Below are 56,225 nucleotides of genomic sequence, written 5' to 3'. Positions count from 1 at the left end.
CTCATCCACACCCGGCGCATGCGGATACACCGGATGAATATGTAGATCGCCAAAACGTAACGCCAGGTCGCGCTGCTGCTGCGGGGTGATGTGCTGCCCACGCAGGAACACCACCTGATGACGCAGCACCGCATGATACAGCTGCTCAAACTGGTTATCGTTCAGCGGACGGGCCAGATCGGCACCGGTAATTTGCGCGCCAATATACGGCCCCAGCGGGGTAATGCTCAGACGTTCACTCATTGTATTTCTCCATGCCAGGGCGTCAGTCGGCGTTGCAACGCGCGCAGTCCCAGTTCTAACAGAAACGCGATAATCGCTATCACCGCAATGCCGGCCAGCACCACATCGGTCGCAAGGAATTCACCAGCAGATTGCACCATAAAACCTAACCCGCGGGTGGCGGCAATCAGCTCTGCGGCCACCAGCGTTGACCAGCCCACCCCAAGCCCGATACGCAGCCCGGTCAGAATTTCCGGTAACGCACCGGGCAGGATCACCAGCCACAGCACCTGCGCCCTGCTGGCGCCTAAGGATTGCGCCGCGCGAATGCGTACCGGCTGGGCGCTTTTCACGCCCGCCAGCGTCGCCATCACCACCGGGGCGAAAATCGCGAGATAGATCAGTAATATTTTTGGCGTCTCGCCGATCCCGAACCAGATAATCACCAGCGGCAGCCACGCCAGCGGCGGCACCGGGCGATACAGTTCAATGAGAGGATCGAGGATCCCGCGCACCGTCGAATTCAGCCCCATCGCGATCCCTACCGGAACGCCAACGATCGTCGCCGCCGCCAGGGCGATCACGATCCGCGTCAGGCTTGCGGCCAGATGCTGCCACAGCGTGGCATCCATAAAGCCCTGCGGCCCGGCAATCACCAGCAGCTTGTGAAATACCTGCTCCGGCGGCGGAAGAAACAGCGGGCTAATCAGCGGGATGGCGGTTACGGCCCACCAGGCCGCCAGCAGCACCGCTAGCGTCGAAAAACTCAACGTTAGCTGACGGGAGAGCGGCCAGCGCCACTTCAACGCCCGCGGGCGCGGTTTGTCATTGATCACTACGCTCATGAGAAGGCCTCCCGTTGTTCAAATACCCGGCTCAGGACGTATTCACGTTGTTCGATAAACAGCGGGTCGGATTTGATGCTGCGGCAGGACTCCCCGGCAACAAAACGGCGACCGAAGTTCAGCGGCAAACGCTCCAGCACCCGCCCCGGCCCCGGCGACAGCAGCACCAGCTCGGTGGCCATAAATACCGCCTCTTCGATATCGTGAGTAATCAGCAGTACCTGTTTTCCGGTCTCATGCCACAGGCTGAGCAGCAGGGTTTGCATCTGTTCGCGGGTGAAAGCATCCAGCGCACCAAACGGCTCATCGAGCAACAGCAGTTGCGGGTTTGCCGCCAGCGCTCTGGCAATGCCGACCCGCTGGCGCTGGCCGCCGGAGAGTTGCCAGATAAAGCGTTTCCCCGCCCCTTCCAGCCCGACTTTTTTCAGCATCCGCGCCGCCGTTTCCCGGCGCACGGCTTTGTCGACGCCCGCCAGCTGCAGCCCGAGGGCAACGTTATCCTGCACGTTACGCCACGGCAGCAGTCCTTCATGTTGAAACACCACGCCGCGTTCGGCGCCCGGTCCGTCTACCCGCTTTCCTTCGAGGGTGATGCTGCCGTGCTGATAAGGCACAAATCCGGCAATCAGGTTCAACAGCGTGGTTTTGCCACAGCCGGATGGCCCGAGGACCACCAGCAATTCGCCGCTGTCCAGCGTCAGGTTGATATCTGCCAGCGCCGGTTTACCCGCGTAGTCGGCAGAGAGATGCGAGATTTGCAGCATCAAAGCCCCCCTTACTTCACAAAACGGTCGGTGACGAACTGGCGGTAATCGCTGCCGGCCGTCGGCACTTTGCCCTGCTCTTTGAGGAACTTCGCAGTATCGACGATCGCCTCGTTCACCGGACCATTCAGCGCCTGCGCCTGCTGGGCGGCGGTCAGATAGGTATTGCCCTTCACCAGCCCCGGCACATCGGCATCCGGCACGCCGCTCAGGCGCGCCAGTTTGCTGATGTTATCCGGCTGCTTCAGCCACTGTTCCGGATTGGCGATGTAGGCTTGCTGGGCCTCGATCGCGCTCTTCGCAAAGGCTTTCACGATGTCAGGATGCTGCTCGGCAAAATCTTTGCGAACCACCCAGACATCCAGCGTCGGTGCGCCCCACTCGCCCACCTGCGACGAATCGGTCAGCACGGTACCCTCTTTTTCCAGCTCGTTCACCGCCGGCGCCCAGACATAGGCACCGTCGATGTCACCGCGCTGCCAGGCGGCAATAATCGCCGGTGGCTGCAGGTTGATGATCTGCACCTGGCCCGGCTTAATGCCCCAGTGTTTCAGCGCCGACAGCAGGCTGTAGTGGGTGGTGGAGATAAACGGCACCGCGATACGTTTGCCGATCAGATCTTCAGGTTTAGTGATGCTCTTTTTCACCACCAGCGCTTCGGAATTGCCAAGCTTCGATGCCAGCAGGAAGACTTCAATCGGCACCTGCTGGCTGGCGGCCACCGCCAGCGGGCTGGAACCGAGGTTGCCGATTTGCACGTCGCCGGAAGCCAGCGCGCGGACGATGCTCGACCCGCTATCGAATTTGCGCCAGTCCACGGTAGCGCCGCTGGTTTTCGCAAAGGTGTTATCCGCCTGCGCGACTTTCGCCGGTTCAGCAGAGGTCTGATAGGCCACGGTGACGTTGACCGCCTGGGCCTGGAATGCGGCGAGAGCCAGGGCGGTAATCAGTGTGATGCGCGATGTTAATGCCATAGTGTCTGCTTCCCTTATCTCCCGTCATATTTCGAGCCGTATGCGCGTTGGCTGCGACTCGAATTATTTAGGGACGTGTATGTTATGGGTGCAGTATTTCCGGCCTGATGCGTTTGATGAAGTAATTAAAAATTCTTGCTAAGAACAAAGCGTTTTTAGAAAAAAACCGGCAATGCTTATACGAAAATTCATTCAGGAAGCGGCAAAGAGGCCGCTGGAAGGATGACATGTATTACGATTTTGTTACATTGATTGCATAACTGCACCAGACTGATTGCCAGCGCAGCGGCGGCAGGCATCATAGGCGCCATGATCTGCTAAGAGAGAAGAAACATGATTCGAGTGGTGCTGGTTGACGATCATGTGGTGGTGCGCTCCGGCTTTGCGCAATTGCTCAGTCTCGAAGAGGGCCTTGATGTTGCGGGCCAGTACAGCTGCGCAGCGCAGGCATGGCCAGCCCTGCTGCGCGATGACATCAACGTGGCGGTGATCGATATCGCCATGCCGGACGAAAACGGCCTGAGCCTGCTGAAACGCCTGCGCGCGCAGAAACCTGACTTTCGCGCCATCATCCTGAGTATCTATGACACCCCGACCTTTGTGCAGAGCGCCCTGGATGCCGGCGCCAGCGGCTATTTAACCAAGCGCTGCGGGCCGGAAGAGCTGGTGCAGGCAGTGCGCTCCGTCGGGCTGGGTGGCCACTACCTGTGCGCCGATGCGCTGCGGGCGTTGCGCGGCGGGCAACAGCCGTCGCCGGTACTGGACATCCTCACGCCACGTGAACGTGAAGTGTTTGATCTGTTAGTGAAAGGCGATAGCGTCAAGGAGATAGCCTACCGCCTCGAGCTTAGCCATAAAACCGTGCACGTGCATCGCGCGAATGTGTTAGGCAAACTGCAGTGCCAGAGTACGATAGATCTGGTCCATTTTGCCCTCGATCACCAGCTGCTGACCGGCCATTAATGTCGCGTAATCTCCGCTATTGGGTGATCTCGCTGTTCATCGTGCTGGCCTGGGGGAGCGGCTGGCTAATGCTGTGGACGTTGGGATTCTACCTGACCCACAACGGCCAACAGGCGGCGCTGTTCCTGCCGCACGGGGTCTATCTGGCGCTGCTGATCCTCCTCTCCCGCCGCTACTGGCCGGCCCTGATGCTGCCGCCCATGGCAATGCTGTGGTGGCTACACGACGAACAGCTGCTCAGCGGCTATGCCCTGCTGGCCAGCCCGTTGATTAATCTGCTTCCCGCTCGCCTCGCCCAGACCTTCTGGCACCGTTTTCCCCTGTACTGGCAGCGGCTGACGCTGCTGCTGGCAACGGTAACCGCCGCGGCGTTACTGAACACCGCCCTGCTGTCACCGCTGGTGGAAAGCCCGGCAATGTTGCTCGGGCTGGCCGCCTTTACCGGCGGCGTGCTGCTGACGCCGTTCGTCTACCTGATCTTTGAATTTTTACGCCAGCAGCACCGCTACCACCTGCTGGGACTGGATACAAGTAATCCACCGCTTCGCACCTCGCTGATTATCTGGTGCAGCCTGTTCTTTATCATCGGCATCGGCACCCAGATGGTGTTGTCGCCGGAAATTGAGCGGCTGTTGCTGATCGTGGTGTTTCTCCCCAACGTGGTGATGGCCTGGAAGTTTGGCTGGCAGGGCGGCGTGCTCTCCGGCCTGCTGGGCAGCATGATGATCACCATCGCCCGCCAGGTTGGCGTCGGGTTCAGCAATCTGGTTGAACTGGAGATTTTTCTGGCGACCCAGGCGTTGCTCGGCATCGGGCTGGGCATCGCCATCAGCCGCCAGCAGCACCTGGCGCAGAACCTGCACCACTACCGCCAGCGGCTGGAGGCCGAACTGGCCGCGCGGCGGGCGCTGACCGAAAAGCTGATCCACACCGAAGAGGACACCCGCAAAAGCCTGGCGCGTGAGCTGCACGATGAGATCGGGCAAAATATTACCGCCATTCAGATTCAGTCCCAGCTGGTTAAGCGCTCGCAGGATCCGGCGCAGACCCAGGCCGCCGCCAGCCAGATTAACGATCTCGCCCGGCGGATCCATCACTCCACCCGCCAGCTGCTGCGCCAGCTACGCCCGCCGGCTCTTGACGAGCTGTCGTTCAGAGAGGCGCTACTGCACCTGCTCAACGACTGCGCGTTTGCCGAACGCGGCATTCGCTGTCGGTTTGACTACCGCCTGACCGCCACGCCGGAAAGCGAAACCGTGCGCTTTACCCTCTACCGGCTACTGCAGGAGCTGCTGAATAATATCTGCAAACATGCCGGTGCCAGCGAGGTGGCGATTACCCTGCTTCAACAGGGCGAGACGTTACGCCTGGAAGTGAAGGATAACGGCATCGGTATCAGCCCTGACAAAATAGCCGGATTTGGCATTCAGGGGATGCGCGAACGGGTTAGCGCCCTCGGCGGAGCATTGAGCCTCGAATCGCAGCACGGCACGCGGGTAATTGTTAACCTGCCCACAAATTTGCAACAAAGCAGCACCTGACCAGGAAAAAGTCTTAGCGACTCCGGACTTTATCTCATCCCCTTTCGTCGTCCCTTTCTTATAGTCAGCCCAACGGAGGCGGCCATGCACTCAGGCACAACATGCGAGATAAACCAACGCTACCGGGCACTTCGCCCACGGCTGCTGATGTGCATGGTCATCGGGTATGCGGCGTTTTATCTGACGCGCAAAAGCGTCAACTACGTGCTTCCGGCGTTACAAACGGATCTCGGTCTGGATAAAGGCGATATCGGTCTGCTGGGGTCGCTGTTTTATCTGACCTACGGGCTGTCGAAATTTACCGCCGGACTGTGGCACGACAGCCACGGGCAACGCTGGTTTATGGGGATTGGGCTGTTCGCCACCGGCCTGCTGAACGTGGTGTTCGCCTTCGGCGAATCGCTAACGCTGCTGCTGGCGGTCTGGACGCTGAACGGCTTTTTCCAGGGCTGGGGCTGGCCGCCCTGCGCCCGGCTGCTGACCCACTGGTATTCACGCAATGAACGCGGCTTCTGGTGGGGATGCTGGAATATGTCGATCAACATCGGCGGGGCGATTATCCCGCTGATTAGCGCTTTCGCCGCCCACTGGTGGGGCTGGCAGGCCGCGATGCTGGCCCCCGGAACCATCGGCATGGCCGCTGGTTTGTGGCTGATGCTCCAGCTCAAAGGCACGCCGCAGGAAGAGGGGTTGCCGTCGGTCGGCAACTGGCGTAACGACCCGTTAGAGCTGCGTCAGGAGCAGCAAAGTCCGCCAATGGGGCTGTGGGAAATGTGGCGTACCACGATGCTCAACAACCCGATGCTCTGGCTGCTGGGCGTCTCGTATGTGCTGGTCTATTTGATCCGCATTGCGCTTAACGACTGGGGCAACATCTGGCTGACGGAGAGCCACGGTGTCAATCTGCTCAGCGCCAATGCCACAGTGATGCTGTTCGAAGCCGGCGGTTTGCTCGGCGCGCTGTTTGCCGGATGGGGTTCGGATCTGTTGTTCAGCGGCCAGCGGGCGCCGATGATTTTGCTGTTTACGCTAGGGCTGATGGTGTCCGTCGCCGCCCTGTGGCTGGCTCCCGTGCATCACTACGCCCTGCTGGCGATCTGTTTCTTTACGGTGGGCTTCTTCGTGTTTGGCCCGCAGATGCTGATTGGCCTCGCGGCGGTGGAAGCCGGACACAAAGCGGCGGCGGGTTCGATCAGCGGTTTTCTCGGCCTGTTCGCCTATCTGGGCGCGGCGCTGGCAGGTTGGCCACTGTCACTGGTTATTGAACGCTACGGCTGGCCCGGGATGTTCAGTTCGCTCTCGGTCGCGGCAGTACTTATGGGGCTATTGCTGATGCCGCTGCTGATGGCGGGCATGACCCCCGCTTCTGGTCAAAGGATAAAACAATGAAAAAAACTCTGGTCACTACCCTGATAGCATCCGGCATTGCGCTGGCCACCCTGAGCGGCGCGGCACATGCCAAAGGTCGCCTGGTGGTCTACTGCAGCGCTACCAACGAAATGTGTGAAGCCGAAACCAAAGCCTTCGGTGAAAAATACGACGTGAAAACGTCATTCATCCGCAACGGATCCGGCAGTACCCTGGCGAAGGTCGATGCCGAGAAGAAAAACCCGCAGGCGGACGTCTGGTACGGCGGCACCCTTGACCCGCAGTCTCAGGCCGGTGAAATGGGTCTGCTGCAGCCCTATAAATCCCCCAACCTGGCGCAGGTGATGGAACAGTTTCGCGATCCGGCGAAGCTGAAAGGTAACTACTCCTCGGCGGTGTACGTCGGTATTCTCGGCTTCGGCGTCAACACCCAGCGGCTGAAAGAGAAAAACCTGCCGGTGCCGAAATGCTGGAAGGATCTGACCAAAGCGGAATACAAAGGCGAAATTCAGATTGCCGACCCGCAAAGTTCCGGCACCGCCTACACCGCGCTGGCAACCTTCGCCCAGCTGTGGGGGGAAGACCAGGCCTTTGATTACCTGAAGCAGCTCAACGCCAACGTCTCTCAGTACACCAAATCCGGTATTGCCCCGGCGCGCAACGCCGCCCGCGGTGAAACGGCCATCGGCATCGGCTTCCTGCACGACTACTCGCTGGAAAAAGAACAGGGCGCCCCGCTGGAGCTCATTTCCCCATGCGAAGGCACCGGCTATGAAATTGGCGGCATCAGCATTCTGAAGGGCGCGCGCAACCTCGACAACGCCAAGCTGTTTGTTGACTGGGTGCTGTCGAAAGAAGCCCAGGAGCTGGCATGGAAGAAAGGCAAGTCCTATCAGATCCTGACCAACACCAGCGCCGAAACCTCGCCGAACTCGCTGAAGCTCGATGACCTGAAGCTTATCAATTACGACATGGATAAATACGGTTCTACCGATGTTCGCAAAGCCTTGATCAATAAGTGGGTTAGCGAAGTGAAGATGGGTAAATAAACCCGCATTGCGTTCATTTGCCGGGTGATGGCGTCAACGCTTTACCCGGCCAACCTTACCGGAATCGCTATGTCACACACACTTGCACTCCATCCCGTGAAAAAACGGGATGCGATATTCCTTTGGGTTTTGCTCGGCTGGCTGGCGTTTGCCCTGCTGCCGAGCTGGAGCCTGGATTACGGTCTGCTGGAGTCCACCAGCGATGAAATTCTCGCTGCCTACGGCTGGTCACAGTTCACGGTCAGCTGGCTGTGGTATCTGCTGCCGAGCCTGCTGCTGATCCGTCCGTTCCATGAGGCCAGGCGCGAGCAGCGCAGCCGTCACTACCTTGATGCCGGTTGGGCGCTGTTGTGCATGGCGTTTATCGTCATCAGCGCCACCATTGCCGGGCGTGGCATGGGTTACGCCACCATCGTCCTGTTTGTCGCGCTGGGCGCCATTATGACCACCGCCCTGACGCGCCTCGAATGGCTGGGCGGCGATCGCTTCGTGATTGGCTCTCTGGTCACCATCGTGGCGTTAATTGGCGTGTTTATCGTCTGGCCAAGCATCGCTATTTTCATCCCGATGTTCACCAACGAGGCGGGCGAGTTTGCCCCGCTGGCGTTTATGGCCGTGCTGTCGCAGGCGCACATTGTCCAGGTGATCCTCAACTCCATCGTCCTGTCGATGGCGGTTGGCGTCGGCTGCACCTTCTTTGGCCTGGTGCTGGCTATTTACACCACCCGCATCGCCCAGCGAAGCGCCATTATTGGCCGCATCTTCTCGATTCTGCCGATCGTCACCCCACCGTTCGTCGTCGGCCTGGGCGTCACGCTGATGATGGGCCGCTCCGGCTACATCACCGAGTTTATGGTCGAGTGGTTCGGCCTGACCAACACCAACTGGCTGTACGGCTTTACCGGCATCTGGCTGGCGCAGGTGCTGGCCTTCACCCCCATGGCCTTTATGATCCTCGATGGGGCAATCAAAACCATTCATCCTTCGCTGGAGGAGGCGTCGTACACCCTGCGCGCCAGCCGCTGGCAAACCTTTAATGGCGTGTTTATCCCGCTGCTAAAACCGGCGCTGGCAAATGCCTTCCTGATTGTGATTGTCCAGTCGCTAGCCGACTTCAGTAACCCGCTGGTGCTCGGGGGTAACTTCGACGTACTGGCGACGCAAATCTACTTCTATATCACCGGCTCGCAGCTCGATTATCAGGCCGCCAGCACCCTCGGCGCCTTCCTGCTGCTGTTCTCGCTGCTGGTGTTCTGCATCCAGTATATGTGGATTGGTAAGCGCTCTTACGTCACGGTATCGGGTAAGTCCTATCGCGGCGACGTTCAGCCGCTGCCGGTCACTCTGGTGTGGAGCGTGATTGCCATTCTGGCGGTGTGGATCGCCTTTAACGCCCTGCTCTACGGCAGCATTTTCTACGGCAGCTTTACCGTCAACTGGGGAGTCGATTACACCCTGACGCTGGATAACTTTATCAAGCTGTTCGGCCAGGGCATGAGCGACGGAGCATGGCCTTCCCTGCTCGACACCCTGCTGTACGCCGGTATCGCCGCGCCGATCACCGCCGCCTTCGGCCTGCTGATCGCCTGGGTCGTCGTGCGCCAGCAGTTCAAAGGCAAAAAGACCATCGAATTCACTACCATGCTGTGCTTCGCGGTACCGGGCACCGTGGCGGGCGTCTCCTATATTCTCGCCTTTAACAGCGCCCCGGTGTATCTCACCGGCACCGCGGCTATCGTGATTATCTCGATGGTGATGCGTAACGTGCCGGTCGGGATCCGCGCCGGGATCGCCGGGTTAGGCCAGATAGATAAGTCGCTGGACGAAGCCTCCCTCAGCCTGCGCGCCGGGAGCTTACGCACCATCACCCACATACTGCTGCCTCTGCTGCGCCCGGCGATCCTCTCGGCGCTGATCTACAGCTTTGTGCGCGCCATTACCACCGTCAGCGCCATCGTGTTCCTCGTCACGCCGGATACCCGTGTGGCGACGGCCTACATCCTCAACCGGGTGGAGGATGGCGAATACGGGGTGGCGATCGCCTACGGTTCGATTCTGATCGTGGTCATGCTGACCATTATTTTCATCTTTGACTGGCTGATCGGGGAAGCACGAATCTCCCGCTCAAAAGCCAAAAACCAGGCGTAATGGAGCGCACTATGAGCCAGAAAAATTTCGTTGAACTGCGCAACGTCACCAAGCGATTCGGCAGTAACATGGTTATCGACAACATCAATCTGACGATCCCCCAGGGGCAAATGGTGACCCTGCTCGGCCCTTCCGGCTGCGGGAAAACCACCATATTGCGTCTGGTGGCCGGGCTGGAAAAACCCAGTGAAGGGCAGATTTTCATTGATGGCGAAGACGTGACTCATCGTTCGATTCAGCAGCGTGATATCTGTATGGTCTTTCAGTCCTACGCCCTGTTCCCGCATATGTCGCTGGGAGAAAACGTCGGCTATGGCCTGAAAATGCTGGGCGTATCGCGCAGCGAAGTGAAAACCCGCGTCAAAGAGGCGCTGGCGATGGTGGATCTGGAAGGATTCGAAGACCGCTATGTCGATCAGATCTCCGGCGGTCAGCAGCAGCGCGTGGCGCTGGCGCGGGCGCTGATCCTCAAGCCGAAAGTGCTGTTATTTGATGAGCCGCTGAGCAACCTTGACGCCAACCTGCGCCGCAGCATGCGCGACAAGATCCGCGAGCTGCAAAAGCAGTTTGATATCACCTCGCTGTACGTGACCCACGATCAGAGCGAAGCCTTTGCGGTCTCCGATACCGTGCTGGTAATGAACAAGGGGCATATCATGCAGATGGGCTCGCCGCAGGATCTCTACCGCCAGCCGGCATCGCGCTTTATGGCGAGCTTTATGGGGGACGCCAACCTGTTCCCGGCCACCTTCCAGCAGGACGCGGTCGATATCTACGGCTACCGTCTGCCGCGACCAGCGCATTTTGTCACCCAGGGTGCGGGAACCGTCGGCGTGCGTCCGGAAGCCATTACGTTGAGCGATCGCGGCGAGGAGAGCCAGCGCTGCGTGATCCGCCACGTGGCGTATATGGGGCCGCAGTATGAGGTGACGGTGGAGTGGCACGGGCAGGAGATCTTATTGCAGGTCAACGCCACCCGCCTGCAGCCGGACGTCGGTGAGCACTACTACCTTGAAATCCACCCCTACGGGATGTTTATCTTAGCCGATGCGGCGTAATGCATACCGGCTGACGCCTTACCCGGCCTGCAACGTGCAGCAGCAGGTCGGGTAAGTCGACGCGACCTCAGCGCCGTGCGTGGAGCTCAGCAATATCCTTCGGCGTGGTCCGGCAGCAACCGCCAATCAGCTTCGCCCCCGCCGCCAGCCATTGCGGCAGATAATCCTGCAGCGTGGCGCAGCTTTCGCCATGATGATGCCAGGTTTTACTCTGCGCGTCGTAATGCTCGCCGGAGTTCGGGTACACCACCAGCGGCAGCGGAGTCAGGCTCTGCAGATGGGTCAGCGCGGCGGTGGTGTTTTCCAGCGCGATGCAGTTAATGCCCACCGCCACCACCTGCTGGTAGCCCTGCAGCAGAGTGATCACCTCGCGCAGCGGCGTTCCGTCACTCAGATGTTCGCTATCACGCAGGGTGAACGAGAACCAGGCCCGCGCGCTTGGGTAGCCGCTCAGCAGCTCCGCCAGCGCGGCTGTCTCAGCAAACGATGGCAGGGTTTCGCAGGCCAGCAAATCGGCCCCGGCATCCAGCAGCGCCTCTACGCGTGGGCGATGAAAATCCTGAAACACTTCGCGGCTGCGCGCATAGTCACCACGATACTCCGATCCGTCCGCCAGGAACGCGCCGTACGGCCCAACGGAACCGGCGACCAGCAGCGTGCCGGCCTGTGGGTTCTCCGCCAGATAAGCCTCTCGCGCCTTGCGCGCCAGCTCAACGCTACGGCTAATCAGCGCTTTCGACTGGGCCTCATCCAGCCCGCGGGCGGCAAATCCGGCCGGCGTCGCCTGATAGCTGGCGGTGATCGCCACCTGCGCCCCGGCGCGGAAGTAATCGAGATGCACATCGCGGATCAGCTGCGGGTTTTCCAGCAGCACTTTTGCCGACCACAGGCTGTCGGCCAGATTACAGCCGCGTGCTTCCAGCTCTGTTGCCATCGCGCCATCAAGCAGGACAAAGGGCTGACTGGCGAGGATGGCGGTTAGCGGATTATTCTGCGACATGTTGAGGCTCCTGGGTCAATTTCCGTGAACGGGTCAGATAGTAGGCACCATAGCACAGCGCCACGAACGGGATCCCGCACCACAGCGCAATTCTCTGGCTGGGGTCAAACGCCAGGCCAACGCAGGCTACCAGGCATAAAATGAAGCCCAGTACCGGCACCAGCGGATACCACGGCGCACGATAATGCAGGTCGCTCAGCGCTTTTCCCTGCTGCAGATGGCGACGGCGGAACATAAAGTGCGAGGCGCAAATGCTTAGCCATACCGCCACCACCGCGAAGCCGGAAATCGCCGACAGCGCCACAAAGACCGTATCCGGCGCCACGACGCTGGAGAACAGCGCCAGCACGCCGCCCAGCATACTGACCGACAGCGCAGTCAGCGGGACGCCGTTTTTATTCACTTTGGCAAAGCACGCCGGCAGCGTTTTTTCATTCGACAGCGACCACAGCATCCGCCCGGAGGCATACAGTCCGGAGTTCGCCGCCGAGAGGATCGCCGTCAGGATCACGAAGTTAAAAATATCCGCGGCATACGGAATACCGACTTTTTCAAACACCAGCACGAACGGGCTTTTTTCCACCCCGGCCTGCTGCATCGGGATCAGCGCCGCCAGCACAAAGACGGTGCCGATAAAAAAGATAATCAACCGGGCGATGGTGGTGCGAATCGCCACCGGGATCACTTTATGTGGGTTTTCCGTCTCTCCCGCCGCGATGCCAATCAACTCGGTACCGGAGAACGCAAAGTTCACCGCCACCATGGTCATCAGGATCGGCAGCCCGCCGTGCGGGAACCAGCCTTCGGCGGTGATGTTATGCAGACCAGGGGCCGGCGAGCCATCCTGCATCGGAATAATGCCGAAAATCGCGGCGCCGCCGAGAATAATGAACGCGATAATCGTGATCACTTTCACCAGCGAGAACCAGAACTCCCCTTCGGCAAAAAAGCGGGTAGAAATCACGTTCAGGCCAAAGATAATCACGCAAAACAGCACGCACCAGATCCACACCGGGATCTGCGGAAACCAGTACTGCATGCAAAATCCGGCAGCGGTAAAGCTGGAACCGAGCGCCACCGTCCAGGTGAGCCAGTACAGCCACGCCACGGTATACCCGGTCGCCGGGCCAAGATAGCGTGAGGCATAGACGTGAAACGCGCCGGTCTCCGGCATCGCCACCGACAGTTCGCCCAGACACTGCATCACCAGCCACACCACCAGCGCACCGATCAGATAGGCCAGCAGCGTACCTGCCGCGCCGGTGGTGGAGATGATATAGCCGGTATTGAAGAATAACCCTGTGCCAATAACGCCCCCCAATGACAGCATGATCAGGTGGCGGGTCTTCATGGTGCGCTTTAATTGCCCACCTTGTTGTGGTGTTGTTTGCATATTACCTTCTAAACGTATGGACATCTAAACATCCAAAGAGGATTTGTTATACCCTGCCCCACGCCAAATTGCAAAAACCCCCGCACATTCTCGTCGCCAGAGCGATTTTTTGATGGGCATACGCCAGAAAAAAACGCGCGATATTCAGGCAAATTAACCACAAAGCGTAAATCGTGATCGCCGCACGGCTAACAATAAAATGTGAGTGCTAATTTTATAAAACACAAAACCAAAAAAAGGACGTATTCATGAAACGCCGTACTCTTCCTCTGTTGGCTGCCGTGACCGCGGCGGGCATCCTGCCGGTTGTGCCCGCGCAGGCGGCAAGTCAGGTGACCTTTCCCGATAAAGTCTGTGATATCACCCGCTATGGCGCGGAGGGCCATCGCCTGCAAATAGCGCTCAATACCGCAGCCATCCAAAAAGCAATTGATGACTGCGCCGCCGCAGGCGGTGGAACCGTGCTGGTCCCCAAGGGCAACTATCTGACTAACCCGCTGTTTCTGAAGAGTCATATTCAGCTCAAACTGGAAAAAGATGCCACCCTGGTGGCATCGACCGAGGTCGCGGCCTATCGCGGCGATGACAAAACCAAATATGCCGAAGCGGAAAATGGCTGGCTGCCGTTTATCAGCATCGCCGATGCGCAAAACGTCGCGATCGTCGGCGAAGGCACCATCGACGGCCAGGGCGCGGTGTGGTGGGAACGCTGGCGGGAAAATATCCGCGCCACCGGCAAGAAAGGCGGCACCGACCGACCGCGGCTGATTTACATCACCCGTGCGAACAATGTGCTGATCGACGGCGTCACGCTGACCCATTCGCCAAGCTTCCACGTGGTGACCCGCTACGCCCACGACGTCGACATCAACGGCACGCGCATTCTCTCGCCCTGGCATGCACCGAACACTGATGCCATCGACCCGATTGATAGCCAGAATATCCGCATTACCAATAACTACATCGACTGCAACGACGATCATATCGCCATCAAAGCAGAGAAAGCCGACCCGCGTTTCCCTGATGGGGTGGTAAGTAATATCTACATCGCCAACAATACTCTGAAGCAGGGACGCGGGATCTCCATCGGCAGCGAAAGCTCTGGCGGGGTCAATAACGTCGTGGTGGAAAATAATACCTTTGACGGCTCGATGTACGGCATCCGCATTAAGAGCCCGCGCGGCAAAGGCGGCGAGGTGAAGAACATCGTTTACCGCAATACCAAAATGCATGACGTTGAGGTCCCACTGGTCTTCTCCGCGTACTACAAAGCGGCGCCGATTGTGCAGGCGGAAGTCGACAAGCAGCTACAGGCAGGCGGTTTTACCCTTGGCGAACAGATCTATCCGCCGGACAGCGATCCAAAGCAGCCGTTCGACCAGTACAAAACGCCGCACTTTAGCAATATCACCGTCGAAAATTTAACCTCGACCGGCAACAGCAAAGCCGCGGCCTATATCATCGGGACGCCGGAAGCCCCGCTCAGCGGCTTCCATTTTACCAACGTCAATATTGAAGCGGAGAACGGCATCCGGGTGCGTAACGCCGAACTGGCGACCAAAGGCCTCACCCTCAAGGTGAAAAGCGGCCCGGCAATCCGCAAAGATGCCGGTGCCATCGTCAGCGAATAACCCCGAGTACCCACCGCCTTAAGCGCAGGAGGCGGTCTGCACCATAACGGCTGTCAATCGTCGTGCAGGCCGCCTCTTTTTTGCGCATCGCCTCACGCCAGCGCGCGAAAGTCCATGCCAGGAAGATGGCATTCTCTTTGCAACGCTATGAGTCTCTTCATCTGGCGAGGCAGCGAATATGACAGGGCAAACGACAACATTAAAAAGAACGCTCGGCAGTTTCCGTTTATGGGGGATAGCCGTCGGGCTGGTGATCTCAGGCGAGTATTTTGGCTGGAGCTACGGCTGGTCCCAGGCCGGGACGATGGGCTTTATGATTGTGGCGCTGGCGATTGCCGCCATGTACTGCGCCTTTATCTTTAGCTTTACCGAACTGACCACCGCTATTCCCCACGCCGGCGGGCCGTTTGCCTATGCCTACCGCGCCTTTGGCCCCACCGGCGGCTTTATCGCCGGGTTTGCCACCCTGATTGAATTCGTCTTTGCGCCCCCGGCTATCGCCATGGCGATCGGCGCCTATCTTAACGTCCAGTTTCCGGCGTTGGATCCCAAATGGGTGGCCTGCGGTGCCTACGTGGTCTTTATGACGCTGAATATCCTTGGCGTCGGGATTGCCGCCACCTTCGAGCTGATTGTCACCCTGCTGGCGATTTTCGAGCTGCTGGTGTTTATGGGAGTGGTCGCGCCAGGCTTCTCATGGAGCAACTTTACCGCCAACGGCTGGGCGGGAGCGGAAAGCTTCAGCGGCCTGGCGCTGCCGGGAATGTTTGCCGCCATTCCGTTTGCCATCTGGTTCTTTCTGGCTATCGAGGGCGCATCGATGGCGGCCGAAGAAGCCAAAGACCCGCAGCGGACCATTCCACGCGCGCTCGGTGGCGGCATCCTGACCCTGACCGTTCTGGCTATCGGGGTGATGGTGTTTGCTGGCGGCGTCGGCGACTGGCGCACTCTCGCCAATATCAACGACCCGCTGCCGCAGGCGATGAAAATGGTGGTCGGCAGCAGCAGCGGCTGGCTGCATATGCTGGTTTGGCTGGGGCTGTTTGGCCTGGTGGCGTCGTTCCACGGCATCATTATGGGCTATTCGCGCCAGATCTACTCCCTGGCGCGGGCCGGCTACCTGCCCGCCAGCCTTGCCACCCTCAACCGCCGTACCCGCACCCCGTATCTGGCGATCCTGGCCGGGGGGGTAGTCGGCATCGCGGCGATTTTCTCCGATTCGCTGATCACCATCAGCGGCATGCCGCTGACCGCCTGCATCGTCACGATGTCGGTATTTGGCGCTATTGTTATGTATATCACCTCGATGGCGGCGCTGTTTAAGCTGCGCCGCAGCGAGCCGAACCTGATTCGTCCATTCCGTGCGCCGCTCTACCCGTGGGCTCCGGCCTTCGCGCTGGCGATGGCGGTACTCTGCCTGGTCGCGATGGTCTGGTACAACCCGCTGCTGGCGCTGATTTTCGCGGCCATGATGCTGGGGGGCTATCTGTGGTTTCGCAAAACCGCCTCAGCCCGTGAACGCGCTCTGCTGGATCCGCAACTGCGCATCGTTTCGTAAGGAGTCGGCATGTATAAAACCACGCTATCGGGCCAGGTATGGCGCTTTGATAGTTTGAAAACGCTGATGGCAAAGGCGTCGCCAGCCCGTTCCGGCGACGCCCTGGCGGGGGTGATCGCCGATAGCGCCGAAGAACGGATGGCGGCGAAAATTGCGCTGGCTGACGTCCCGTTGACCGAGATTCTGGCCAATCCCCTCATCCCGTATGAGCAGGATGAGGTGACCCGGCTGATTATCGACACCCACGACAGCGCAGCGTTTGCCGCCATTCGTCACCTGACGGTGGGGGATTTTCGCGACTGGCTGCTGGATGACGCCACCGATACCGCCACCCTACAACAGGTGGCCCGGGCGATCACTCCGGAAATGGCGGCGGCGGTCAGCAAACTGATGCGCAATCAGGACCTGATCCTTGCGGCCAGCAAGTGTCGGGTCATCACCCGCTTTCGCAATACCATCGGCCTGCCGGGGCACCTTAGCGTCCGCCTGCAGCCCAATCATCCGACGGATGACATGAAAGGGATCGCCGCCAGCATGCTTGACGGCCTGCTGTACGGCGCGGGGGATGCGGTGATCGGCATCAACCCGGCCAGCGACAGCCTGCCGGTCCTGGCGCAGCTCAACCATATGCTCGATGATATTATCCAGCGCTTCGCCATCCCGACCCAGTCCTGCATTCTGACCCACGTCACCAACACCCTGCAGTTGATTGAGCGCGGGGCGCCGGTGGATCTGGTGTTTCAGTCGGTGGCGGGCACCGAGGCGGCCAACAGCGGTTTTGGTATCAACCTGTCACTGTTGCAGGAGGCACGCGAGGCCGCCCTGAGCCTCAATCGCGGCACCCTGGGCAACCACGTGATGTATTTCGAAACCGGCCAGGGCAGCGCGCTGTCCGCCAACGCCCATCACGGCGTCGATCAGCAGACCTGCGAAGCCCGCGCCTACGCCGTGGCCCGTCATTTCGAGCCGCTGCTGGTCAATACGGTGGTGGGGTTTATCGGCCCGGAGTATCTCTACGACGGTAAGCAGATTATCCGCGCCGGTCTGGAAGACCACTTCTGCGGGAAGCTGATGGGGCTGCCGATCGGCTGCGATGTCTGCTACACCAACCATGCGGAAGCGGACCAGGACGATATGGACACGCTGCTGACCCTGCTGTGCAACGCCGGGCTGACCTTTCTCATCGGCGTGCCGGGCGCCGACGATATCATGCTCAACTACCAAAGCACCTCGTTTCACGATGCGCTATACGCCCGCCGCCTGCTGGGGCTAAAGCACGCCCCTGAGTTTGCCGCCTGGCTGGCGAAAATGCAGATTATCGACCCGGACGGCACCCTGCGCCTGACCGATGCCCGGCATCCGCTGCTCTCCGTCCTGCCGCAAGGAGCCCCCGTATGAACCGACCCGATGCCTGGAACCCGCTACGCGAATTTACCGATGCGCGGATCGCCCTGGGACGCAGCGGCGCCAGCCTGCCCACCCGTGAAGTGCTCAACTTCGGCCTTGCCCATGCCAGGGCCCGCGATGCGATTCACCGGCCATTTGAAAGCGAGCAGCTGGAACCGCCGCTGGCGGAGATGGGGCTGTCATCATTAACGGTGCACAGCGCCGCCAGCGATCGCCATATTTACCTTAATCGCCCCGATCTCGGACGGCGGTTGAGTGACGCCAGCCGTGCCGATCTGGCCGCCAGCGGCACCCGTCCGGCGGATCTGTTGCTGGTGATTGGCGACGGGTTGTCATCGTATGCCGTACACCGTCAGGCGTTGCCGCTGATTCGCGCCCTGCTGCCCTACCTGCAGACGCTGGGCATCAGCCTGGCGCCGGTGGTGCTGGCCCATCAGTCGCGGGTGGCGCTGGGCGATGATATCGGCGAAACGCTGCGGGCCAGAGCAGTGGCGATATTGATTGGCGAGCGCCCAGGGCTCTCGTCTCCGGACAGCCTCGGGGTCTATCTGACCTGGCAACCGCATCGTCAGCGACTGGAGTCAGAGCGCAACTGTATTTCGAATATTCGCCCGGACGGGCTGGGGTATGAAGCCGCCGCCTTTAAGCTGGCGTGGCTGTTGGAGCAGGCGTTTTTACGTCGTCTCACCGGCGTGCATCTCAAAGATGAGAGCGACAATCCGGCGCTGCATGGCAAGGTCAAACCGTTAGGGATTGGCAACAATTAAAGCTGCTGGCGGCTGCGGCTTGGGTCCCGTTTACCGCAACCGCCAGTAGCCTCGCGCTACACAAAGCACACCTCATTCCAATAGGCTTCACGCGTCCTGCGTCGCTCAGTATGTTTTATCATGACGGAACCACCCGGTTTCAACATTCGCGATATCCACGCCGTACAGGCTGGCGACCGGCAATATTGCCTCCATCATGCGTTGGGTATCCTGCTGCCCGGCTTCACCGTTAGATAAAAACGCCAGCCAGCCCGTGATCCGTTGCCATAGTGCTACTTTCATTTTTCCTCCGTTGGGGCGCAAAGTGTCTGACGTTATTTCAACCACAGACGACGCCGGGCGGGAAATATCAATTCCGGATTACGATTCCCAAAAGACGCAAATTACCTACCTTCCCGTCGCCCGGAAGCTGGTACATAGCTGGCGCAAAGATACCCATGATTTCCTTATGTGTATTTCGATATAAATAAGCATTTTTTCTTCTTTGCCCGGTCCGGTGAATCTGTGGGAGCGTAATAGCCACAACATAAAAACAGGGATTCAGGGGAATAGATTATGCGCATGGCAAAAACAACACTCGCGTTAGCACTGGGGATTCTGGCACTGACCGCTCAGGCCCAGGCGGACCAGTTGGCCGATATCAAGGCCGCAGGCGTGGTCAAAGTCGCCACTTTTGATGCCAACCCGCCATTTGGCTCGGTTGATCCAAAAACCCACCAGCTGGTGGGCTATGACGTCGATTTTGCCAAAGCGTTGGCAACGTCGCTGGGGGTAAAACTGGAACTGGTCGCCACTAACCCGGCCAACCGTATTCCGCTGCTGCAGTCCGGCAAGGCTGACCTGATCGTCGCCGACATCACTATCACCCCGGAACGCGCTCAGGTGATTGATTTCTCAACACCGTATTTTGTTACCGGCCAGCAGTTCCTCGTGCCGGTCAAATCGCCAGACCAGCTCGACAGCTACAGCAAGGCGCGGATCGGCGCGGTCAAAGGCACCACCGGCGAACAGGCGCTGCACCAACGTTTCCCGCAGTCGCGAGTGCTCTCCTATGACGATATTCCACTGGCGCTGACCGCGCTGCGCAACGGCAACGTCCAGGCCATTACCCAGGACAGCACCATTCTGGCCGGTTTACTGGCAGAGGCCCCGGACAAAGCCAGCTTTAAAATCATCCCCGACCTGCTGAGCAAAGAGGAGATTGGCGTGGGGGTTAAAAAAGGCGAACCTGCGCTGCTGAAGGCGGTCAACGACGAGCTGGTGAAGCTGGAGCAATCCGGCCAGGCGGCAAAAATCTATGATGTCTGGTTTGGCCCTGCCACCAAAACCCCACAGCCGCGCGCGTTTACCATAGAAGCGAAATAATATGTTATCGGGTCTGTTTTCACGCTCCGCGGCTTCGGCCGCGGATTTTTCGCATTTGCAGCGCGCCAGTATCGAATTTCGCCAGGCGGCCAAACGCTACGGCGACCATCAGGTCCTCAACGGGATCGACCTGCAGATTGAGCCAGGTGAAGTGGTGGCGATCCTTGGTCCGTCAGGATCGGGGAAATCAACCCTGATCCGCCTGATCAACCAGCTCGAATCCCTCAGCGACGGTGAGATCCTGATCGACGGAAAACCCACCCGCCAGCTGACGAACAGCGCCCTGCGCCAGCTGCGCAGCCGCGTCGGCTTTGTGTTTCAGCAGTTCAATCTCTATGCCCATCTGACGGCACAGGAAAATATCACCCTCGCGCTGGAGCGCGTCCACGGCTGGCAGAAAAATGCCGCCCACGGGCGGGCGCTGGAGCTGCTGCACCAGGTCGGGCTGGAAGATAAGGCGCAACATATGCCCTCTCAGCTCTCCGGCGGCCAGCAGCAGCGCGTCGCTATCGCCCGGGCGCTCGCCTCATCGCCGCAAATTATCCTCTTCGATGAGCCAACCTCGGCGCTCGATCCGGAAATGATTGGCGAAGTGTTGCTGGTCATGAAGCAGCTGGCCCACAGCGGCATCACCATGGTGGTGGTGACCCACGAGATGCAGTTTGCCCGCGATATTGCCGACCGGGTGGTGTTTATCGACGGCGGCGATATTCTCGAAGTGGCGCCTCCGGCGGACTTTTTTGCCCGGCCCCAGCACGCCCGCACCCGGCGCTTTCTGCAAAAGGTGCTTGATCCGCTACACCAGGAGAGTCTCGAATGACCCCGCTACTCGACTGGCACGGCGTGCTGAGCGGGCAGCCGCTACAGTGGATTATTTCCGGTTTTCTCACCACCCTGTGGGTCAGCGTCGCCGGTATCCTGCTGGCCACATTGCTGGCCATTGTGCTGCTGGCCCTGCGTTTAGGCGGTGGGCGAACCGGGCGTGGCCTGGTGGCCTGCTGGGTTTCGCTGTTTCGCAACACCCCGCTGCTGGTGCAGCTACTGTTCTGGTATTTCGCCGCCTGGAACCTGCTGCCGCTGGCGGTGCGGGATTTCATTAATGCCGACCACGCCTGGTCCATTCTGCCGGGCAACGTCTGGTGGCTGACGCCGGAGTTTCTCTGCTCCATGTGGGGGCTGGGGGTGTTTACCTCGGCGTTTTTGGTAGAAGAGATTGCCTCCGGGCTACGTGCCGTCAGCCACGGCCAGCGGGAAGCGGCCCTCGCGCAGGGCTTTACGCCATGGAGCGAACTGCGCCATATCCTGCTGCCGCAGGGGCTGAGCAACGCCTGGCAGCCGATCGTCGGCCAGTATCTGAACCTGATGAAGCTCTCGTCGCTCGCCAGCGGCATCGGCTTTGCTGAACTGACCTACCAGGTACGGCAAATCGAGAGCTATAACGCTCACGCGCTGGAGGCTTTTGCCGTCGGCACGGCGCTGTATCTGGCGCTCGGGGTGATCATGGGGATGGTGCTGACGCGTCTCGGTCCGGGCAAAACGTCGCTCAGGAGCCTGTCGCATGAACGCTAATCTGGCGGTGATCGCCGATAACCTCGATTACCTGTTGTGGGGACGACTGGCGGAAGGCATTCCCGGCGGCGTCGCCCTGACGCTGATGATGGCGATTGGCGCGGCGGCGCTGGCGCTCCCCCTCGGCATTGTGCTGGCCGGAGCCGCCTGGCGTTACGGCGGCGTGGTGCGTCGGGTGCTGTTTCTGTGGGCCGAGCTGATCCGCGGTATTCCGCTAATTTTCGTTATTTTCTGGCTATGGTATCTGCTGCCGATGCTCACCGGGAGCGACCTGCCCGGCGCGGTAACGGTGACCCTCGCATTGGCGTGGTTTACCGCCGCGTCAGTAATGCATTCGGTACTGGCCGGCCTGCAGTCGTTACCCGCCGGGCAGCCTGAAGCCGCCCGCAGCCAGGGCTTTTCGGCCGGGCAAACGCTGCGCTTTATCCTCCTACCCCAGGCGCTACGTAACGTGCAGCCGTCGCTGGTGGGGATTTTTATCAACCTGCTGAAAGACACGTCGCTGGCGTTTATCGTTAACGTCCCGGAGCTGACCACCGTCGCCGGTCAGGTCAACAACCGGGTACAGATCTACCCGCTGGCGATTTTTGTCTTCACCGGCGTGGTCTACTATCTGCTGTGCTGTGGCCTGAGCCTGCTGGCCAACCGCCGCTTTACCCGGCGCCACGCCCGCGGCCAGGCCGCCTGACGGGCCGTCTGTCTGGCCCTGGTATCCTGCGCCAGGGCCAATTTCTTCCTGCCGGTTTCGCCGTCCGTGCTCACGCAATTACCGCGCCGTTCACCATTCTTTCGCCTTACCGTCATATAACGATCACATAAAACACCATTAATAGTGCCCAGTTTAATGACGAATCTGGACACTGTGATGAATAGTTCTCTTGCCATGGTCAGCGACAGCGATTATCCGCCAGCGGGTCAGCCGGATAGCGCCCGGCAGCGGAAAGTCTTAAGCGTGCGCAACCTGAATAAGTCTTACAGCGCGCAGCAAACCGTGCTGGCTGACATCAGTTTCGATCTCCATGCCGGTGAACTGGTGGGGGTGATCGGCCGCTCTGGCGCCGGGAAATCCACCCTGCTGCATGTGCTGAACGGCACCCACAGCGCCACCAGCGGCGAGATCCTCAGCTACCCGGAAGTGGGCATGCCCCACGATGTGGCGAAGCTGACGGGCCGGGCGTTAAACGCCTGGCGCAGCGAATGCGGCATGATTTTCCAGGACTTTTGCCTGGTGCCACGCCTCGACGTGCTGACCAACGTGCTGCTGGGCCGCCTGAGCCAGACCTCAACGCTGAAATCCCTGTTTAAGATCTTCCCTGACGCCGACCGGGCGCGCGCCATTTCGCTGCTGGAGTGGATGAACATGCTGCCCCACGCGCTACAGCGTGCAGAAAATCTCTCCGGCGGCCAGATGCAACGCGTCGCCATCTGCCGCGCGCTGATGCAGAACCCTGGCATTTTACTGGCCGACGAGCCGGTTGCCTCTCTCGATCCTAAAAATACGCAGCGCATCATGAACGTCCTGCGCGAAATCAGCGAACAGGGCATCAGCGTGATGGTGAACCTGCATTCGGTGGAGCTGGTGAAAGAGTATTGCACGCGGGTTATTGGCGTGGCGAAGGGCAACATTATTTTTGACGACCATCCTTCACGGCTGACGCAGGACATTCTGCATCAGCTGTACGGGGATGAAATTAGCCAATTGCATTAATTGCCACTCACACGGACAACATAATGAAACAATACATCACTGGTGCAGTTCGTTTATCCGCAGCGGTTGCGGGAATAATGATGGCGTGGCAGGCAGGTGCTGCGGAACAGCCAAAAGAATTAAATCTGGGGATCCTTGGGGGCCAGAACGCCACCCAGCAAATTGGTGATAACCAGTGCGTCAAACAGTTCCTCGATAAAGAGCTGAACGTCGATACTAAATTACGTAACTCTTCCGACTATTCCGGCGTTATCCAGGGTCTGCTGGGCGGTAAAGTTGACGTGGTGCTGAGCATGTCGCCTTCGTCCTACGCTTCCGTTTATATCAATAACCCGAAAGCGGTCGATATTGTCGGGATCGCCGTGGATGATAAAGATCAGTCCCGCGGCTACCACTCAGTGGTGATCGTGAAAGCCGACAGCCCGTACAAAACGTTAGACGATCTGAAAGGCAAAGCGTTTGGCTTCGCTGACCCGGACTCCACTTCCGGCTTCCTGATCCCGAACCACGCCTTTAAACAGAAATTCGGCGGCACGTCAGATGATAAATACAAAAACTTCTTCTCCAGCGTCACCTTCTCCGGCGGCCACGAGCAGGACATTCTCGGCGTTCTCAACGGCCAGTTCGCAGGGGCGGTCACCTGGACCTCGATGGTCGGCGACTACAACAGCGGCTACAGCGTTGGCGCCTTTAACCGCCTGATTCGTATGGATCATCCCGATCTGATGAAGCAGATCCGCATCATCTGGCAATCGCCGCTAATCCCCAACGGCCCGATCCTGGTCAGCAATGCGCTGCCGGCTGATTTCAAAGCCAAAGTGGTCACCGCGATCAAAAAACTGGATACCGAAGACCACGCCTGCTTTATCAAAGCCATGGGCGGTACCCAGCATATCGGCCCGGGCAGCGTGGCCGATTTCCAGCAGATTATCGATATGAAACGCGAGCTGGTGAGCGCGCGTTAATCCCGCCCCCACGCCGCCTCCGCGACCACCAGCGTGAGGCGGCGGCATGCTGAAGACCCATCGACGTATGAATATATCGAACACAGAATTTGAACGTTATTACCAGCAGGTACGGTCGCGGCAAAAGCGTGATACCTTTGGCTGGTCCCTGCTGTTACTGGTGCTCTACTTCGCTGCCGGCAGCGCCGCTGAATTTAATCTCTTCACCATCTGGCACTCGCTGCCGAATTTTCTCGATTACATGTATGAGACGCTGCCGACGCTCCATATCAGCACCCTGTTTGCCGACGCCCACACCAAAGGCTCGCTGGCCTATTGGGGCTACCGGCTGCCAATTCAGCTGCCGCTGATCTGGGAAACCTTACAGCTGTCGCTGGCCTCGACGCTGGTCGCAGTAGCCATCGCCACCCTGCTGGCGTTTCTTGCCGCCAACAATGCCTGGTCACCGCCGCCGGTGCGCTTTGCCATCCGCGTAGTGGTGGCCTTTTTACGCACCATGCCGGAGCTGGCGTGGGCGGTGATTTTCGTGATGGCCTTCGGCATTGGCGCAATTCCCGGCTTTCTGGCGCTGATGCTGCACACCGTCGGCAGCCTGACCAAACTGTTTTACGAAGCAGTGGAAAGCGCCCAGGACAAGCCGGTTCGAGGGCTACTGGCGTGCGGCGCCTCGCCGATACAGCGGATCCGTTTTGCATTGTGGCCGCAGGTTAAACCGATCTTTCTCTCCTACGGTTTTATGCGCCTGGAGATTAACTTCCGCTCGTCCACCATTCTTGGGCTGGTGGGCGCCGGCGGGATCGGTCAGGAACTGATGACCAATATCAAACTGGATCGTTACGATCAGGTCAGCATCACGCTGCTGCTGATTATCATCGTGGTGTCGCTGCTGGATATGCTGTCCGGCCGCCTGCGACAGTGGGTTCTCGAGGGGAAAAAATGAGTCAATGGCAAAACCAACCGGATGTAGCCGCCAGCCGCCGGCAGCACCGGCAGTTGTATCGGGCTCAGGGGAGTTATTTGCGTTTCGTCGGGCTGTTGACGCTGGCGAGCGTGCTCTATTACATCTGGTTCTTTATGCAGTTCGGTATCAGCAGCGAGCAGCTGGCGACCGGGCTGCAGCAAATCAGCCGTTATCTGCTGCGGATGTTTGTCTGGCATGATTTCTGGAACTGGCCCTTCCGCTACTACTTCACGCAAATCGGCATCACGCTGGCGATTGTCTTCGTCGGCACCCTGACCGCCACGGTGATTGCCCTGTTGCTCTCTTTCCTCGCGGCGCGCAACATCATGCGCGGGCTTATCCCCGGCTTTATCGCCCTGCTGATGCGCCGTCTGTTTGACGTCCTGCGCGGTATTGATATGGCTATCTGGGGGCTGATTTTTGTGCGCGCCGTGGGGCTCGGGCCACTGGCCGGGGTACTGGCGATTATCATGCAGGATACCGGTCTGCTCGGGCGACTGTACGCCGAAGGGCATGAAGCGGTCGATCGTTCACCCGGACGCGGGCTGACCGCCGTGGGCGCTAACGGCCTGCAAAAACATCGCTTCGGCATTTTTACCCAGTCGTTCCCGACGTTTCTGGCGCTGAGCCTGTATCAGATTGAGTCGAATACCCGTTCCGCCGCGGTGTTAGGTTTCGTCGGCGCCGGCGGTATCGGCCTGATTTATGCGGAAAATATGCGCCTGTGGAACTGGGACGTGGTGATGTTTATTACCCTGTTGCTGGTCGCGGTGGTGATGGCGATGGATACGCTCTCCGCGTGGCTGCGCCGCCGGTATATTGGCGGCAGCGTGGTACCGCTATTTAAAGCTGATTAGCGTTTCCCGGAGGCGGCGCAATGCGCCGTCTCCGGGATAAATCACAGTCGCCACTCCAGCACCGGCCACTGGTGCCGGGCATTTTCCGCCACCAGTTGCGGGCAGGGATTGACCAGCCGGACATGGTCGGCATGCAGGCACAGCGGCAGGTCGTTAATCGAATCGGTGTAGAAGGTCACCTCACCCGAATATTCTGGATGGGCCTGTTGCCACGCCGCCAGCCGCACCACTTTCCCCTGTTGATAGCTCGGCGTGCCGGCAATCACGCCGCTGTAGCCGCCGTCGGCCATCTCCACATCGATACCCAGCGCCTGCTCAATCCCCAATGCCTGCGCCACCGCGTGAACCAGTAGACTCACCGAGGCCGAAATCACCAGCATCTGTTCGCCCTGTGCGCGTAAGGTTTGCAGGAGATCCCACGCCTGCGGGTAGACCCGCGGCATAATGTCTTCGCGCACGCAGCGGGCCACCAGCGCGTCAACCTCTGCCTGCGGCACGCCGATCAGCGGCGCCTGCAGTAACGCAACATAGTCGGCGATATTCATCTCACCACGATCGTAATCGTCCATCAGCAGGGTTTCCCGCGCCAGATATGCCGGATCGCTCACCCAACCTTCCCGTACCAGAAAGCGGCTCCAGACCGTGCTGCTGTCGCCCTTAATCAAGGTATTATCCAGGTCGAAAATCGTCAGATTGTTGGACATGATGCACTTTCCCTACTCAGCAAAAATTGGCTCGCCAGAGCATGCTTAACGAAGATGACAGGAGAATGACTCGCCTGTACGTAGGGCAAAGGGTAGCAAAACGAACGGCAAAACGGTCACATTTGCCAGACGGCGGTCCGCCACGATCGCGGGCCGCCCTGCTCTGTCTGCGCCTGACGCGCCAGACTTACAGTACCGCGCTCTGCAGCCAGTTAATCAGGCTGTCCACGGACGGGTCCGCCGGGGCCCGCGCCGTCGGCTTGCCGGATTTCAGCACCAGCAGCGCAGGCAACCCGCGAACGCCAAGCTGTTGCGCCAGCGCCTGATGGCGATCGGCATCGAGGTAACGCGTCTCAAGAGGCGCAATCTGGTCGGCGAGCGTCTCATGGCTCAGCCGTTGCCACAGCTTACGGCAGTGAACGCAACGCTCGGCCCCGACAAACAGCAGGATCGGATGCTCGCCAGCCAGTTCACTTGGCGTGCTCACAGGCACAAAGCGGCTCTCGGCAACGCGGAACAGTTTCGGGCTGCGTAACAGGGTATCGTTGTCGGTTGCTACACACAGCGCATCGGCGCTTTTACTGTAGGGTTGCACGCCGGCAACGCGCACCACGCTCTGGGCAGGACCCGCCGCCGCCGCGCCGGGCTGGCGCAGGGTGCGCACATCCACCGCCGCGATCGCGGTTTCTGCCGGCGGCGCCAGCTGCGGGATCCAGTGGTACGGAATCCGATAGGCGCGGTAAACCATATTGTTATTTAACGTTTTTCCCCAGAACGGCGAGATGTATTCCCAGACGATGTCATGATCGCGGGTGACTTCAAAGACACGTCCGTTGGAGCCTTCGTTAATCAAGGTATTGCCGTTTTCGAGGCGCTGCATGTTGCTGATATAAGGGCTATAGAAGCGGTACGAATCGGTCGGCTGCGGAAGATCCGCTTCATACGGCGAATAGCGCCATTCGATATCGAGCGTCACTGGGTTGATCTCGAGGATCCGCGAATAGTCGCGCCAGGCATTTTTCACGCCGTCCGCCGACGCCGGATTGGGGGCGCCGTATCCAGCCCAGCCGCCGTTATCGAAGATCAGAATATTGCCGGCACCCGGCAAGCCCTGGGGGATCATATGCGCATGGTGCTGGCCGATAATCCAGCCCAGGTGTTTCAGCTCCGGCTTGCTGTAGTCCGGCCCCAGTTGCCAGACAATCCGCCCGCTTTGTTTGTCGATGATGGCAATGATATTGGATTCCCGCGCATCCCAGATGATGTTGTCGGGATGGAAGCGCGTATCGCCGCCGTCATACCATTTGTTGGGCCCCAGCGCCGACATCGAGTTAATGTGCATCCAGTCGCCCATGCCGCCGCCGCTGGCGCGCATATTGGGGTTATTGCGTAGCGCCGTCCGCGCCGCCTCGTCAAAGCCCAGCTCGTGAAAATGATCGCTGCATCGCCATTCCCATACCACGTTGCCCTGCCAGTCGACTTCGATGATGGTGTCATCCAACAACGGCTTGTCGGAAATCGCCTCGTTGACCAGGTTGGTATGGGCAAGAATTAAGGTATTACCGCCCTCCACCTGTGGCTCCAGCCCAGGCGCGTAATAGCCCACTGGGTTCCCCGCCCGCTGGTAATCATGGTGCGCACGCGCCATCCAGCGCGGCGGATGACCAGGGTCGCTGACCTGCTCATAGCGCTCAAATCGCCAGGTAATATTGCCTTCCCAGTCCACCTGAATCAGATCGAGCATATCCTGCATGCCGTAACGGGGATCGCGCTCGCCGCTGTGGCCAAGGATCGCCCCACCGGGCAGGATTTTATTCGGAAAGCCATGTAGCTCAGGCCATTCGCGGACCACGTTGCCGTTCATGTCCACCAGCACCGCACCATGTTCGGTCGCCTGGAAAACGGTATAGCCGCTCCACGCTCGCTGCGGATCGTAAAGCGTGGCCCCGGTCGGGTAGACGGAAGGATGTCCCATGTTGTCACTCCTTAAATAGTCAAATCAGGCAGTAGTAATCAATGTACGAATCTGGCGGCAGGCGGCAGTGAAGCCCGCCTCGTCGCGCTGACGGGGATGCGGTAGCGCCAGCGTCACCACTTCACGGATCCGCCCCGGGCGCGGCGAGAGCACCACCACCCGGTCGGCCAGCGCCACGGCCTCTTCCACATCGTGAGTCACCAGCAACGTGGTGGTCCCCGCCTGCCGGTGAATGCGCAGCAGCTCCTGCTGCAAGGTGTGGCGTGTCAGGGCATCCAGCGCGCCGAAGGGTTCATCAAGCATCAGAATTTGCGGACGTGCGATCAGCCCGCGGGCAATCGCGACCCGCTGGGCCATACCGCCGGAAAGCTGCGCCGGCAGCGCATCAGCGAACTCTGTTAGCTGAACGCGCGTCAGCATCTCCAGCGCGCGCTGGCGCTTCTCCGCCCGGCTTAGCGCTTCATCCGCCAGGCCAAGCATTACGTTGTCGATAACCTTCAGCCAGGGAAACAGCCGCGGCTCCTGAAACACGATGCCGCGATCTTTTCCTGGCCCAACCACCGGCTGACCGTTCACGCGGATCTCCCCCTGCGTGACCGGTTCAAGGCCAATCAGCATCCGCAGCAGCGTCGATTTACCGCATCCGCTGCTGCCGACCAGCGCCACCAGCTCGCCGGCGGCAATATCGAGGCTAAAATTGTGTAGCGCCGTCACCTGTTGCCAGGATTTACGCACGTGGTGAAAAGAGACCAAAGTCGATGCGGTCATCGTTGCTCCTGTTGGCGCCAGCGGGTGGCGCGAAATTCCAGTAAACGTCCGGCTTTATCCAGCGCCGCCCCGGTGAGGCCAATCAGCACCATCCCGCAAAGGATGGTCGGCATATCAAGCAGCTGCTGCGCATTGATCATCAGGCTGCCGATGCCGGTCCCGGAGGACATGAAATATTCCGCACCGATATTGCCAAGCCACGCGTAGATCAAAGCCAGACGCAGGCCGGCAAAGATCCCCGGCGCGGCTCCCGGCAGAATCAGCTGCCGCAAGCGGGTTACAGCGCCAAAACGTAATACCCTGGCCACGTCGTCGAGCTGCGGATCGCGCTGACCGACGGCCTGTAACGTACTGAAGAACATGGGAAAGAAAGCCGCCAGCGCAATGAATACGATTTTGCCGCCGTTGTCGTTACCCACCCATGCCGTCAGCAGGGGCAGCCAGGCAAACAACGCGATATGGCGCAGGACGTTCAGCGTCGGGGTGAATATCTGTCCGGCGCGCGGGCGTAAGGCCAGCAGCAATCCGCACAGCAGCCCGGCAGCAATCCCCAGCGCACCGCCGGCACAGGCCCGCCCCAGGCTTGCCAGCATCGCCGCGGTCAACTCACCACTGAGCATCCCTGCAAGCGCGCGCTGCGCCACCGCCAGCGGCGATGAGAATAAAGTGGTATCAAGCCATCCCCACTGGCTGGCCAGTTGCCACAGCACCAGCAGCATTAACGGCAGCTGAAACGCCTGCCAGCTGGCCTGCGGTTTCCAGGCCAGCCGCCCGGTCGCAGGCTGCGGCCAGAATACCAGCCGGGTGTAGAGACGGTTGGTCGCCCATTCCATCAGCAAGCCGCTGAGGCCTACTACCGCAATGGTGACGAAGACGATATCCAGCTGAAACAGCTGACGGCCCCAGACCATCAGGTAGCCGATGCCCTCGGAAGAGGCCAGTAGCTCAACCACAATCAACGAGACCCAGGCCTGGGAAAGCGCCAGCCGCAGGCCAGTGAACCAGCCCGGCAGGCTCGCGGGGATCACCAGCCAACGCAGGCGCTGCCAGCGGGAGAAGTTCATCACCTGCGCCGCTTCCCCCAACGTTAACGGCACGCTGGTCACCGCCTGCTGGGTGTTGATGGTCATCGGCACGATGGTGGTTTTGACTATAACCGCCAGCTTCAGGCCGTTATCAATACCAAACAGCACCATAAACAGCGGGATCCAACCGAGGGTCGGGATCTGCGCCAGCGCATAAAACAGCGGCTCAATGCGTCGGGCGGCGCCCGGCACCAGGCCAAACAGCGCCCCCAGCAGAGTGCCCGCTATCACCCCCAGCAGCAGCCCGCTCGCCAGGTGCTGAAGGCTGACGCCCCATTGTCCAATCAGATCGCTCCCCAGCAGCGACAGCGCGGTATCTGCCACCACCGCCGGCGCAGGTAGAATTTGTTCCGGCATCCAGTGCCCGGTGGCGGCGAGGTACCACAACCCCAACACCAGCGCGGGCAGCAGCCAGGGCCAACCGTTCAGACTGAAGGTGGGCCAGAAAAATCTGCGTCTTTTCATGAGAATCAGCGACATAACGGTCCACATGTTGTGAAATCATGTGGCTATAAAAACGTGTTATGCCGTCTATCACCATTGCGTTTGTTGAATAATCCCGATGCAGAAAATGCATCTCAGCCTGGCGGCTACGCGGACCGTGATTTAGCTTTTTTTTACCTTTGCTCTGCCAATAAAAGCATTTAACAGCAGGCGGTTAGCCTCTTTAGGGTGAGAAAAAAACTCAGGAGCCATCCTTTATGATGAAAGCATTTTTTATCCGTACCGCCGTCGCGATGGCCGCCGTCATCGCCCTGGTCGCCAGCGTACAGGCCGACAGCCTGCGCACCATTCGTATCGGCGTGCCGGATCAGAGCGCCGGCAGCAAACCGTTTATTGAAGGCCCGGTCGGCATGGCGTTTATCCGCCATCAGCTGGAAGCGGTGTTTAAACCGCAGGGCATAGAGGTGCAGTGGCAGTTTTTTAAAGGGGCGGGGCCGGCGGTGAATGAAGCGCTGGCGAACCGCCAGCTCGATTTTGTCTATCTCGGCGACCTGGCGGCGATAATCGGCAAGGCCAACGGCCTCCCGACGCGCCTGCTGCTGGGCAGCCGGGGTTCTGATTCTTACCTCGCGGCGACCACGGCATCAGGAATTAAACAGCTGGCGGATCTGCGCGGTAAGCGCGTGGCGGTCTATCGCGGGACGGCGGACCAGCTGGCCTTCGACCGGGCGCTGCAAACCGTCGGGCTTAACGAACGCAGTATGCAGGTCATCAACCTTGACTGGAGTGCCGGGAAAGCCGCGCTGGCGGCCGGCCGTGTTGATGCGGTATGGGGCGGCGTTTCACTGCTGGCGCTGCGTGGCGATAAGATTAACGTGGTGGTGAAGAGCGGCGATTCAGGCCGCCAGAACACAACCCAGGCGGGCTTCCTTGGCACCCAGGCGTTTATCCAGGCCTGGCCGCAGGCTACCCAGCAAATTATTGACGTGCTGGTGAAAAACGCTGCCGAAATCAGCGATCCGGCCAATCGCGAGGCCTGGTCGGCGGAGATGGCGCAGCAGAGCCAGATCCCACAGGCGCTGTTCCTTGAAGATCTGCGCCCGGAGGATCTCAACTTTACCACCTCGCCGCGGATCGATCCTTTCCTCACCGACAGCTTCAGCAGCAGCGTCGAGCAGGCCAAATCGGGCCGATTGATCCGCAACAGCGTTGAGATCAACCAGTGGGTAGACGGCCAGTTTGTCGAGCAGGCCCTGAAGGCGCAACAGCTGGAAAATCACTGGCCGCAGTACGATGCGAAAGGCCAGGCGGTACACGCCGGTTAAGCCCCCTCCTCCTGCGCCAGCAGCGCGATCTGATGCTGGCGGTCGGTGTGCAGGATAATATCGATCAGCGCGTCCACCAGCGGTAAGCGGGCGGCGTGTACCGGAGAAATAATGGCAAACCGGGTCTGCATCAACCGCCACTCTTCAGGAAGGTCGCTGAGCTCCAGCCTCACCAGGCGATGGCTGTGCTGGCACAGAGCAAAGCCATCCTCACTGGCAAAGCTGATAGCCTGAGTCGCCGCCAGCGTCGATAGCAGCGCATAAATGTGATCGCACTGGATCGTCGGCGTGAAATCCTGCTGCTGGCTGAGGGTCGCCAGCACTTTTCTGACGCCCGGCGGCAGGTACGGCGCGGCAAAGGGGTAGCGCAGCATCTCCTGAATGGAGACCGGCCCCCGGCGGGCCAGAGGATGATCGGCATGGCAGACGAAGAAACAACGTTGTGGGCTAAGCGGCTGAACCCGCAGCTGCGGATCCAGCTCGGCGTGCCAGCTATCGGCGACCACGAAAGGATACTGCTGGGTGGTCAGCGCGTGATGCAGGGCAAACCAGTTATCGACCTGAAACCGCACTCTGGCCTGCGGCAGACGACGATGAAACGCCCCGATGGCCGCCGGGATCAGGCGCGCCGCGGGAGCTGGCCCGCAGCCGAACGCCACTTCACCGCTCTGGTCGTCATCCGCTTCGCACAGCAGGCTGCTGAGCTCAACGTTAAGCTCCTGGAAACGGCGAGCGTAAGGCAATAGCTTTTGTCCGTGCAGCGTCAGCGTTGGCAGTTTACTTTGCCGGTCGAATAACGGATGGCCTACGCTCTGCTCCAGCGCCTGAATGCTGCGGCTGAACGCCGATTGCGACAGGCATACCGCTTCTGCGGCGCGGTGAAAGCTGCCATATTCAACCAACGCCACAAAGTTGCGCAGTTGGCGAAAATCCAGATGCATAAGTTAGCCTCTTAAGTTCCCTGAACGAACAAAGTACTGGACGCCAGCCCCGCCACGCAATGGCGGGATGATGAGGATCTTTCACCTGCCCCACCGCCGGAAGATAAAGTTAAATAAGATGAGTCTTATTATTTTTCACTCAATATGGTTTCAGCGTGAAATTGTTTATTAATAAACAACAACACGGTTCGCTCCCGGATATTTAATCAAAATGTTAAAAAACAGGAATATGGTGATTTTCCCTACGTAAGGTTTCGTAAATTTTTAACTAACCCTTTCTGGCGATATGGAGAATACGCTATAAAAGACGACGGTCGATCCCCTGACATGAAAATAATGATATGAAGCCTAAACTGTCCCTTGTTTTATTATTTATTCCTTTTTTGATTTTGGCAGGATGTTCATCGTCATCTAAAAAACCACCTAAAACCACGGCCCACCATCACTATGAGCCGATCGATAGCGGATCGGACGATCTGATCCCGGTCGTCGCGGCTCTGCACGATCAAATGCACACCTGGGACGGTACACCGTATGAATGGGGCGGCACGGCACAAAGCGGCGTCGACTGTTCAGGCTTCGTCTGGCGCACGCTCAAAGACCGTTTCAATTTACCGATGGAGCGCGTGACCACCGGCGATCTGCTGCATATGGGCGTTCGCGTGAGCCGCCAGCAGCTGCGCCCGGGGGACCTGGTGTTCTTCCGGATCCACGGCGGGATGCACGTCGGGTTCTACGATACGGAGCACAATTTCCTGCACGCCTCAAGCAGCCAGGGAGTGATGCGCTCTTCATTAGATAACCCGTACTGGAACTCGGTATTCTATCAGGCGCGCCGCCTGCCGAAAGAGTATAACGCGCAGGTCACCATGAATAGCGACCCTCAGCATCTGGCAAAAAATCATTAATTGCCCGCCATAAAAAAACCGCAGCCTGATGGCTGCGGTTTGTATTTCTGCCTCGCTCATCCCTACGGGAGAGCGTCTCATCAGAACTGGTAAGTCATCCCCAGCGCCACGATGTCGTCATCGTTGATGCCGAGCTTATTATCGCTGTTCAGCTGGTTGATTTTATAATCAACAAAGGCGTTCATGTTTTTGTTGAAGTAATAGGTCAGGCCGACATCGATATAGTTGACCAGATCTTCGTTGCCGATACCTTCGATATCTTTGCCTTTCGACAGGACATAACCCAGGGACGGACGCAGACCGAAGTCGAACTGATACTGAGCCACCACTTCAAAGTTCTGCGCTTTGTTAGCAAAACCACCGCTGATTGGCGTCATCTTGCGGGTTTCAGAATACATGGTTGCCAGGTAGATATTGTTGGCGTCATATTTCAGGCCGGTAGCCCAGGCTTCGGCTTTGGAGCCTACGCCACGTGCCAGCAGGTTCTGGTCGTTGGTACGATCAGAGCTGGTGTAGGCCGCGCTGACGGCGAAATCACTGCCGCCAAAGTCATAGCTTAATGAGGTGCCGAAACCGTCGCCGTTCTGTTTCTTGGCGTCGCGATCTTCGTTTTTACCCTGATATTGCAAAGTCAGATCCAGACCGTCGATCACCCCGAAGAAGTCGGTATTGCGGTACGTTGCCAGGCCGCTGGAACGTTTGGTCATAAAGTTATCGGTCTGTGCGGAAGAGTCGCCGCCGAATTCCGGGAACATATCGGTCCAGGCTTCAACATCGTACAGGGCGCCGAGGTTACGACCGTAATCGAAAGAGCCGTAGTTTTTCAGTTTCACACCGGCAAACGCCAGACGGGTTTTCTGAGTGGAGTCGCTTTCTGTTTTGTTGCCGGAGAACTCAGATTCCCAGCGACCATAGCCGGTCAGCTGATCGTTGATCTGGGTTTCACCTTTAATACCGAAACGCACATAGGTCTGGTCGCCGTCTTTGCTGTCATAGTCACTGAAGTAGTGCATCGCTTTGATTTTGCCGTAGACGTCCAGCTTGTTACCGTCTTTATTATAAACTTCTGCTGCTTGTGTAGCGGAAGATGCGACAAAAGCCATCATCATTAATGCCAGTGAGCTCTTTTTCATTATTCAGTCCTGGTGATTTATTTATACGCGCTAATCAATTCCGGGCGAAGGCCCCGTGAAAACAGGAGGTTTTTTAACGCTCCGATATTAAAAATTTATGACAATGTGGAACTTTTTATAAAAAAGAGTATTTAGATGTTTCTGTCATAAATTCGTCATGAAGCATCGCCACAATGCCCGATCTTGCGCAATAAAGTGGTTCGCCCGACACGGCAAGTGTTGGCAAGCGGCGTGAGTCCTGTTAAAACATCAGCTCGATATCGATATTCCTTTTGAACGGCAGAGAATCATGAGTGATAGCCAGACGCTGGTGGTAAAACTGGGCACCAGTGTTTTAACAGGCGGATCCCGTCGCCTGAACCGCGCCCATATTGTCGAATTAGTGCGCCAGTGCGCGCAGCTGCACGCAATGGGCCACCGTATTGTCATCGTGACCTCCGGGGCCATTGCCGCCGGACGTGAGCATCTCGGCTACCCGGAACTGCCTGCGACCATTGCGTCAAAACAGCTTCTGGCGGCGGTAGGACAAAGCCGTCTGATCCAGCTGTGGGAACAGCTGTTTTCTATTTACGGTATTCACGTCGGCCAGATGCTGCTGACCCGCGCCGATATGGAAGACCGCGAGCGCTTCCTCAACGCCCGCGATACCCTGCGCGCGCTGCTGGATAACAATATTGTGCCGGTCATTAATGAGAATGACGCCGTGGCCACCGCTGAAATTAAAGTCGGCGACAATGACAATCTTTCCGCACTGGCGGCGATTCTGGCCGGTGCCGACAAACTGCTGCTGCTGACAGACCAGCCGGGGCTGTTTACCGCAGACCCGCGCAACAACCCGCAGGCAGAACTTATTAAAGACGTCTACGGCATTGATGACGCGCTGCGCGCCATTGCCGGCGATAGCGTTTCCGGTCTGGGAACCGGCGGAATGGGCACCAAGCTGCAGGCCGCCGACGTCGCCTGCCGTGCAGGTATCGACACCATTATTGCTGCCGGCAACCGCCCAGGAGTGATTGCCGATGTTATGGAGAGCGTGTCGGTCGGGACCCGTTTTCATGCGCAGGAATCACCGCTGGAGAACCGCAAACGCTGGATCTTTGGCGCCCCGCCGGCGGGTGAAATTACCGTCGATGCTGGTGCGACTCTGGCCATTCTGGAAAGAGGCAGCTCCCTGCTGCCAAAAGGGATCAAAACCGTGACGGGCAACTTCTCCCGTGGCGAGGTTATCCGCATTCGTAATAGCGAAGGTCGTGATATCGCCCACGGCGTCAGCCGTTACAACAGCGATGCGCTGCGCATGATTGCCGGGCAACACTCGCAGCAGATTGATGCCATTCTGGGCTATGAATACGGTCCGGTGGCGGTCCATCGTGACGATATGATCATCCGTTAAGGAGCTTCAAATGCTGGAACAAATGGGCATTGCTGCCAAAGCGGCCTCATACAAACTCGCGCAACTTTCCAGTCGTGAAAAGAATCAGGTTCTGGAAAAAATTGCCGATTATCTTGAAGCGCAGACCGACGAGATCCTGCACGCGAACGCGCAAGATCTGGCGGAAGCACGCGCGAATGGTTTGAGCGACGCCCTGCTCGACCGTCTGGCGCTCAACCCGGCACGATTAAGCGGGATCGCCAGCGATGTGCGCCAGGTCTGCAATCTGGCGGATCCGGTCGGCCAGGTCATCGACGGCGGTCTGCTGGATAGCGGGCTGCGGATCGAACGTCGTCGTGTCCCGTTGGGTGTGGTTGGCGTCATTTATGAAGCGCGTCCAAACGTCACCGTTGATGTCGCCTCCCTGTGCCTGAAAACCGGTAACGCGGCGATTCTGCGCGGCGGGAAAGAGACGTGGCGAACCAATGCCGCAACGGTGAAAGTGATTCAGCAGGCCCTGCAGGAGTGCGGATTACCGGCGGCGACCATCCAGGCCATTGAGAGCCCGGACCGTGCGCTGGTAGGTGAGATGCTGAAGATGGATAAGTATATCGACATGCTGATCCCGCGCGGCGGCGCTGGCCTGCACAAACTGTGCCGCGAGCAGTCGACGATTCCGGTGATCACCGGCGGCATCGGCGTGTGTCATATCTATATCGATGATTCTTCCGACATCACCGAGGCGCTTAAAATTATCGTCAACGCCAAGGTTCAACGCCCGAGCGCCTGTAACTCTGCCGAAACGCTGCTGGTGCATCAGGATATCGCCGGGCACTTCCTGCCGGCCCTCAGCCAACAGATGGCGGAGAGCGGCGTGACGCTGCATGCCGACGCCCTGTCGCTGCCGGTGCTGCAGACCGGTCCGGCAAGCGTCGAGCCGGTGCAAGCGGCGCAGTATGACGACGAGTATCTGTCGCTGGATCTGAACGTGAAAGTGGTTGCCGGCCTGGATGAAGCCATCGAGCACATCCGTGCGCATGGCACCCAGCACTCGGATGCCATCCTGACCCGTACCCTGAGCAACGCCAACCGTTTTATCAACGAAGTGGATTCCTCAGCGGTATATATCAACGCCTCGACTCGCTTCACCGACGGCGGCCAGTTTGGCCTCGGCGCGGAAGTGGCGGTCAGCACGCAGAAGCTGCACGCCCGCGGCCCGATGGGCCTGGAAGCGTTAACCACCTATAAGTGGATCGGTTTCGGCGACGATACGATTCGTGCTTAATGCTAAGCGGGTGATGCAAAAGTAGCCGTTTGATTCATAAGGCCATTGACGCGTCACCCACTTAGTTTTAACCTTTTACCCCGTGATTCGCCTGGCGATCACGTCCCTCTCAGGGCCGATATAGCTCAGTTGGTAGAGCAGCGCATTCGTAATGCGAAGGTCGTAGGTTCGACTCCTATTATCGGCACCATCACCTAAAAATATTTCAAATCAATTTAGTCGATACTCTTTCTTAACATGTGATTTTTTCGCAGTGATTCTGTCAGTAGCTGTTGCCGCTGTGGTTAATTGTTGGTACTGGCTAGTTCAAAGAAAAGAAGCCCGATCGGGCCTCAGCCAGAAATACCCACTAAACCATGAACGCCCATGTATAGCCCCACAAGTCCGATTAGGGCGCTTGAGACATAAGGTGCTCTCTTAGCAATGGTATTAAATCCACTCCAGCGTTTTGCGACCTGACGAACACTGACCGCAGCACCAACACCAACGGTCACTAAAGTCAAAGCAAGGCCAATGCTGAAACAGACGACCAGAGTGGCGCCGAGTGTTAATGCTTTAAGTTGAATGCAGATGAGCAACACGGTGATTGCCGCAGGACAAGGGATTAATCCACCCGTGAGGCCAAATAACAAAATCTGCCAGTTTGTGACGTCCTTTCCAGTAAAACGCCGCTTGATATCATTAGCATGAGCCAGTTCATGTGCATCCTGATACTCTTTAGAATTAACATCCAGGCCTTCCAAAGCCGAATGATCATGATCATGATCGTGACCATGCTCATGAAACGCCACGTCGTAATCATGGACATGACCCCGATGGCCTAGCGACAAGCAAACATCAAAGCTGTGCGGTTCAGGGATAGTCAATGCCGACTCTAAATACTCCCCTTTGTCTGCAAAATCAAAAACCTGTGAGAACGCCCCTTCCCCCCGATGTGTTACCAGAGAAACATCGTTAGCTTCCCATTTTCTGCCACTGAGAGTACGTAAGCGCCAGCGTGGAGATTGCCCTTCTTCGAAGATTGAAAGCTCTACGCTGCCATGTCCGGTATCAATAATCCGTAAGTCATCATGATGATGTTCCTCACCCTGCTGCATCTCTTCCAGCCAACCTCTTTCCCCTCGCCAGGTACGCCAGAACATCCAGAATGCAGTGCCAAGGATGATCACAGCAGAAACTAACTGTAACCACGGTTCGGCTGATTCTGCGGTGAATTTGTTACTGACATACATGCCGCCAAAAGCAATCAGCCACACGATGGCGGTGTGGGAAGCCGTTGCCGCCAGCCCAAGCATTACGGCCTGACGAACAGTGCCTTTAATCGCAATGATAAAAGCGGCCATCATGGTTTTTGAATGCCCAGGCTCCAGGCCATGAAGAGCACCCAATAAAATGGCGCTGGGAATAAAGAACCACGCATTGCCTTGTTGTAATAGTGATGTGAATTCGTTCATGAGAATAGTTCTTAGTTGCGGATTGACGGCCTGATTCTACTCCCCCCCAGTATCAAATACTACCCCCCAGTAGATCTTTAACTTTATACTCATCTGAAATCATTCTGAGGAGGGGCCACCATGTCTCATACAATCCGCGATAAACAAAAACTTCAAGCACGAGCAAGTAAGATCCAGGGCCAGGTCGTGGCACTGAAAAAGATGCTTGATGAGCCGCATGAATGTGCTGCCGTTCTCCAGCAAATCGCAGCGATACGTGGTGCGGTGAATGGCTTAATGCGGGAAGTGATTAAAGGTCATCTGACTGAACACATTGTTCATGAAAGTGATGAAGTAAAACGAGAAGACGACCTTGATATTGTGCTGAAGGTACTGGACTCCTACATCAAATAACGACTCAAAAACATGGTCAGATCGTTCAAAAGACGGTCTGGAATGTATCGTCCATTTAGCTCTGATATCGGTTCATATGTCTGTAACGCGAGGGCGGTAGACGATAATGCTGTGAAAATACCCGGGTAAAGGTCTGCTGCGAATCAAAACCATATTTGCAGGCAATATTGATAATCGCCTCATCGGTTTCCACTAAATCCTTTGCCGCCAGATTCAGTTTCTGCTCGCGGATATATTTCCCCAGACTGACGTTCATCACCTGAACAAAAACACGCTGAAGATGCCATTTAGAATATCCCGCACGGGCGGCAACATCTTCGATCTTCAGCGGTTGATGTATGTTCCGATCGATCCAGTCAGTAATTTCTTCGATGATATCTTCTGTTTTAAACATAGATGAGCACTCACGTTAGAGACACAACGATATCAGCCGAAGACGCCGTAAATCTGTTATTTGTAGATTTCGGCGACGCCGTGCAGACGATTATTACCGGTCGCCGACAGAATTTTATAAGTGCTGGCACCTTGCTTATCAGCCTTATGAGATAAGGCATCAGACAGCTCATCCAGCGTCATTGCATTGCTGGCAGAGACAACGCCGATTTTCTCTTTACCGGCGGCGTCATTCACCAACTGAGCCGCGCTGGCTACATTAAACAGGCCGGAACTAATAAGTACTGCGGAAATTAAGATCGCTTTCATAGCGGATACCTCGTTAAATAAAAAAGTGAAAGGGGATATATTCCGCCGCGTTTAAATTAAACGTCTCTGCGTCATTATTTACATCCTTGAAAACAGTATACGGCTCCCGCCTGTCGGAGACCTGACGAGCCCCTGACATCTTTGTCAGGAAAGTGATTTCACTTCATCGTATTGATTCAAAAAAGAATTTAGCTCACTAACAATCCCTGCTGGCTCCTCAGCAAGCGGCATATTGTCGATATCCAGAATGGCGTCGATATTTTTCGGCCGATCCGCCTCAAGCGCGGCGAACAGCGGGTTGAGATCCCCTTGCCCCTCTCCTTTCTCCGCCACCAGCTCAAAAGTTTTGTTTCTCGCCTCATCGCTGGTGAGCGCACAAACCAGCACCTGCGCAATTTGCGCCCGCGCAATCACGCCATCATCCGGCGTACCGGCATGGCGACGGTCGCCCTGCAGCATCACAAGCTGGTGCTCATCATCCTTGTTGTAATCAAACCAGCCCGGCCGGACGATGGTATACGGATGCCCGCTGGCCCGGACCAGACGCTCGGCGCGCCGTTTCCAGTCATGGACTTCGGTACGCTGATTCCAGCTGCTGAGCCGCTCGGTGACCCCAATGGTCGACATCAGAGCGATCCGCACCTGGGTTCCCTCCAGCAGGCGCAGGATATTTCGCACGCCGCCGTAATCAATCGCCCGGGCGCCGATACGCCCCTGGCCGTCGGAGCCGAGGGTAAAAATCACCGCATCAATCTCCTTCACCGCCTCAGCCAGCGTCTCAGGCAGCGCCACGTCGCCGTAGCACACCTCGGTCTGACGAGGTAACACCCGCACTTTCTGGCGGTTTCTGACCAATGCTCTGGGCTGATGGCCCATAGCGATGGCGGTCTCTACCACCGGGAGGCCGACGCTACCGGTCGCGCCTGCAATAAGAATTTTCATGGAACACCTTCTGTATTCAGTAACCAAATGACGTTAAAAACAGGATACCGCTTGCCATTATTCTCAGTAACCGGGCTAAAATGATTGCGTCTATGAACGGTCTTCATGAGTGCGACCAGCGGCTGACCGGGCTCAATAAGGAAATCGCCGATGCTTAAAGAGAACTTCAACGAACTACAAATCTTCCTGGCGGTGGCGAGGGAGCGGAGTTTCACCCGCGCGGCTAGCAAACTCGGCGTCTCACAATCCGCGCTCAGCCACGCCATCAAGGCGCTGGAAGCGCGTTTAAACCTGCGTCTGTTGACCCGAACCACCCGCAGCGTCTCCCCTACCGAGGCCGGTGAACGCATCATCGCCAGCCTGGAGCCACGCCTTGCCGAGCTTGAACAAGAGCTGGAGATGTTGCTGCAGTTGAACGGCACCGCGTCAGGCAATATCCGCCTGTCTGCGGGTGAACATGCCGTTCGCAGCCTGGTATGGCCAAAGCTGAAACCGTTTCTGCGGGAGTACCCGGAAATCAACGTTGAGCTGGTGGTGGATAACGGCTTCGTAGATATTGTGGACGGCCGTTTCGACGCCGGCGTGCGGCTGGGAGAAAGCGTCGATAAAGACATGATAGCCGTCAGAATTGGCCCGGATATGCGCATGGCAGTGGTGGCTTCCCCCGACTATTTTGCTGCCAACGGCACTCCGGAAACGCCCCATGATCTGCAGCATCACCGCTGTATTAATATGCGCCTGCCCACCGCGGGTGGCCTGTATCACTGGGAGTTTGAGCGCGAAGGTAAACCGCTGCGCGTGCGGGTTGAGGGACAGCTGACTTTTAACCTGCTGTCAGAAAGGATTGATGCGGCACAGTCCGGCTTTGGCATCGCCTGCGTGCCGGAAGATGTGATTGCGGAGTCGGTCCGTTCCGGCGCGTTGGCTCAGGTGCTGGAGACGTGGTGCCCCACTTTCCCCGGCTACTACCTCTACTACCCCAGCCGAAAACAGCATCCGCCAGCGTTCGCGCTGATGATTGATGCACTGCGCTATAACGAGTAACGATTGCGATTAACGGGCCGACGGCTATCCGCCAGCCCGCTACGGTTATCGTCCCACTCGCGCCTGCATCTCTGCGGGATAGCGCTCACCAATCACCTTCACGGTATCGAGCGCCTGGGTAATCTGCTGCAAATCCGCCGACGAAAGGACAACATCTGCCGCCCCCAGGTTCTCCTCCAGACGATGCAGTTTGGTGGTCCCCGGGATCGGCACTATCCACGGTTTTTGCGCCAGCAGCCAGGCCAGTGCGATTTGCGCCGACGTCACGCCTTTCTCCGCGGCCAACTCACCGAGTAACGCAATCAGCCGTTCGTTCGCCGCGATTGCCTCAGCGGCAAAGCGCGGCACTTTACTGCGGAAATCATCGGCCCCGAAGGTCGCCCCTGGCTTAATGGCGCCGGTCAGGAACCCCTTACCTAGCGGGCTGAAGGGTACAAACCCGATCCCCAGCTCCTCCAGCAGCGGTAAAATTGCCTGCTCAGGCTCGCGCCACCACATCGAATATTCGCTTTGCAGCGCGGCAACCGGCTGGACGGCATGCGCCCGGCGAATGGTCTCAACCCCGGCTTCTGACAGGCCAAAGTGCTTAACCTTGCCTTCCGCGATCAGCATTTTTACGGTGCCGGCGACGTCCTCGATCGGCACATCCGGATCAACCCGGTGCTGATAGAGCAGATCGATGACATCCGTTTTAAGGCGGCGTAGCGAGCCCTCGACCGCCGCGCGAATATGTTCCGGACGGCTGTTGAGGATCTGCTGCTTATTGTCGTCGCCGAAGGTAAAGCCAAATTTGGTGGCGATCACCACCTGGTCGCGAAACGGTTTCAGGGCTTCGCCAACCACCTCTTCGTTCAGATACGGACCGTAGACTTCCGCGGTGTCAAAAAAGGTCACACCGCGCGCCACGGCAGCACGGATCAGTTCAATCGACTGACGGGTATCCGTCGCCGGGCCGTAGCCATAGCTGAGCCCCATACACCCCAAACCCAGAGCCGAGACTTCAAGACCTGATTGACCAAGAGAACGTTTTTGCATGTGCCAGGTTCCTCTTTTATTAGATTTAGACGTCGAGTTTGCGGCCGGTCAGCCACTCCACCATCGCCGGATCGCGATGCGAGAAGAAGGCGCTGGTGGCGGTATCCAGAGCGGTAATGTGCACCATGTCTTCCGGGCTCAGCTCAAAATCGAGGATATTGATATTCTCTTCCATCCGCGCTTTACGCACGGATTTCGCCAGCGAGACAATGCCACGCTGGTAGATCCAACGTAAAACGACCTGACCGACGCTTTTGCCATATTTTTCCCCGATCGCCGTCAATACCGGATGCTGGAACAGTCCATTTCGCCCTTCGGCAAAAGGCGCCCATGCTTCAGGTTGAATACCGCGGCTCTGCATCCACGGCGCCGCCTGCAGCTGCTGGTGGAACGGGTTAACTTCAATTTGGTTGACCGCCGGTACCACCTGATTAAAGGCCATCAGGTCCGCGAGCCTGTCCGGGTGAAAATTACTCACGCCAATGGCGCGGATTTTCCCGGCTTGCTGCAGCTCTTCCATCGCCCGCCATGCCCCGTGCACGTCGCTGTATGGCTGGTGAATCAGATACAGGTCGACATAATCCAGCTGCAGGCGGTTCAGTGAACGTTCAAACTGTGCCTTCGCCCCTTCATAGCTGGTGTCCTGGAGCCACAGTTTAGTGGTGACAAAAAGCTCATCACGCGCAATGCCGCTCTGCCGGAGCGCATTCCCCACCTGGGTTTCATTCTGATAGGAGGCGGCGGTATCAATCAGGCGATAGCCGGTATCAAGGGCATCCAGCACGGCACGCTCGCACTCTGCGGCATCCGTCATCTGGAAGACACCAAAGCCCAGCAGGGGCATCTCAATACCATTATTCAGTTTTACCGTTTGCATGACGTTATCCTTCAGCTGTTGTGTGAGAGAAGCATAACGCAGAGTGATTTATTCGATTAGATAGCGGAATGAACTAGGGTTTATTAGATGTATTCATTAATCCGGCAGGAGTCTGCCGCCCGCCCGCTGACGCGTTCCGGCCGCACACCTGGCGTGGGGAATATCAGGATAATAACGTTATTGTATTTCGCCAGGATGATTCTCACTATTTGGTTAAAAAAACAACCTTTGAAGTGCTTAATCTGAATTAAGGTAAAAGCAAACCAGCATCGTTGTGAGTTAAAATTCTTTCTGCTAGTGTCGATAAATATAACTTATCAAATAGTGTTTATTATGGTGGGAATCATGACAAGGAATAACCTGTTGGCGTTAGTTTGTATTTCCGTGGGTGTATTACAGGGCTGTGCCAATATAAAAAAAACAGACAGCGCGTTAATCAACGCGCCTGCCACGCAAAAAGAACAACCGGCCCAATTACCCGCTCTGCAGCAGTGTATCCAGGATGCCGATGCATTGGTTAAGTTAGATAAAAAATTCCAGAAAGACTCCAGTGAGCTGTATGGTTTAATTAACGATGCGAAATTCTATGCTTCGGTCTCAGGGCAAACATCGGCCAGCGTGAAATCAACCATCACCCCGCTGTTTGAATACAAGATCAACGATAAATGTAATAGTATTTCGCAGAAGCTAATAAAAGAATTTGAAAGTCGTGCGAAAAAAGCCGATCTCAATGACGGGACCGCCAGATGATCCACCGTCCGGGGATACTGAAAACATACCAGCGTCGCCCGCTGACGCTTGCCGTTGTGCTCTCTACCCTTTTTGTTTTCCCCCCTGCGCATTCTGCGGGGGAAGACTTCCTCGAAAATATTTCTAAACTCGAGATCCAGCATCCACCGCCCTCAGATAGCGGAGCGGCAGAATCGCCCGCGGGCCAGCAGCGGCCGGGAGGCGGCAGTACAACCAGAAAACAAGCCTCTCAGAAGCCAGCCCCCGTCAGAAAGGCCGCCGGCCAGGGCAGTAAAGCAGATAATACGATAGCGGCTCTGCGTCAACAGAATGCCGAACTGAGTGCCGCAGTCAAAGCGGCAGAGAAAAGGCGTGACGAGACCACCCGCACGCTAACGGCGCAGATCGCCGCGCTGGAATCCCGAAGCACGGCGCCTGACGGTAGCCAGAACGAAAAGCTGAACGCGCTGAGTATAAAGAATACAGAACTGACAACCGCCGCTGAAGCCGCGAAAAAGAAACACGATGCTGCGGTTGCCGCATTAACCGATAAAAATAAGATGTTACAGTCAGCCCTCGACCGAGTGGCGGTAAAAGACGACAAGCTCAACCTTGCAGATAAAAACAATAAAAACGCCTATGCCTTAGGGGTTTTCTATCTGACCCAGGCCTTATCGGCAATGGAAAAAATGACCGATAACGGGATCAAGCTCGCCCCAGCGGCATTGGTCTTTGGATTTAACGATGCCTACCATCAAAAACTGAAAATAAAAGAGAGTGAGATTGAAAAAACCGTTAACGCCCTGAATGACCAGATGTCGGCAAAGATTGTTGATATCGATAATAAAATCATGGCGAAAATAAAGAATAAAAAATACGAAATCTTGCCGAACGGCGTCTATTTTGTGGTGGATAAGAAAGGTAAGGAAAAATACAAGCCTGACGAGTTGCTGTCCATGAATATTCTGGAGAAGAAACTAGACGGTACGCCGATATTAAACAGCATGAACTCCAGCATGGTGTATGACAAACAAACCGATCCGCTGATGGATAAAGTCCTGTCGTCCGGCTTTAAAGGCGGCACAGTCACGCTGTATGGCCAGGCGGGTTCACTCTATAACCCGCCGCCGGAGGCGATTCACCCCACCACATTAATATCGATCACCTTTGAGCTGCTGCCATAGCAGCTCAACACTTCTGCCGGTTGTCAGGCAGAGGTATGCCGGGCAATAGCGTCGGCAGGCTCCGGTACCGCGGAGATATCCGAATAGGGCACGCGGTTTCGCACTGCATCAGGGTTCGGCAACATCGCAAAGGTGATCCCAAAGGTATTGATGCCCCCTTCACTACGGGCAAACACGTCCCCGCGATGCATAATCGCCACCGCTCGCACGATCGAGAGGCCAAGACCGTGGTGGGTATCACTTTTCGCCCGTGAGGAATCGACCCGGTAAAAACGCTCAAACAGGCGGTGCAAATGCCCGGGCTCAATCTGTTCGCCGGGGTTCGACACCGCCACGCAGGCCCGATCGTCCTGTTCGCTGAGCCTGACGGTCACCGTGCCGTGTGGCGGAGAGTGTCGGGCGCTGTTCTCCAGCAAATTTGCCAGCGAACGGTGAAACAGGCGGCGGTCTATATGCGCAATCGCCTCGCCTTCAACCTCCAGCGAAAGCTGCTTTTCAGCAAATGAAGGCTCGACATACTCAGCGGTTTTCAGGGTTTCTTCACGCAGGGAGACGCGGGTCAGCTGCGAGGCATGTTCACCCGCATGAGCATGCGACAAAAACAGCATATCGTTGACGATGGAGGCCATGCGTTCAAGTTCCTCCAGGTTGGATCCCAGCAGCTCTTCCAGCTCTTCAGGCGAACGCCGCCGCGACAGCCCCAACTGGGTCTGACCGATCAGATTGGTCAGCGGCGTGCGCAATTCGTGGGCTACATCAGCATTAAAACTTTCGAGCTGCCGCCAGGCAATTTCCTGGCGCTCAAGCACGCCATTAAAGGATGAGGCCAGCGGCTGGAGCTCTACTGGTAATGCTTCGGTATCCAGGCGTTGACCATGGTCTCCCGGCACCAGATGCCGTGCCTGATGGCTTAACGCCCCCACCGGCCGCAGGCCAATTCGGCTTGCCGCATAGCCCAGCACGGCGACAATCAACACCCCCAACACGGTAATAATCAGCAGCGTATGGGTAAAGGCATTGAGCGTGCCCATATAAGGCGTGGAATCAATAGCGACGACGTAGCGCAGAGCAGGCCGTTCGCCGTTGGCGGGAATGGTTTTCACCAGCAGGAACAATGAGCAGGCGTTATCCGTCGCTCCGGGCACGGTGTTGAAGCCCTCTTTCAGCGACGCCCACTGCACCCCGACCGGCGGGGTGCCGCCCACGCTAAAGCGGGGGTCATCGCTGACGATCCAGTAGCGCACCCGCTCGCCTTCCGAACTGGCAAGCACGGTAAATTTATTGGCCAGCGTCGACCAGCCGTCCGCCGACGTTCGCGCGGTGATCCACGGGCTCATCAGGGATTCGCGAAAATGCAGCTCGTTATGCATCTGCCGTCGTAAAGAGTCATGCAGCGAACTTCTCAGCAAAATGCCGATGGCCGCGACAATCAGTAAGGCGGATAACGCAAACATCAACGCCATATGGACGGAGATAGAACGCCTGGACATGCTTAACTCCTGTGCTTAACTCTGCGGTTCTGCCCTGACTTCAAGGACATACCCCATGCCGCGAACGGTATGCAGCAGTTTGACATCGAACGGTGCATCGACCTTGGCGCGCAGCCGCTTGATGGCCACTTCCACCACGTTGGCATCGCTGTCGAAGTTCATATCCCAGACCTGCTCGGCAATCATCATTTTGGATAAAATCTCGCCCTGATGGCGCGCCAGCAGGCTCAGTAAAGAGAACTCCTTCGCCGTCAGCTCCAGACGGACTCCGGCACGAAATACCCGGCGGGCCAGCAGGTCGAGCTGCAAATCGTGAATGTGCAGCTGCGTGATATCGGCGCCATCCGTGGCACGCCGGCGTACCAGCGCCTGAATGCGGGCCACCAGTTCAATCAGCGAAAACGGTTTGGGGAGATAATCATCCGCTCCCAGCCGCAGCCCTTTAACCCGCTCGTCGACGGCGCCGCGGGCGGAAAGCATCAGGACCGGCGTCTGTTTGCTGGCCCGAATGCCTTCCAGCACCCGATAGCCGTCCATGCCGGGCAGCATGACGTCGAGGATGATCGCGTCATAATCAAATTCCAGTGCGTAATGCAGACCCTCTGCACCATCCGCGGAGACATCAACCGTAAAGCCTGACTCACCCAGTGCGCGATTGAGGTAACTCGATGTTTTTTCTTCATCTTCAACTAATAACAAGCGCATCTTATTCCCTCTCGTTGAGTCCAGCCCGAGAACACAAGCAATGTTAACGTTTCACACCCGTCATCTGGCTGACATTTTTCTGACATTCCTGTCAGGAATGTGTTTCTGAATTATAGTAACCCGGAGATAACGGTGGATAATCCCCAGGATTGGGATAAGGACTATGAGCAGGATTCATAAATGCCGTTAATGCCGGGTTCAGGTGAAGATCGCAATCGCATTGACAGCGCCAACTGTAACGTTACACTAAACCGTTATTGTTGATGATCCCCCCGATAAGAAAGCGATGTTGGATGAGGTTTGCAGAGGTCATATAAAAAGGCCGCAGACGATCGTTAGTCAGCCACTCACCCATTGCTACAAAGGAGATGTATGGCAAACATTCGCGATGTCGCTAAACATGCTGGCGTGTCCGTTAGTACCGTATCCAATGTCCTCAATGGTCGCACCGATCAGATGCGCGAGGAGACCCTGACGCGCATTCAGCAAAGCATGCAAACGCTGAATTACTTCCCCAATCGTGTCGCCCAGCAACTGAAAACTGGCCAGGCCAAAATGATCGGGCTGCTGGTTCCCTCCATCGTTAACCCCAGCTTCGCCTCGCTGGTGAGGGAGGTTGATCTGGCGGCTAAAAAGCGGCTCTATCGTGTGCTGATCGGCAACACCTATCGCCAGATTGAAGAGGAAGAAGCCTTTCTGGAAGACATGTTCGCCCATGGCGTGCGCGGCATTATTGTCGCCGCCGGTGATATTGAAAAGCCGCACTTCGTCCGCGCCGCCGAGCAGGGAATGATCATGGTCAACTACGACGGTCGAATGCCGGTAAACGCCGCTTCCGGCGGCCTGGCACTCGACAGCGTCTCCATGGATAACATCGAGGCCGGCCGTTTAGCGACAGAGCATCTGATTGCCCGTGGCTGTCGGCGCCTGATCTTCGCCACCGCAGCCGGGATGACCCCCAGCCGCGCCCATAAAATCGAAGGTTTTCTCAGCGCAGTACAGCACCATGGCATATTTCGTGAAGGGATGATTATCGAAGAGCAGACGATAGCAGCCTACGGCGATACGGAAATGACCGAACTCGGCCGCTCGCTGGCGCAAAAGATCTGCCGCCTGTCGCCCTGCCCTGACGGCATCGTGGCGATCAATGACGCGCTCGGTATTGGACTGATGGCCGGCCTGCATGAAGCCGGAGTGAGCGTACCGGGTCAGATATCCATTATCGGTATCGACAACATCCCGCTCTCGGGGCTGGTTTATCCCGGATTGAGTTCGGTGATGCCTCCGCTGGGTGACATGGCGGAGGTCATGGTGAAACGGCTGATTGAGCGAACCGAAAACCCGTCGCTTGCGGCGCAGGAGTTTCTGTTTACGCCTTCGCTGGTGTGCCGTCAGTCGGTACGCGATGCAACCGAAGGCTAAAGCACGCGCTTCAGCCGGGTCGGTGGCGGGAGAGTCGCCCCGCCATCACAACAGCGTCGGACCGACGGTGAGCAGAATATTAGCAAAGCGGCGGGTCTCGCCGGAGGCGATCACCAGCAGAGTATCCGACGATTTTGCCAGTGCGTAAAACGCATCGCGGGCCACATATTCCGGTTCGGTCATTTCAGAAAGCAGGCTGCTATATTCGCTGGCAATTGTATTCTCAAAATCATCCGGGCTGGACATCAGCAGCGCTTTTTCAACGTTAATATAACCGAGTATTTTTTGTAAAATCACTACGCTGCCAATTAACCCCGGAGAAAAGTTAAGATAAATGATTTGTGCCCGTGGTGATGAATTGGTTAATAGTGAATAATTCGCATCGGCAATAAGAATATTGGCTTTATGGCCACATAGGGCCAGCGCCTGAAGTAGCTCCGGGTGAATAATGTCTGACTTAATCATTAATCGGTGTCCTTAGTTCATAGCCTGTCCATGTCCAAACTGACTGCAACAATATACGCCTGGAAGGATAAGCTCTTCGGCGGGATATTCCCGCCCCTCGAAGTTATGCCCGATAAATACCGCCGTTAATATCAAGCGTGGCGCCAGAAATAAAACCATCGTATTCGGAGGCGAGGAAACAGATCGCCCGCGAAACATCTTCCGGCGTACCGGCTCTTCCCAACGGGATCTCTTCGACAGTACGGTCAGCCGAGGCCTGGGTGGTATGCTGGTTATGAAAACGCGTGCCCAGAATCAGCCCCGGCGCCACGGCATTGACCCGAATGCCAAACTCACCCAGTTCGGCGGCAAGCGAGCGGGTCCACGTCAGTACCGCCCCTTTGGTCATAGAGTACACCAGCGAGCCAGAGTGCCCGCCGGAACGCCCGGCTAACGAGGCCAGATTCACGATGCTCGCGCCATCCGTTGCCTCTTTTAGCCACGGCAACGCCTGTTGCGTCACATTGAGCATCGTGGTCATGTTGACATCAATTACGGTGCGCCAGAACTGCGGGTCAATCTCCCCGAGCCATTTGCGGGCAATAATCCCGCCGACGTTATTTACCAAGATATCAATCCCGCCTAAAAATTCCGCCGCTTCGGTAACGCACCGTGCCGCATCCTCTTCCCTGGTTAAATCCGCGTAGCCGCAGGTCGCCTTACCTCCGCGCTGCTGCGCAAGGGCTATTAATTCTCTGGGACCTTCTTCACCACTGAAGTAGTGAATATAGATATCACACCCGGCTTCAATCAGTCTTTTTGCGGTCTCTTTACCAATACCTTGCTCAGCACCGGTAATAAACACTTTTTTTCCTGTTAATGTTCCCATTGTCTTCTCCTTTAATTAAGAATAAAGCGCCACCAGCACATAATATTTATCGCCGGTAGAAACTAAGCATGTCGATATGCCAGAACATTTCTTCAACGGTATTTAATTAGGTCCCCTCTGAAAAAAATAATGTCAAAATTAATAACCGGCCAGTCCCGGCAACCATGTTGTTAACGGGGGTACCATGGCCACGATAATAATGCCGATGAATACCACCGCCAGATATTTCGCCATTGGCCGGATAACATGTTTCATCTCCACGCCGCATATCGCGCAAGTGGTATAAAGACCGAGCCCGATAGGCGGGGAAAAGAGACCGAACCCCATTGCCATGATCATAATGATGCCGAAATGCAGCGGACTGAAGCCCAACTGTACGGCGATCGGCACCAGAATCGGCGCAAAGATAATCAGTGCCGGCGCCCCTTCCAGAACCGCACCAAAAATAACCAGAATAACGATGGTTAATAGCAGGAACAGCCAGGCCCCCTGCTCAACCCCGATGCTCACCAGTAATTCGGCTATTTGCTGCGGGATCATCTGTATCGTCAGCGCATACGAAAGGCTGGTGGCGCAGGCAACGATAAACAGCAGTACGCCAGACATGGCGGCGATATCGATGAACATTTTCACCGTGGCTTTGAACGTCAGTTCCCGAAAGGCAAGACGGCCGACGACAATGGCGTAAATCACCGCAAAGGCTGAAATTTCTGTCGAGGTGGCAATCCCCATCATTACGCCGCGGCCAATCATAAAGATCATCACCAGCCCAACGGCGGCGCCAAGATAGAGTTGTGTGCGTGGCCGTAACACCGGGTACGCTTCACTGACGTTAATTTTGCCGCCAAAGCGGTTGGCTGCGATCATCAGCAGCACCAGCAAACAAGCTGCGGGCACCAGGCCGGCGATAAATAGCGCGCCGATAGAGATGTTCGCCACAAAGCCCATCACGATCAGGTTCACACAAGGAGGGATCGTTTCGGCCATCACTGCCGAGGCGGCGAACACTCCCGCGGCCTCTTCACCATCCTGCTTAGCCCGACGTACCGCCGGCATCAGCACTCCACCAACCGCTGCCACATCCGCCAGCTTAGAGCCGGAGATCCCGGAAAAGAAGGCCATCGACAGCACGGTCGTCATGTTCAGCCCACCACGAAAGCGCCCCATCCCGCGAACGATAAGTTCAACGAGGCGCGTCGACATCCCGTTAATCTCCATGGCGGCGCCGGCAAGCAGGAAGAACGGAATCGCCAACAGAACAAAGTGGTCCACCCCCGCGGCAACCTGCTGGGAGAAAAAGACAAACGGGAGTGACGGATCGCAGATAAAGAACACCATGGCAGACAGGCCGAGGGTAAACGCAATCGGCACCCCCGCCAGAATACCGAGCACAAAACAGATGAGCATCAACCCCGCTGCCGCACTTGCGGGATCGGCCATCAACGAGAGTTTCATATAGCCGATGGCGGCCAGAACCACGATGCCCAGGCCACTTAACAGCACAACCCGAATGGACTCACGTAGAGCAAGTTCCAGTGCTGCCACCATCATCACCAGCGAGCCTATCAATACCGGAACGACGTAGATGGTCTGCGGTAATCCCGTCTCGGTGGTTTGCAGCCGCGCAGCCTGCACCAGGTCATAGCTGGAAATGACTAATCCGACCGCGACCAGAAACAAGATCCAGCGGCTGGCATGGACGACGTAGGGACGAACCCGCTCCGGCAGATAGCGCAGGAACAGATCGACGCCAATATGACCGCCTTTCGCCGTTGACGTGGCGACCCCAAAAAACACCAGCGCAATCATCAGTGCACGGGCCACTTCTTCAGCCCAGTGAATGGGCGAGTGCAACGCATAGCGCCAGATAACGGATGCAAACACCACCAGCACATTGATAAACAGCACCAGCGCCCCAGCCCAGGCCGTCAGGGTGGTTAAAAACCGGCTCAGTTTACCCAACAGCGCAAGGGCAACGCACTCTTCCTTTGCTTTAATAGAGATATCAGCCATGTTGAGTCCTCTCCACAAGGTTGCTAACCTCACCGCTTACCCCAGCCGTCACACCGCCGGGCAAGCGGTGCCGATCATGACGGGTCTTGTGCCGTCGCGGTAATTTCATCAACGATGGGCTTCATCTCCGGGTACTGGTCGAGGAAGGCCTGCCACACGGGCTGCACCTGCTGATAGAAGTACTGACGATCGGTTTCGCGGAAGGTCACCCCTTTCGCTTCGAGATTCTTGATGGCTTCCTGCTCTTTTTTACCTGCTTGCTGGCGCTCGTAGTCCGTCGCCTCTTTTGCTGCCGCCAGCACCTCCGCGCGCAGCTCCTGCGGGATTTGCTCAAAGCTCTTTTTATTCATCGCTATCATCAGTGGATTGTAGCTATGGCGGGTCAGCGTACCGTTTTTGACGATTTCATAATATTTGCTGGCATAAATCGTCGGGGCATCATGCTCTACACCATCAATCACCCCCATTTGCAAACTGGAATAGACTTCACCTCCAGGCATCGGGATCGCCACCGCCCCCATATGATTCAGCGTGGCGATAAAATTAGGCACCGGCAGGACCCGAATTTTGAGATTTTTTAAATCCTCAGGCTTTTCAATCACCTTTTTCGTATAAATGTTGCGTGCGCCCAGATTAAAGCCATAACCAAGTACCATCACATTGGCTTTATCCATCATGAGTGCCGAGAGTTTCTCCCCGGCTTTACCATCCAGCGCTTGCCCTACCTGGTTGTAATCTTTAAATAAATACCCGAGATCCAGTACCCCCATTTCAGGCACCAGCGTGGCCCAAATAGAGGTGCCGGAAATCATCATATTAATTGCGCCGATACGAACCTGCTGAGTGGCATCCGCCTCTTTTCCCAGCATGCCGTTAGCAAAATAGTTGAGCTTAATTTGGCCTTTCAATTTCGCATTATTGTTAAGGTTTTCCTGAAAGCGGCTGAACCAAATGTAGTGCGCTGAGGATTCATCCGCCGGGAGCGAAGAGTAAACGCGGAAGTTGAGCGCCGCATGAGCCAGGGTACTCACCGTACTCCCGACAAGCAGGGCTGAACTTAAACAGGCCAATGCAAAAATACGTCTGGCCGAACAAAACTGTTTCATTTTCATCATTGTTATCCTTTCACAAACCGTAGGGGTGTCTGTTGCACCTTTGGGCCTCGCTAAATCGCCAGGGTCTTCAGTCATAACCGGAATAAAAACTTCTTCTGTAACGTTTTAGTGTAACGTTACAGAACGTATCGATCCGGCCAGATAAAAGCAAGTTGCTTACCGGCTTGTACGTGCACAACGTGTGAATTTTGTGGCGGGCATCGCGAATTTAGCTGCTGGCTTTGCAGCGCAAAAGTCTGGCCGCCGCTGTTTAGTCACTGTTTAGAGCCTGTCCCCGTAAGTGAAATTGTTGCAGCCAGTTTGGCCACATACAGCATGAAGCAACCGGAGCGTACGGCAGTACGTAAGGATGGAGAGCACAGCCCGGGTTCAAAACAGCAAATAAAATAGCCTAATGGGCCAGGCTCTTAGTCGATGCCGTCCCTTCGTCTCAGGCGTCTACACTTAACAGAGAAGGGAGTGACTAACGAACCACTCGCTTTCCCGTTAAACGCTCTGAAACAGGACATCATCATGCAATTGAATGACCAGGATTTGTTTCGCCAACAGGCCTTTATCAATGGAGAGTGGCGCGATGCCACCAGCGGCGATGTGATTACCGTAACGAACCCCGCCAATGGTGAAGCGTTGGGTTCAGTCCCGAAAATGGCGACCGGAGAGACCCGTGACGCCATCCTTGCTGCCAGTCGTGCCCTTCCCGCCTGGCGCCAGCTCACCGCCAAAGAGCGCGCGACGATCCTGCGCCGCTGGTTCGATTTAATCATGGCGCACCAGGACGATCTGGCGCGTCTTATGACGCTGGAGCAAGGTAAGCCGCTGGCGGAAGCCAAAGGTGAAATTGCTTACGCCGCCTCCTTTATCGAATGGTTTGCCGAAGAGGGTAAACGGATCTATGGCGACACCATTCCCGGCCATCAGGCGGATAAACGCCTGATCGTCATCAAGCAGCCGATCGGCGTGACCGCCGCGATCACCCCCTGGAATTTCCCGGCGGCGATGATCACCCGCAAGGCCGGTCCGGCGCTGGCGGCTGGCTGTACGATGGTGCTCAAACCCGCGAGTCAGACCCCCTTCTCCGCGCTGGCACTGGCCGAACTGGCGACCCGCGCCGGGATCCCGGACGGGGTGTTTAACGTGGTGACCGGCTCCGCCAGCGCCATCGGCAACGAGCTGACCGGCAACCCGCTGGTACGTAAACTGACGTTTACCGGCTCCACCGACATCGGCCGTCAGCTTATGGCTCAGTGCGCCCAGGACATTAAAAAAGTCTCGCTCGAGCTGGGCGGCAACGCGCCGTTTATCGTATTTGATGATGCCGATCTCGATAAAGCGGTCGAAGGCGCAATGGCCTCCAAGTTCCGCAACGCCGGGCAGACCTGCGTCTGCGCCAATCGCCTGTACGTGCAGGATGGGGTGTATGAGCAATTTGCCGAGAAGCTACAGCAGGCAGTGAACAAGTTGCAGCCCGGCGACGGTCTGCAGGACGGGGTGACGACCGGGCCGCTGATCGATGAGAAAGCGGTGGCCAAGGTGCAGGAACATATCGCCGATGCCGTTGCAAAAGGCGCCCGGATTATCACCGGCGGCAAAGTGCATGCGCTGGGCGGAAACTTTTTCCAGCCAACCATTCTGGCCGATGTTCCCGACAGTGCAAAAGTGGCAAAAGAAGAGACCTTCGGCCCGCTGGCGCCGCTGTTCCGCTTCAAAGACGAAGCGGAAGTGATCCACCAGGCC

General features: G+C 57.3%; 52 protein-coding genes, 1 tRNA gene and 2 pseudogenes (2 of these 55 running past the window's edge). 29 read left to right on the top strand and 26 right to left on the bottom strand.

Annotation, left to right across the window (positions count from 1 at the left end):
- The 4 genes in view from tauD to tauA are tightly spaced (at most 11 nt apart) and all read right to left on the bottom strand, a layout consistent with a single transcriptional unit that may run on beyond the window.
- On the bottom strand, positions 1-243 hold the 5' portion of the coding sequence (gene tauD / locus ACMYSO_RS19100; protein WP_434666846.1) for a taurine dioxygenase. The gene continues 633 nt to the left of window position 1, outside the view; 243 of the gene's 876 nt are visible here — the first part of the coding sequence; it begins with the start codon at positions 241-243; its stop codon lies beyond the left edge, outside the window.
- Positions 240-1,067, bottom strand: a complete 828-nt coding sequence (gene tauC, locus ACMYSO_RS19095) for a taurine ABC transporter permease TauC (RefSeq protein ID WP_434666844.1) — start codon at positions 1,065-1,067, stop codon at positions 240-242. The genes tauD and tauC overlap by 4 nt, the downstream gene beginning before the upstream one ends.
- On the bottom strand, positions 1,064-1,831 hold the full coding sequence (tauB, locus tag ACMYSO_RS19090) for a taurine ABC transporter ATP-binding subunit (protein WP_123755627.1): 768 nt from the start codon (positions 1,829-1,831) through the stop codon (positions 1,064-1,066). Before tauB ends, tauC begins: the two co-directional genes overlap by 4 nt.
- Positions 1,832-1,842: 11 nt before the next feature.
- Positions 1,843-2,805: a taurine ABC transporter substrate-binding protein gene (gene tauA / locus ACMYSO_RS19085; protein WP_434666840.1), complete on the bottom strand. Its 963-nt coding sequence runs from the start codon at positions 2,803-2,805 to the stop codon at positions 1,843-1,845.
- Between the two features lie 333 nt (positions 2,806-3,138).
- On the opposite strand from tauA, the gene ACMYSO_RS19080 reads away from it, so the two are divergent.
- The 6 genes from ACMYSO_RS19080 (at position 3,139) to fbpC (ending at position 10,932) form a co-directional block, all read left to right on the top strand.
- A complete protein-coding gene (locus tag ACMYSO_RS19080; RefSeq protein WP_434586221.1) occupies positions 3,139-3,768 on the top strand; it encodes a response regulator in 630 nt (209 codons plus the stop codon).
- Entirely contained in the window at positions 3,768-5,309 is a 1,542-nt protein-coding gene (locus ACMYSO_RS19075; RefSeq protein WP_434666837.1) for an MASE1 domain-containing sensor histidine kinase, read from the top strand. Before ACMYSO_RS19080 ends, ACMYSO_RS19075 begins: the two co-directional genes overlap by 1 nt.
- A gap of 84 nt (positions 5,310-5,393) precedes the next feature.
- Entirely contained in the window at positions 5,394-6,698 is a 1,305-nt protein-coding gene (gene uhpC, locus ACMYSO_RS19070; protein WP_434666833.1) for an MFS transporter family glucose-6-phosphate receptor UhpC, read from the top strand.
- Positions 6,695-7,726: an ABC transporter substrate-binding protein gene (locus ACMYSO_RS19065; protein ID WP_434666830.1), complete on the top strand. Its 1,032-nt coding sequence runs from the start codon at positions 6,695-6,697 to the stop codon at positions 7,724-7,726. Before uhpC ends, ACMYSO_RS19065 begins: the two co-directional genes overlap by 4 nt.
- 69 nt (positions 7,727-7,795) lie before the next feature.
- Positions 7,796-9,874, top strand: coding sequence for an ABC transporter permease (locus tag ACMYSO_RS19060; RefSeq protein WP_434666827.1), 2,079 nt, complete (start codon positions 7,796-7,798; stop codon positions 9,872-9,874).
- Between the two features lie 11 nt (positions 9,875-9,885).
- Entirely contained in the window at positions 9,886-10,932 is a 1,047-nt protein-coding gene (fbpC, locus tag ACMYSO_RS19055; RefSeq protein ID WP_434666824.1) for a ferric ABC transporter ATP-binding protein, read from the top strand.
- A 67-nt stretch (positions 10,933-10,999) separates the two neighbouring features.
- On the opposite strand, the gene mmuM is transcribed toward fbpC, so the two are convergent.
- Together mmuM and mmuP are read right to left on the bottom strand one after the other, a co-directional pair.
- Positions 11,000-11,932: a homocysteine S-methyltransferase gene (gene mmuM / locus ACMYSO_RS19050; protein WP_434666821.1), complete on the bottom strand. Its 933-nt coding sequence runs from the start codon at positions 11,930-11,932 to the stop codon at positions 11,000-11,002.
- Positions 11,919-13,325 carry an S-methylmethionine permease gene (gene mmuP, locus ACMYSO_RS19045; protein WP_123755618.1) on the bottom strand — a complete coding sequence of 469 codons (1,407 nt, stop codon included), beginning with the start codon at positions 13,323-13,325 and terminating at the stop codon, positions 11,919-11,921. The genes mmuM and mmuP overlap by 14 nt, the downstream gene beginning before the upstream one ends.
- Positions 13,326-13,573: 248 nt before the next feature.
- On the opposite strand from mmuP, the gene ACMYSO_RS19040 reads away from it, so the two are divergent.
- The 4 genes from ACMYSO_RS19040 (at position 13,574) to eutC (ending at position 18,688) form a co-directional block, all read left to right on the top strand.
- Positions 13,574-14,956: a glycoside hydrolase family 28 protein gene (locus tag ACMYSO_RS19040; protein ID WP_434666818.1), complete on the top strand. Its 1,383-nt coding sequence runs from the start codon at positions 13,574-13,576 to the stop codon at positions 14,954-14,956.
- A gap of 178 nt (positions 14,957-15,134) precedes the next feature.
- Positions 15,135-16,514: an ethanolamine permease gene (gene eat, locus ACMYSO_RS19035; protein WP_434586229.1), complete on the top strand. Its 1,380-nt coding sequence runs from the start codon at positions 15,135-15,137 to the stop codon at positions 16,512-16,514.
- 9 nt (positions 16,515-16,523) lie between these two features.
- Positions 16,524-17,912 (top strand): ethanolamine ammonia-lyase subunit EutB, encoded by a 1,389-nt coding sequence (locus ACMYSO_RS19030; protein ID WP_434666816.1) that lies wholly within the window; start codon positions 16,524-16,526, stop codon positions 17,910-17,912.
- On the top strand, positions 17,909-18,688 hold the full coding sequence (eutC, locus tag ACMYSO_RS19025; RefSeq protein WP_434666813.1) for an ethanolamine ammonia-lyase subunit EutC: 780 nt from the start codon (positions 17,909-17,911) through the stop codon (positions 18,686-18,688). Before ACMYSO_RS19030 ends, eutC begins: the two co-directional genes overlap by 4 nt.
- Positions 18,689-18,793: 105 nt before the next feature.
- Here the strand turns inward: eutC and ACMYSO_RS19020 are convergent, their stop codons facing one another.
- Complete coding sequence (locus ACMYSO_RS19020) at positions 18,794-18,970, bottom strand: hypothetical protein (protein ID WP_434586231.1); 177 nt, start codon at positions 18,968-18,970, stop codon at positions 18,794-18,796.
- 273 nt (positions 18,971-19,243) lie between these two features.
- Here ACMYSO_RS19020 and ACMYSO_RS19015 point away from each other — a divergent pair, with 273 nt between their 5' ends.
- The 8 genes from ACMYSO_RS19015 to phnE (ACMYSO_RS18980) all read left to right on the top strand — a co-directional run bounded on the left by ACMYSO_RS19015 (position 19,244) and on the right by phnE (ACMYSO_RS18980) (position 26,113).
- Complete coding sequence (locus tag ACMYSO_RS19015) at positions 19,244-20,053, top strand: ABC transporter substrate-binding protein (RefSeq protein ID WP_434666810.1); 810 nt, start codon at positions 19,244-19,246, stop codon at positions 20,051-20,053.
- 1 nt (position 20,054) lies between these two features.
- Entirely contained in the window at positions 20,055-20,873 is an 819-nt protein-coding gene (locus ACMYSO_RS19010) for an amino acid ABC transporter ATP-binding protein (RefSeq protein ID WP_434666807.1), read from the top strand.
- Positions 20,870-21,622: an amino acid ABC transporter permease gene (locus tag ACMYSO_RS19005; RefSeq protein WP_434666804.1), complete on the top strand. Its 753-nt coding sequence runs from the start codon at positions 20,870-20,872 to the stop codon at positions 21,620-21,622. The genes ACMYSO_RS19010 and ACMYSO_RS19005 overlap by 4 nt, the downstream gene beginning before the upstream one ends.
- The gene (locus ACMYSO_RS19000) at positions 21,612-22,310 is read left to right on the top strand and encodes an amino acid ABC transporter permease (protein WP_434666801.1); all 699 of its coding nucleotides are present in this window, start codon (positions 21,612-21,614) and stop codon (positions 22,308-22,310) included. Before ACMYSO_RS19005 ends, ACMYSO_RS19000 begins: the two co-directional genes overlap by 11 nt.
- A gap of 177 nt (positions 22,311-22,487) precedes the next feature.
- Positions 22,488-23,330 carry a phosphonate ABC transporter ATP-binding protein gene (gene phnC, locus ACMYSO_RS18995; protein ID WP_434666798.1) on the top strand — a complete coding sequence of 281 codons (843 nt, stop codon included), beginning with the start codon at positions 22,488-22,490 and terminating at the stop codon, positions 23,328-23,330.
- A 23-nt stretch (positions 23,331-23,353) separates the two neighbouring features.
- Entirely contained in the window at positions 23,354-24,295 is a 942-nt protein-coding gene (gene phnD / locus ACMYSO_RS18990; RefSeq protein ID WP_434586237.1) for a phosphonate ABC transporter substrate-binding protein, read from the top strand.
- 67 nt (positions 24,296-24,362) lie between these two features.
- A complete protein-coding gene (gene phnE, locus ACMYSO_RS18985; protein ID WP_434670841.1) occupies positions 24,363-25,235 on the top strand; it encodes a phosphonate ABC transporter, permease protein PhnE in 873 nt (290 codons plus the stop codon).
- Positions 25,232-26,113 (top strand): phosphonate ABC transporter, permease protein PhnE, encoded by an 882-nt coding sequence (gene phnE / locus ACMYSO_RS18980; RefSeq protein WP_434666795.1) that lies wholly within the window; start codon positions 25,232-25,234, stop codon positions 26,111-26,113. The genes phnE (ACMYSO_RS18985) and phnE (ACMYSO_RS18980) overlap by 4 nt, the downstream gene beginning before the upstream one ends.
- A gap of 41 nt (positions 26,114-26,154) precedes the next feature.
- Here the strand turns inward: phnE (ACMYSO_RS18980) and ACMYSO_RS18975 are convergent, their stop codons facing one another.
- The 4 genes from ACMYSO_RS18975 to ACMYSO_RS18960 form a co-directional block, all read right to left on the bottom strand.
- Positions 26,155-26,817, bottom strand: a complete 663-nt coding sequence (locus ACMYSO_RS18975) for an HAD family hydrolase (RefSeq protein ID WP_434666792.1) — start codon at positions 26,815-26,817, stop codon at positions 26,155-26,157.
- 187 nt (positions 26,818-27,004) lie between these two features.
- Positions 27,005-28,792: an aryl-sulfate sulfotransferase gene (locus tag ACMYSO_RS18970; RefSeq protein WP_434666789.1), complete on the bottom strand. Its 1,788-nt coding sequence runs from the start codon at positions 28,790-28,792 to the stop codon at positions 27,005-27,007.
- A gap of 24 nt (positions 28,793-28,816) precedes the next feature.
- A complete protein-coding gene (locus ACMYSO_RS18965) occupies positions 28,817-29,560 on the bottom strand; it encodes an ABC transporter ATP-binding protein (protein ID WP_434666786.1) in 744 nt (247 codons plus the stop codon).
- The gene (locus tag ACMYSO_RS18960) at positions 29,557-31,125 is read right to left on the bottom strand and encodes an ABC transporter permease (RefSeq protein ID WP_434666784.1); all 1,569 of its coding nucleotides are present in this window, start codon (positions 31,123-31,125) and stop codon (positions 29,557-29,559) included. The genes ACMYSO_RS18965 and ACMYSO_RS18960 overlap by 4 nt, the downstream gene beginning before the upstream one ends.
- Before the next feature lie 221 nt (positions 31,126-31,346).
- Between ACMYSO_RS18960 and ACMYSO_RS18955 the strand changes: the two genes are divergently transcribed.
- Entirely contained in the window at positions 31,347-32,414 is a 1,068-nt protein-coding gene (locus ACMYSO_RS18955; protein ID WP_434666781.1) for an ABC transporter substrate-binding protein, read from the top strand.
- On the opposite strand, the gene ACMYSO_RS18950 is transcribed toward ACMYSO_RS18955, so the two are convergent.
- Entirely contained in the window at positions 32,411-33,355 is a 945-nt protein-coding gene (locus ACMYSO_RS18950; RefSeq protein WP_434666778.1) for a LysR family transcriptional regulator, read from the bottom strand. The genes ACMYSO_RS18955 and ACMYSO_RS18950 overlap by 4 nt on opposite strands.
- A 341-nt stretch (positions 33,356-33,696) precedes the next feature.
- On the opposite strand from ACMYSO_RS18950, the gene ACMYSO_RS18945 reads away from it, so the two are divergent.
- The gene (locus tag ACMYSO_RS18945; protein ID WP_434666775.1) at positions 33,697-34,263 is read left to right on the top strand and encodes an NlpC/P60 family protein; all 567 of its coding nucleotides are present in this window, start codon (positions 33,697-33,699) and stop codon (positions 34,261-34,263) included.
- Between the two features lie 80 nt (positions 34,264-34,343).
- Here ACMYSO_RS18945 and phoE read toward each other — a convergent pair whose 3' ends face one another.
- Positions 34,344-35,396, bottom strand: a complete 1,053-nt coding sequence (phoE, locus tag ACMYSO_RS18940; protein ID WP_434666772.1) for a phosphoporin PhoE — start codon at positions 35,394-35,396, stop codon at positions 34,344-34,346.
- Positions 35,397-35,685: 289 nt separating this feature from the next.
- Here phoE and proB point away from each other — a divergent pair, with 289 nt between their 5' ends.
- The 3 genes from proB to ACMYSO_RS18925 all read left to right on the top strand — a co-directional run bounded on the left by proB (position 35,686) and on the right by ACMYSO_RS18925 (position 38,243).
- Positions 35,686-36,789 carry a glutamate 5-kinase gene (gene proB / locus ACMYSO_RS18935; RefSeq protein ID WP_434666770.1) on the top strand — a complete coding sequence of 368 codons (1,104 nt, stop codon included), beginning with the start codon at positions 35,686-35,688 and terminating at the stop codon, positions 36,787-36,789.
- Between the two features lie 10 nt (positions 36,790-36,799).
- Positions 36,800-38,053, top strand: coding sequence for a glutamate-5-semialdehyde dehydrogenase (gene proA / locus ACMYSO_RS18930; RefSeq protein WP_434666767.1), 1,254 nt, complete (start codon positions 36,800-36,802; stop codon positions 38,051-38,053).
- A 114-nt stretch (positions 38,054-38,167) separates the two neighbouring features.
- Positions 38,168-38,243 (top strand) — tRNA-Thr (locus ACMYSO_RS18925).
- Positions 38,244-38,385: 142 nt separating this feature from the next.
- On the opposite strand, the pseudogene ACMYSO_RS18920 reads toward ACMYSO_RS18925, so the two are convergent.
- Together ACMYSO_RS18920 and ACMYSO_RS18915 are read right to left on the bottom strand one after the other, a co-directional pair.
- Positions 38,386-38,805: pseudogene (locus ACMYSO_RS18920) on the bottom strand (nickel/cobalt efflux transporter); the annotation flags it as partial.
- A 315-nt stretch (positions 38,806-39,120) separates the two neighbouring features.
- Positions 39,121-39,507, bottom strand: a pseudogene (locus ACMYSO_RS18915) (nickel/cobalt efflux transporter); the annotation flags it as partial.
- A 120-nt stretch (positions 39,508-39,627) separates the two neighbouring features.
- Between ACMYSO_RS18915 and rcnR the strand changes: the two are divergent.
- Positions 39,628-39,900: a Ni(II)/Co(II)-binding transcriptional repressor RcnR gene (gene rcnR / locus ACMYSO_RS18910; RefSeq protein ID WP_434586248.1), complete on the top strand. Its 273-nt coding sequence runs from the start codon at positions 39,628-39,630 to the stop codon at positions 39,898-39,900.
- Between the two features lie 55 nt (positions 39,901-39,955).
- Here rcnR and ACMYSO_RS18905 read toward each other — a convergent pair whose 3' ends face one another.
- The 3 genes from ACMYSO_RS18905 to ACMYSO_RS18895 form a co-directional block, all read right to left on the bottom strand.
- On the bottom strand, positions 39,956-40,294 hold the full coding sequence (locus tag ACMYSO_RS18905) for a helix-turn-helix domain-containing protein (RefSeq protein WP_434666764.1): 339 nt from the start codon (positions 40,292-40,294) through the stop codon (positions 39,956-39,958).
- A gap of 56 nt (positions 40,295-40,350) precedes the next feature.
- Entirely contained in the window at positions 40,351-40,602 is a 252-nt protein-coding gene (locus tag ACMYSO_RS18900; RefSeq protein WP_434666761.1) for a DUF1471 domain-containing protein, read from the bottom strand.
- Positions 40,603-40,746: 144 nt separating this feature from the next.
- Positions 40,747-41,544 (bottom strand): SDR family oxidoreductase, encoded by a 798-nt coding sequence (locus ACMYSO_RS18895; RefSeq protein ID WP_434666758.1) that lies wholly within the window; start codon positions 41,542-41,544, stop codon positions 40,747-40,749.
- Between the two features lie 150 nt (positions 41,545-41,694).
- Between ACMYSO_RS18895 and ACMYSO_RS18890 the strand changes: the two genes are divergently transcribed.
- Positions 41,695-42,588, top strand: a complete 894-nt coding sequence (locus ACMYSO_RS18890) for a LysR family transcriptional regulator (protein WP_434666755.1) — start codon at positions 41,695-41,697, stop codon at positions 42,586-42,588.
- 45 nt (positions 42,589-42,633) lie between these two features.
- On the opposite strand, the gene ACMYSO_RS18885 is transcribed toward ACMYSO_RS18890, so the two are convergent.
- Positions 42,634-43,623, bottom strand: a complete 990-nt coding sequence (locus ACMYSO_RS18885; RefSeq protein ID WP_434666752.1) for an aldo/keto reductase — start codon at positions 43,621-43,623, stop codon at positions 42,634-42,636.
- A gap of 25 nt (positions 43,624-43,648) precedes the next feature.
- On the bottom strand, positions 43,649-44,500 hold the full coding sequence (locus ACMYSO_RS18880; RefSeq protein ID WP_434666749.1) for an aldo/keto reductase: 852 nt from the start codon (positions 44,498-44,500) through the stop codon (positions 43,649-43,651).
- 345 nt (positions 44,501-44,845) lie between these two features.
- Between ACMYSO_RS18880 and ACMYSO_RS18875 the strand changes: the two genes are divergently transcribed.
- Positions 44,846-45,250 (top strand): hypothetical protein, encoded by a 405-nt coding sequence (locus ACMYSO_RS18875; protein WP_434666746.1) that lies wholly within the window; start codon positions 44,846-44,848, stop codon positions 45,248-45,250.
- Entirely contained in the window at positions 45,247-46,413 is a 1,167-nt protein-coding gene (locus tag ACMYSO_RS18870; protein ID WP_434666743.1) for a cell envelope biogenesis protein TolA, read from the top strand. Before ACMYSO_RS18875 ends, ACMYSO_RS18870 begins: the two co-directional genes overlap by 4 nt.
- Positions 46,414-46,436: 23 nt before the next feature.
- On the opposite strand, the gene ACMYSO_RS18865 is transcribed toward ACMYSO_RS18870, so the two are convergent.
- Together ACMYSO_RS18865 and ACMYSO_RS18860 are read right to left on the bottom strand one after the other, a co-directional pair.
- Complete coding sequence (locus ACMYSO_RS18865) at positions 46,437-47,903, bottom strand: heavy metal sensor histidine kinase (RefSeq protein ID WP_434666740.1); 1,467 nt, start codon at positions 47,901-47,903, stop codon at positions 46,437-46,439.
- A gap of 15 nt (positions 47,904-47,918) precedes the next feature.
- On the bottom strand, positions 47,919-48,608 hold the full coding sequence (locus ACMYSO_RS18860; protein WP_434586257.1) for a heavy metal response regulator transcription factor: 690 nt from the start codon (positions 48,606-48,608) through the stop codon (positions 47,919-47,921).
- Positions 48,609-48,980: 372 nt separating this feature from the next.
- Between ACMYSO_RS18860 and ACMYSO_RS18855 the strand changes: the two genes are divergently transcribed.
- Positions 48,981-50,030 carry a LacI family DNA-binding transcriptional regulator gene (locus ACMYSO_RS18855; protein WP_434666736.1) on the top strand — a complete coding sequence of 350 codons (1,050 nt, stop codon included), beginning with the start codon at positions 48,981-48,983 and terminating at the stop codon, positions 50,028-50,030.
- Positions 50,031-50,075: 45 nt separating this feature from the next.
- Here ACMYSO_RS18855 and ACMYSO_RS18850 read toward each other — a convergent pair whose 3' ends face one another.
- The 4 genes from ACMYSO_RS18850 to ACMYSO_RS18835 all read right to left on the bottom strand — a co-directional run bounded on the left by ACMYSO_RS18850 (position 50,076) and on the right by ACMYSO_RS18835 (position 54,407).
- Complete coding sequence (locus ACMYSO_RS18850; RefSeq protein ID WP_434666733.1) at positions 50,076-50,495, bottom strand: RbsD/FucU family protein; 420 nt, start codon at positions 50,493-50,495, stop codon at positions 50,076-50,078.
- 103 nt (positions 50,496-50,598) lie between these two features.
- Entirely contained in the window at positions 50,599-51,363 is a 765-nt protein-coding gene (locus ACMYSO_RS18845; protein WP_434666730.1) for an SDR family NAD(P)-dependent oxidoreductase, read from the bottom strand.
- 138 nt (positions 51,364-51,501) lie between these two features.
- Entirely contained in the window at positions 51,502-53,376 is a 1,875-nt protein-coding gene (locus tag ACMYSO_RS18840) for a TRAP transporter large permease (protein ID WP_434666727.1), read from the bottom strand.
- Between the two features lie 74 nt (positions 53,377-53,450).
- Positions 53,451-54,407, bottom strand: coding sequence for a TRAP transporter substrate-binding protein (locus ACMYSO_RS18835; protein ID WP_434666725.1), 957 nt, complete (start codon positions 54,405-54,407; stop codon positions 53,451-53,453).
- A 597-nt stretch (positions 54,408-55,004) separates the two neighbouring features.
- Between ACMYSO_RS18835 and gabD the strand changes: the two genes are divergently transcribed.
- Positions 55,005-56,225: the 5' portion of an NADP-dependent succinate-semialdehyde dehydrogenase gene (gene gabD / locus ACMYSO_RS18830; protein ID WP_434666722.1), read on the top strand. Its footprint extends 228 nt past the window's final position; 1,221 of the gene's 1,449 nt are visible here — the first part of the coding sequence; its start codon is at positions 55,005-55,007; its stop codon lies off the right edge, out of view.

Source organism: Klebsiella sp. B345 (assembly GCF_051131735.1).
Taxonomy (GTDB): Bacteria; Pseudomonadota; Gammaproteobacteria; order Enterobacterales; family Enterobacteriaceae; genus Klebsiella.
The sequence above is the reverse complement of the archived record's forward strand: the minus strand, read 5'-3'. Positions and strand labels throughout refer to the sequence as shown.

Excerpts from the sequence above, each read along its gene's own strand:
- ACMYSO_RS19065 (WP_434666830.1), top strand. The coding sequence starts at position 6,695 with ATGAAAAAAACTCTGGTCACTACCCTGATAGCATCCGGCATTGCGCTG.
- ACMYSO_RS18885 (WP_434666752.1), bottom strand. The coding sequence starts at position 43,623 with ATGCAAAAACGTTCTCTTGGTCAATCAGGTCTTGAAGTCTCGGCTCTG.
- ACMYSO_RS18840 (WP_434666727.1), bottom strand. The coding sequence starts at position 53,376 with ATGGCTGATATCTCTATTAAAGCAAAGGAAGAGTGCGTTGCCCTTGCG.
- ACMYSO_RS18955 (WP_434666781.1), top strand. The coding sequence starts at position 31,347 with ATGATGAAAGCATTTTTTATCCGTACCGCCGTCGCGATGGCCGCCGTC.
- ACMYSO_RS18855 (WP_434666736.1), top strand. The coding sequence starts at position 48,981 with ATGGCAAACATTCGCGATGTCGCTAAACATGCTGGCGTGTCCGTTAGT.
- phnC (WP_434666798.1), top strand. The coding sequence starts at position 22,488 with ATGAATAGTTCTCTTGCCATGGTCAGCGACAGCGATTATCCGCCAGCG.
- ACMYSO_RS18880 (WP_434666749.1), bottom strand. The coding sequence starts at position 44,500 with ATGCAAACGGTAAAACTGAATAATGGTATTGAGATGCCCCTGCTGGGC.
- fbpC (WP_434666824.1), top strand. The coding sequence starts at position 9,886 with ATGAGCCAGAAAAATTTCGTTGAACTGCGCAACGTCACCAAGCGATTC.
- ACMYSO_RS18875 (WP_434666746.1), top strand. The coding sequence starts at position 44,846 with ATGACAAGGAATAACCTGTTGGCGTTAGTTTGTATTTCCGTGGGTGTA.
- uhpC (WP_434666833.1), top strand. The coding sequence starts at position 5,394 with ATGCACTCAGGCACAACATGCGAGATAAACCAACGCTACCGGGCACTT.
- ACMYSO_RS19075 (WP_434666837.1), top strand. The coding sequence starts at position 3,768 with ATGTCGCGTAATCTCCGCTATTGGGTGATCTCGCTGTTCATCGTGCTG.
- mmuM (WP_434666821.1), bottom strand. The coding sequence starts at position 11,932 with ATGTCGCAGAATAATCCGCTAACCGCCATCCTCGCCAGTCAGCCCTTT.
- phnD (WP_434586237.1), top strand. The coding sequence starts at position 23,354 with ATGAAACAATACATCACTGGTGCAGTTCGTTTATCCGCAGCGGTTGCG.
- phnE (WP_434670841.1), top strand. The coding sequence starts at position 24,363 with ATGAATATATCGAACACAGAATTTGAACGTTATTACCAGCAGGTACGG.
- tauA (WP_434666840.1), bottom strand. The coding sequence starts at position 2,805 with ATGGCATTAACATCGCGCATCACACTGATTACCGCCCTGGCTCTCGCC.
- ACMYSO_RS18970 (WP_434666789.1), bottom strand. The coding sequence starts at position 28,792 with ATGGGACATCCTTCCGTCTACCCGACCGGGGCCACGCTTTACGATCCG.
- phoE (WP_434666772.1), bottom strand. The coding sequence starts at position 35,396 with ATGAAAAAGAGCTCACTGGCATTAATGATGATGGCTTTTGTCGCATCT.
- ACMYSO_RS19030 (WP_434666816.1), top strand. The coding sequence starts at position 16,524 with ATGTATAAAACCACGCTATCGGGCCAGGTATGGCGCTTTGATAGTTTG.
- ACMYSO_RS19005 (WP_434666804.1), top strand. The coding sequence starts at position 20,870 with ATGACCCCGCTACTCGACTGGCACGGCGTGCTGAGCGGGCAGCCGCTA.
- eutC (WP_434666813.1), top strand. The coding sequence starts at position 17,909 with ATGAACCGACCCGATGCCTGGAACCCGCTACGCGAATTTACCGATGCG.
- ACMYSO_RS18860 (WP_434586257.1), bottom strand. The coding sequence starts at position 48,608 with ATGCGCTTGTTATTAGTTGAAGATGAAGAAAAAACATCGAGTTACCTC.
- ACMYSO_RS18850 (WP_434666733.1), bottom strand. The coding sequence starts at position 50,495 with ATGATTAAGTCAGACATTATTCACCCGGAGCTACTTCAGGCGCTGGCC.
- phnE (WP_434666795.1), top strand. The coding sequence starts at position 25,232 with ATGAGTCAATGGCAAAACCAACCGGATGTAGCCGCCAGCCGCCGGCAG.
- mmuP (WP_123755618.1), bottom strand. The coding sequence starts at position 13,325 with ATGCAAACAACACCACAACAAGGTGGGCAATTAAAGCGCACCATGAAG.
- eat (WP_434586229.1), top strand. The coding sequence starts at position 15,135 with ATGACAGGGCAAACGACAACATTAAAAAGAACGCTCGGCAGTTTCCGT.
- ACMYSO_RS18905 (WP_434666764.1), bottom strand. The coding sequence starts at position 40,294 with ATGTTTAAAACAGAAGATATCATCGAAGAAATTACTGACTGGATCGAT.
- ACMYSO_RS19010 (WP_434666807.1), top strand. The coding sequence starts at position 20,055 with ATGTTATCGGGTCTGTTTTCACGCTCCGCGGCTTCGGCCGCGGATTTT.
- rcnR (WP_434586248.1), top strand. The coding sequence starts at position 39,628 with ATGTCTCATACAATCCGCGATAAACAAAAACTTCAAGCACGAGCAAGT.
- ACMYSO_RS19040 (WP_434666818.1), top strand. The coding sequence starts at position 13,574 with ATGAAACGCCGTACTCTTCCTCTGTTGGCTGCCGTGACCGCGGCGGGC.
- proB (WP_434666770.1), top strand. The coding sequence starts at position 35,686 with ATGAGTGATAGCCAGACGCTGGTGGTAAAACTGGGCACCAGTGTTTTA.
- ACMYSO_RS18945 (WP_434666775.1), top strand. The coding sequence starts at position 33,697 with ATGAAGCCTAAACTGTCCCTTGTTTTATTATTTATTCCTTTTTTGATT.
- ACMYSO_RS18950 (WP_434666778.1), bottom strand. The coding sequence starts at position 33,355 with ATGCATCTGGATTTTCGCCAACTGCGCAACTTTGTGGCGTTGGTTGAA.
- tauC (WP_434666844.1), bottom strand. The coding sequence starts at position 1,067 with ATGAGCGTAGTGATCAATGACAAACCGCGCCCGCGGGCGTTGAAGTGG.
- ACMYSO_RS18890 (WP_434666755.1), top strand. The coding sequence starts at position 41,695 with ATGCTTAAAGAGAACTTCAACGAACTACAAATCTTCCTGGCGGTGGCG.
- ACMYSO_RS18965 (WP_434666786.1), bottom strand. The coding sequence starts at position 29,560 with ATGACCGCATCGACTTTGGTCTCTTTTCACCACGTGCGTAAATCCTGG.
- ACMYSO_RS18960 (WP_434666784.1), bottom strand. The coding sequence starts at position 31,125 with ATGTCGCTGATTCTCATGAAAAGACGCAGATTTTTCTGGCCCACCTTC.
- ACMYSO_RS19080 (WP_434586221.1), top strand. The coding sequence starts at position 3,139 with ATGATTCGAGTGGTGCTGGTTGACGATCATGTGGTGGTGCGCTCCGGC.
- ACMYSO_RS19000 (WP_434666801.1), top strand. The coding sequence starts at position 21,612 with ATGAACGCTAATCTGGCGGTGATCGCCGATAACCTCGATTACCTGTTG.
- ACMYSO_RS18895 (WP_434666758.1), bottom strand. The coding sequence starts at position 41,544 with ATGAAAATTCTTATTGCAGGCGCGACCGGTAGCGTCGGCCTCCCGGTG.
- ACMYSO_RS18865 (WP_434666740.1), bottom strand. The coding sequence starts at position 47,903 with ATGTCCAGGCGTTCTATCTCCGTCCATATGGCGTTGATGTTTGCGTTA.
- ACMYSO_RS19060 (WP_434666827.1), top strand. The coding sequence starts at position 7,796 with ATGTCACACACACTTGCACTCCATCCCGTGAAAAAACGGGATGCGATA.
- ACMYSO_RS18900 (WP_434666761.1), bottom strand. The coding sequence starts at position 40,602 with ATGAAAGCGATCTTAATTTCCGCAGTACTTATTAGTTCCGGCCTGTTT.
- ACMYSO_RS18975 (WP_434666792.1), bottom strand. The coding sequence starts at position 26,817 with ATGTCCAACAATCTGACGATTTTCGACCTGGATAATACCTTGATTAAG.
- ACMYSO_RS19020 (WP_434586231.1), bottom strand. The coding sequence starts at position 18,970 with ATGAAAGTAGCACTATGGCAACGGATCACGGGCTGGCTGGCGTTTTTA.
- ACMYSO_RS18870 (WP_434666743.1), top strand. The coding sequence starts at position 45,247 with ATGATCCACCGTCCGGGGATACTGAAAACATACCAGCGTCGCCCGCTG.
- tauB (WP_123755627.1), bottom strand. The coding sequence starts at position 1,831 with ATGCTGCAAATCTCGCATCTCTCTGCCGACTACGCGGGTAAACCGGCG.
- proA (WP_434666767.1), top strand. The coding sequence starts at position 36,800 with ATGCTGGAACAAATGGGCATTGCTGCCAAAGCGGCCTCATACAAACTC.
- ACMYSO_RS18845 (WP_434666730.1), bottom strand. The coding sequence starts at position 51,363 with ATGGGAACATTAACAGGAAAAAAAGTGTTTATTACCGGTGCTGAGCAA.
- ACMYSO_RS19015 (WP_434666810.1), top strand. The coding sequence starts at position 19,244 with ATGCGCATGGCAAAAACAACACTCGCGTTAGCACTGGGGATTCTGGCA.